General features: G+C 67.1%; 54 protein-coding genes (2 of these 54 running past the window's edge). 36 read left to right on the top strand and 18 right to left on the bottom strand.

The features are described from left to right. Positions 1-191, top strand: the 3' portion of a protein-coding gene (rpsT, locus tag K5L94_RS05860; protein WP_005408560.1) for a 30S ribosomal protein S20. It extends 79 nt beyond the left edge of the window; 191 of the gene's 270 nt are visible here — the last part of the coding sequence; its start codon lies off the left edge, out of view; its stop codon occupies positions 189-191. A 166-nt stretch (positions 192-357) separates the two neighbouring features. Here the strand turns inward: rpsT and cgtA are convergent, their stop codons facing one another. The 3 genes from cgtA to rplU all read right to left on the bottom strand — a co-directional run bounded on the left by cgtA (position 358) and on the right by rplU (position 2,204). Then, entirely contained in the window at positions 358-1,410 is a 1,053-nt protein-coding gene (gene cgtA, locus K5L94_RS05855; RefSeq protein WP_006424789.1) for an Obg family GTPase CgtA, read from the bottom strand. Between the two features lie 203 nt (positions 1,411-1,613). Further along, positions 1,614-1,877 carry a 50S ribosomal protein L27 gene (rpmA, locus tag K5L94_RS05850; protein ID WP_005415704.1) on the bottom strand — a complete coding sequence of 88 codons (264 nt, stop codon included), beginning with the start codon at positions 1,875-1,877 and terminating at the stop codon, positions 1,614-1,616. Positions 1,878-1,895: 18 nt separating this feature from the next. Further along, on the bottom strand, positions 1,896-2,204 hold the full coding sequence (gene rplU / locus K5L94_RS05845; protein ID WP_006424709.1) for a 50S ribosomal protein L21: 309 nt from the start codon (positions 2,202-2,204) through the stop codon (positions 1,896-1,898). A 318-nt stretch (positions 2,205-2,522) separates the two neighbouring features. On the opposite strand from rplU, the gene uvrA reads away from it, so the two are divergent. The 3 genes from uvrA (at position 2,523) to K5L94_RS05830 (ending at position 6,756) form a co-directional block, all read left to right on the top strand. Next, entirely contained in the window at positions 2,523-5,525 is a 3,003-nt protein-coding gene (uvrA, locus tag K5L94_RS05840; RefSeq protein ID WP_049458438.1) for an excinuclease ABC subunit UvrA, read from the top strand. Further along, positions 5,525-5,932 (top strand): acyl-CoA thioesterase, encoded by a 408-nt coding sequence (locus K5L94_RS05835; protein ID WP_053449117.1) that lies wholly within the window; start codon positions 5,525-5,527, stop codon positions 5,930-5,932. The genes uvrA and K5L94_RS05835 overlap by 1 nt, the downstream gene beginning before the upstream one ends. 98 nt (positions 5,933-6,030) lie before the next feature. Next, positions 6,031-6,756, top strand: a complete 726-nt coding sequence (locus tag K5L94_RS05830; protein ID WP_164085702.1) for an enolase — start codon at positions 6,031-6,033, stop codon at positions 6,754-6,756. A gap of 208 nt (positions 6,757-6,964) precedes the next feature. Here K5L94_RS05830 and K5L94_RS05825 read toward each other — a convergent pair whose 3' ends face one another. Then, positions 6,965-7,411, bottom strand: coding sequence for a copper chaperone PCu(A)C (locus K5L94_RS05825; protein ID WP_053449115.1), 447 nt, complete (start codon positions 7,409-7,411; stop codon positions 6,965-6,967). A 34-nt stretch (positions 7,412-7,445) separates the two neighbouring features. On the opposite strand from K5L94_RS05825, the gene K5L94_RS05820 reads away from it, so the two are divergent. From K5L94_RS05820 to K5L94_RS05805, 4 genes are all read left to right on the top strand, one after another. Further along, complete coding sequence (locus tag K5L94_RS05820; protein ID WP_049458435.1) at positions 7,446-8,222, top strand: enoyl-CoA hydratase/isomerase family protein; 777 nt, start codon at positions 7,446-7,448, stop codon at positions 8,220-8,222. A 127-nt stretch (positions 8,223-8,349) separates the two neighbouring features. Next, positions 8,350-9,270 (top strand): acyl-CoA thioesterase II, encoded by a 921-nt coding sequence (gene tesB, locus K5L94_RS05815; RefSeq protein ID WP_005408551.1) that lies wholly within the window; start codon positions 8,350-8,352, stop codon positions 9,268-9,270. A gap of 4 nt (positions 9,271-9,274) precedes the next feature. After that, complete coding sequence (locus tag K5L94_RS05810; RefSeq protein WP_164243006.1) at positions 9,275-9,784, top strand: pathogenicity-like protein; 510 nt, start codon at positions 9,275-9,277, stop codon at positions 9,782-9,784. 155 nt (positions 9,785-9,939) lie between these two features. Then, positions 9,940-11,157, top strand: a complete 1,218-nt coding sequence (locus K5L94_RS05805) for an RNA polymerase sigma factor (protein ID WP_274512197.1) — start codon at positions 9,940-9,942, stop codon at positions 11,155-11,157. Positions 11,158-11,208: 51 nt separating this feature from the next. On the opposite strand, the gene K5L94_RS05800 is transcribed toward K5L94_RS05805, so the two are convergent. Further along, complete coding sequence (locus K5L94_RS05800) at positions 11,209-11,769, bottom strand: EF-hand domain-containing protein (RefSeq protein WP_053449112.1); 561 nt, start codon at positions 11,767-11,769, stop codon at positions 11,209-11,211. A 156-nt stretch (positions 11,770-11,925) separates the two neighbouring features. Between K5L94_RS05800 and K5L94_RS05795 the strand changes: the two genes are divergently transcribed. Together K5L94_RS05795 and K5L94_RS05790 are read left to right on the top strand one after the other, a co-directional pair. Further along, on the top strand, positions 11,926-12,681 hold the full coding sequence (locus K5L94_RS05795) for an arginyltransferase (RefSeq protein WP_274512196.1): 756 nt from the start codon (positions 11,926-11,928) through the stop codon (positions 12,679-12,681). Between the two features lie 38 nt (positions 12,682-12,719). After that, complete coding sequence (locus tag K5L94_RS05790; RefSeq protein WP_164085697.1) at positions 12,720-13,928, top strand: endonuclease/exonuclease/phosphatase family protein; 1,209 nt, start codon at positions 12,720-12,722, stop codon at positions 13,926-13,928. A gap of 82 nt (positions 13,929-14,010) precedes the next feature. Here the strand turns inward: K5L94_RS05790 and purT are convergent, their stop codons facing one another. Further along, positions 14,011-15,198: a formate-dependent phosphoribosylglycinamide formyltransferase gene (purT, locus tag K5L94_RS05785; RefSeq protein ID WP_135966100.1), complete on the bottom strand. Its 1,188-nt coding sequence runs from the start codon at positions 15,196-15,198 to the stop codon at positions 14,011-14,013. Between the two features lie 137 nt (positions 15,199-15,335). On the opposite strand from purT, the gene K5L94_RS05780 reads away from it, so the two are divergent. Genes K5L94_RS05780 through K5L94_RS05760 form a run of 5 tightly spaced genes read left to right on the top strand, consistent with a single transcriptional unit; the run spans position 15,336 to position 18,034 of the window. Continuing rightward, complete coding sequence (locus K5L94_RS05780) at positions 15,336-16,217, top strand: SPFH domain-containing protein (RefSeq protein ID WP_053449109.1); 882 nt, start codon at positions 15,336-15,338, stop codon at positions 16,215-16,217. Positions 16,218-16,262: 45 nt separating this feature from the next. After that, positions 16,263-16,442 carry a type II toxin-antitoxin system antitoxin gene (locus K5L94_RS05775; protein ID WP_005412615.1) on the top strand — a complete coding sequence of 60 codons (180 nt, stop codon included), beginning with the start codon at positions 16,263-16,265 and terminating at the stop codon, positions 16,440-16,442. Next, the gene (locus K5L94_RS05770; protein WP_006424209.1) at positions 16,439-16,618 is read left to right on the top strand and encodes a DUF4177 domain-containing protein; all 180 of its coding nucleotides are present in this window, start codon (positions 16,439-16,441) and stop codon (positions 16,616-16,618) included. The genes K5L94_RS05775 and K5L94_RS05770 overlap by 4 nt, the downstream gene beginning before the upstream one ends. A 3-nt stretch (positions 16,619-16,621) precedes the next feature. Next, a complete protein-coding gene (locus K5L94_RS05765; protein WP_274512192.1) occupies positions 16,622-17,215 on the top strand; it encodes a PH domain-containing protein in 594 nt (197 codons plus the stop codon). A 9-nt stretch (positions 17,216-17,224) separates the two neighbouring features. Further along, positions 17,225-18,034 carry a M15 family metallopeptidase gene (locus tag K5L94_RS05760; protein WP_053511828.1) on the top strand — a complete coding sequence of 270 codons (810 nt, stop codon included), beginning with the start codon at positions 17,225-17,227 and terminating at the stop codon, positions 18,032-18,034. Positions 18,035-18,545: 511 nt separating this feature from the next. Here K5L94_RS05760 and K5L94_RS05755 read toward each other — a convergent pair. The 4 genes from K5L94_RS05755 to K5L94_RS05740 form a co-directional block, all read right to left on the bottom strand. Beyond that, positions 18,546-18,917: a DUF423 domain-containing protein gene (locus K5L94_RS05755; protein WP_019659313.1), complete on the bottom strand. Its 372-nt coding sequence runs from the start codon at positions 18,915-18,917 to the stop codon at positions 18,546-18,548. A 103-nt stretch (positions 18,918-19,020) separates the two neighbouring features. Next, a complete protein-coding gene (locus K5L94_RS05750) occupies positions 19,021-20,094 on the bottom strand; it encodes a polyketide cyclase (protein ID WP_053449104.1) in 1,074 nt (357 codons plus the stop codon). A 233-nt stretch (positions 20,095-20,327) separates the two neighbouring features. Further along, positions 20,328-20,969: a response regulator gene (locus K5L94_RS05745; protein WP_006424175.1), complete on the bottom strand. Its 642-nt coding sequence runs from the start codon at positions 20,967-20,969 to the stop codon at positions 20,328-20,330. Further along, positions 20,969-22,177, bottom strand: coding sequence for a sensor histidine kinase (locus K5L94_RS05740; protein ID WP_053449103.1), 1,209 nt, complete (start codon positions 22,175-22,177; stop codon positions 20,969-20,971). The genes K5L94_RS05745 and K5L94_RS05740 overlap by 1 nt, the downstream gene beginning before the upstream one ends. Before the next feature lie 149 nt (positions 22,178-22,326). Here K5L94_RS05740 and K5L94_RS05735 point away from each other — a divergent pair, with 149 nt between their 5' ends. Genes K5L94_RS05735 through K5L94_RS05715 form a run of 5 tightly spaced genes read left to right on the top strand, consistent with a single transcriptional unit; the run spans position 22,327 to position 25,348 of the window. Continuing rightward, complete coding sequence (locus tag K5L94_RS05735) at positions 22,327-22,923, top strand: GNAT family N-acetyltransferase (RefSeq protein ID WP_008267255.1); 597 nt, start codon at positions 22,327-22,329, stop codon at positions 22,921-22,923. Beyond that, entirely contained in the window at positions 22,869-23,714 is an 846-nt protein-coding gene (minC, locus tag K5L94_RS05730; protein WP_049457735.1) for a septum site-determining protein MinC, read from the top strand. Before K5L94_RS05735 ends, minC begins: the two co-directional genes overlap by 55 nt. Positions 23,715-23,749: 35 nt before the next feature. Further along, a complete protein-coding gene (gene minD, locus K5L94_RS05725) occupies positions 23,750-24,559 on the top strand; it encodes a septum site-determining protein MinD (RefSeq protein WP_274512186.1) in 810 nt (269 codons plus the stop codon). Between the two features lie 2 nt (positions 24,560-24,561). Then, entirely contained in the window at positions 24,562-24,822 is a 261-nt protein-coding gene (minE, locus tag K5L94_RS05720) for a cell division topological specificity factor MinE (RefSeq protein ID WP_005408532.1), read from the top strand. 46 nt (positions 24,823-24,868) lie between these two features. Then, positions 24,869-25,348 (top strand): hypothetical protein, encoded by a 480-nt coding sequence (locus K5L94_RS05715; RefSeq protein WP_274512179.1) that lies wholly within the window; start codon positions 24,869-24,871, stop codon positions 25,346-25,348. Positions 25,349-25,436: 88 nt separating this feature from the next. On the opposite strand, the gene K5L94_RS05710 is transcribed toward K5L94_RS05715, so the two are convergent. The 3 genes from K5L94_RS05710 to K5L94_RS05700 all read right to left on the bottom strand — a co-directional run bounded on the left by K5L94_RS05710 (position 25,437) and on the right by K5L94_RS05700 (position 31,109). Continuing rightward, positions 25,437-26,681, bottom strand: coding sequence for a DUF819 family protein (locus K5L94_RS05710; RefSeq protein WP_053510205.1), 1,245 nt, complete (start codon positions 26,679-26,681; stop codon positions 25,437-25,439). 128 nt (positions 26,682-26,809) lie between these two features. After that, positions 26,810-28,888 carry an alpha/beta hydrolase family protein gene (locus tag K5L94_RS05705; RefSeq protein ID WP_274512177.1) on the bottom strand — a complete coding sequence of 693 codons (2,079 nt, stop codon included), beginning with the start codon at positions 28,886-28,888 and terminating at the stop codon, positions 26,810-26,812. A gap of 256 nt (positions 28,889-29,144) precedes the next feature. Further along, positions 29,145-31,109: an OPT family oligopeptide transporter gene (locus tag K5L94_RS05700; RefSeq protein ID WP_274512176.1), complete on the bottom strand. Its 1,965-nt coding sequence runs from the start codon at positions 31,107-31,109 to the stop codon at positions 29,145-29,147. 342 nt (positions 31,110-31,451) lie between these two features. Here K5L94_RS05700 and K5L94_RS05695 point away from each other — a divergent pair, with 342 nt between their 5' ends. The 3 genes from K5L94_RS05695 (at position 31,452) to K5L94_RS05685 (ending at position 35,049) form a co-directional block, all read left to right on the top strand. Further along, positions 31,452-31,934, top strand: coding sequence for a hypothetical protein (locus K5L94_RS05695; RefSeq protein ID WP_230078939.1), 483 nt, complete (start codon positions 31,452-31,454; stop codon positions 31,932-31,934). 148 nt (positions 31,935-32,082) lie between these two features. After that, positions 32,083-33,174: an acetyltransferase domain-containing protein gene (locus K5L94_RS05690; protein ID WP_274512618.1), complete on the top strand. Its 1,092-nt coding sequence runs from the start codon at positions 32,083-32,085 to the stop codon at positions 33,172-33,174. 120 nt (positions 33,175-33,294) lie between these two features. Beyond that, positions 33,295-35,049, top strand: a complete 1,755-nt coding sequence (locus tag K5L94_RS05685) for a peptide MFS transporter (protein WP_274512173.1) — start codon at positions 33,295-33,297, stop codon at positions 35,047-35,049. 22 nt (positions 35,050-35,071) lie between these two features. On the opposite strand, the gene K5L94_RS05680 is transcribed toward K5L94_RS05685, so the two are convergent. The 3 genes from K5L94_RS05680 to K5L94_RS05670 all read right to left on the bottom strand — a co-directional run bounded on the left by K5L94_RS05680 (position 35,072) and on the right by K5L94_RS05670 (position 39,917). After that, positions 35,072-37,057 (bottom strand): alpha/beta hydrolase family protein, encoded by a 1,986-nt coding sequence (locus K5L94_RS05680; RefSeq protein WP_274512171.1) that lies wholly within the window; start codon positions 37,055-37,057, stop codon positions 35,072-35,074. 73 nt (positions 37,058-37,130) lie between these two features. Then, positions 37,131-39,113, bottom strand: a complete 1,983-nt coding sequence (locus K5L94_RS05675; RefSeq protein WP_053510220.1) for an alpha/beta hydrolase family protein — start codon at positions 39,111-39,113, stop codon at positions 37,131-37,133. A 168-nt stretch (positions 39,114-39,281) separates the two neighbouring features. Further along, positions 39,282-39,917 (bottom strand): LysE/ArgO family amino acid transporter, encoded by a 636-nt coding sequence (locus K5L94_RS05670; protein ID WP_053510221.1) that lies wholly within the window; start codon positions 39,915-39,917, stop codon positions 39,282-39,284. A gap of 138 nt (positions 39,918-40,055) precedes the next feature. Here K5L94_RS05670 and K5L94_RS05665 point away from each other — a divergent pair, with 138 nt between their 5' ends. After that, on the top strand, positions 40,056-40,961 hold the full coding sequence (locus K5L94_RS05665) for a LysR family transcriptional regulator ArgP (protein ID WP_006424060.1): 906 nt from the start codon (positions 40,056-40,058) through the stop codon (positions 40,959-40,961). 91 nt (positions 40,962-41,052) lie between these two features. Then, positions 41,053-41,499 (top strand): GNAT family N-acetyltransferase, encoded by a 447-nt coding sequence (locus K5L94_RS05660; RefSeq protein ID WP_053449094.1) that lies wholly within the window; start codon positions 41,053-41,055, stop codon positions 41,497-41,499. A 62-nt stretch (positions 41,500-41,561) separates the two neighbouring features. Here the strand turns inward: K5L94_RS05660 and K5L94_RS05655 are convergent, their stop codons facing one another. Both K5L94_RS05655 and K5L94_RS05650 read right to left on the bottom strand, forming a co-directional pair. After that, a complete protein-coding gene (locus K5L94_RS05655) occupies positions 41,562-42,050 on the bottom strand; it encodes a hypothetical protein (protein ID WP_006424058.1) in 489 nt (162 codons plus the stop codon). Further along, positions 42,035-43,153, bottom strand: a complete 1,119-nt coding sequence (locus K5L94_RS05650) for a PAAR domain-containing protein (protein WP_274512166.1) — start codon at positions 43,151-43,153, stop codon at positions 42,035-42,037. Before K5L94_RS05650 ends, K5L94_RS05655 begins: the two co-directional genes overlap by 16 nt. Before the next feature lie 221 nt (positions 43,154-43,374). Here K5L94_RS05650 and mqo point away from each other — a divergent pair, with 221 nt between their 5' ends. The 11 genes from mqo to K5L94_RS05595 all read left to right on the top strand — a co-directional run. Beyond that, positions 43,375-45,075: a malate dehydrogenase (quinone) gene (gene mqo, locus K5L94_RS05645; protein WP_274512165.1), complete on the top strand. Its 1,701-nt coding sequence runs from the start codon at positions 43,375-43,377 to the stop codon at positions 45,073-45,075. 264 nt (positions 45,076-45,339) lie between these two features. After that, positions 45,340-47,532 (top strand): TonB-dependent siderophore receptor, encoded by a 2,193-nt coding sequence (locus K5L94_RS05640; protein WP_053449091.1) that lies wholly within the window; start codon positions 45,340-45,342, stop codon positions 47,530-47,532. Positions 47,533-47,722: 190 nt separating this feature from the next. Beyond that, entirely contained in the window at positions 47,723-49,366 is a 1,644-nt protein-coding gene (mdcA, locus tag K5L94_RS05635) for a malonate decarboxylase subunit alpha (protein WP_053449090.1), read from the top strand. Between the two features lie 10 nt (positions 49,367-49,376). Then, a complete protein-coding gene (mdcC, locus tag K5L94_RS05630; RefSeq protein WP_053449089.1) occupies positions 49,377-49,697 on the top strand; it encodes a malonate decarboxylase acyl carrier protein in 321 nt (106 codons plus the stop codon). Next, positions 49,694-50,602: a biotin-independent malonate decarboxylase subunit beta gene (locus tag K5L94_RS05625; protein WP_053449088.1), complete on the top strand. Its 909-nt coding sequence runs from the start codon at positions 49,694-49,696 to the stop codon at positions 50,600-50,602. Before mdcC ends, K5L94_RS05625 begins: the two co-directional genes overlap by 4 nt. 2 nt (positions 50,603-50,604) lie before the next feature. Then, entirely contained in the window at positions 50,605-51,309 is a 705-nt protein-coding gene (mdcE, locus tag K5L94_RS05620) for a biotin-independent malonate decarboxylase subunit gamma (RefSeq protein ID WP_053451259.1), read from the top strand. Beyond that, the gene (gene mdcG / locus K5L94_RS05615) at positions 51,302-51,943 is read left to right on the top strand and encodes a malonate decarboxylase holo-[acyl-carrier-protein] synthase (protein WP_053449087.1); all 642 of its coding nucleotides are present in this window, start codon (positions 51,302-51,304) and stop codon (positions 51,941-51,943) included. Before mdcE ends, mdcG begins: the two co-directional genes overlap by 8 nt. Then, a complete protein-coding gene (gene mdcB, locus K5L94_RS05610) occupies positions 51,940-52,797 on the top strand; it encodes a triphosphoribosyl-dephospho-CoA synthase MdcB (RefSeq protein WP_274512163.1) in 858 nt (285 codons plus the stop codon). Before mdcG ends, mdcB begins: the two co-directional genes overlap by 4 nt. Further along, a complete protein-coding gene (gene mdcH, locus K5L94_RS05605) occupies positions 52,794-53,714 on the top strand; it encodes a malonate decarboxylase subunit epsilon (RefSeq protein ID WP_053449085.1) in 921 nt (306 codons plus the stop codon). Before mdcB ends, mdcH begins: the two co-directional genes overlap by 4 nt. 104 nt (positions 53,715-53,818) lie before the next feature. Beyond that, positions 53,819-55,186: an SLC13 family permease gene (locus tag K5L94_RS05600; RefSeq protein WP_006424027.1), complete on the top strand. Its 1,368-nt coding sequence runs from the start codon at positions 53,819-53,821 to the stop codon at positions 55,184-55,186. Positions 55,187-55,291: 105 nt separating this feature from the next. After that, positions 55,292-55,835, top strand: the 5' portion of a protein-coding gene (locus K5L94_RS05595; RefSeq protein ID WP_008266401.1) for a GntR family transcriptional regulator. It continues 176 nt past the right edge of the window; only the first 544 of its 720 coding nucleotides appear in the window; the start codon lies at positions 55,292-55,294; its stop codon lies off the right edge, out of view.

Raw genomic sequence — 55,835 nt, 5'->3', positions numbered from 1 at the left:
TGCTGCGCACCGCTGTCAAGAAAGTGATCAAGGCGCTGGACGCCAACGATGCCGCCGGCGCCGAAGCCGCCTTCGCCGTTGCCCAGCCGATCCTGGATCGCTTCAGCGCGCGTGGCCTGATCCACAAGAACAAGGCTGCTCGCCACAAGAGCCGCCTGAACGACCGTATCAAGGCCCTCAAGGCCGCCTGATCCGGCGTTGCCGCCCTGCCCTTCGGGGTGCGGGCAGCAGACAAAAGCCCGGCCTCGGCCGGGTTTTTTGTTGCCTGCGATCCGGCAATGCCGGCCAGCGGCCGGCACTACCGGAAAACAAAAAACCCGGCCGAAGCCGGGCTTTTCGCATCGAACCACAACAGCATCACTGCGCGTTGCGGGCTTCCAGCTCGTCTTCCTTCTGGCGATCGAAGAACGCCATGATCCGGCTCATGATCGGGAAGGTACCTTCGCGACCCAGCGCCGACACCAGGAACCACGGCTCCTTCCAGCCCAGTTCGGCGACGATCTGCTCGGCCGCCGCTTTCGCTTCGTCTTCGAACATCAGGTCGGCCTTGTTCAGCACCAGCCAGCGCGGCTTGTTCAGCAGCTCCGGATCGTGCTTCTCCAGTTCGCGCTCGATCGCACGCACCTGCTCGACCGGCGAAATGCCTTCCACGCCGCCTTCCATCGGCGAGATGTCCACCAGGTGCAGCAGCAGGCGGGTGCGCTGCAGGTGGCGCAGGAACTGCGCACCGAGGCCGGCACCGTCTGCCGCGCCTTCGATCAGGCCGGGAATGTCGGCGATCACGAAGCTACGGTAGTTCTCCACCTTCACCACACCCAGGTTGGGGTACAGCGTGGTGAACGGGTAATCGGCCACCTTCGGCGTTGCCGCCGAGACGGCGCGGATCAGGGTGCTCTTGCCGGCGTTGGGGAAGCCCAGCAGGCCAACGTCGGCCAGCAGCTTCAGCTCCAGCTTCAGCGTGCGCTCTTCGCCCGGCTCGCCCGGCAGCGCCTGGCGCGGCGAACGGTTGGTCGAGCTCTTGAAATGCATGTTGCCCAGGCCGCCGCGGCCGCCCTTGGCCACCAGCAGGCGGTCGTTGTGCTGGGTCAGGTCGCCGATGACTTCATCGGTGGCGACGTTGATGACCACGGTGCCGACCGGCACGGTGATGGTCAGGTCTTCACCGCCCTTGCCATAGGCCTGGCGGCCCATGCCGTTCTCGCCGCGCTGCGCCTTGAAGATGCGGTCATGGCGGAAGTCGACCAGGGTGTTCAGGTTTTCGTCGGCGCGGATGTACACGCTGCCGCCCGCACCGCCGTCGCCGCCGTCCGGGCCGCCGAGCGGAATGAACTTCTCGCGACGGAAGCCAATGCAGCCGTTGCCGCCGTTGCCGGCGAACACTTCGATTTCTGCTTCGTCTACCAGTTTCATTGTTTCGATGCCTGCGATGGGCGCGGCATCTGCGCCGTCGCCTTGAATGTAATGCGGGCGCGCGTGGCCCGCAGCCCGGCGCGGCCGGTCTTCCTTTTACCCGGTAACTCTAACGAAAAGCCCCGCCGAAGCGGGGCTCTCCATGCAGCGTGCTCTTCATCCAGCACAGCCGTGCCGAGGCACGGGTGCCGGCGATGCCTGGATCAGGCGTCGGCCGAGACGATGCTGACGGTGCGACGCTTCTTGGCGCCCTTGACCGAGAACTCCACCTTGCCGTCCACGAGGGCGAACAGGGTGTGGTCACGGCCCAGGCCCACGCCGGAACCCGGGTGGAACTGGGTGCCGCGCTGACGCACGATGATGTTGCCGGCTTCGATGGCCTGGCCGCCGAAGATCTTGACGCCCAGGTACTTCGGGTTGGAGTCGCGACCGTTGCGCGAGGAGCCTACGCCCTTTTTATGTGCCATGACTGCTTCTCCTGATGCTTAGCCGGCGATGCCGGTGATCTCGATTTCGGTGTAGTACTGACGGTGACCCTGACGCTTCATGTGGTGCTTGCGGCGACGGAACTTGATGATCCGGACCTTGTCAGCACGACCCTGGGACAGGACCTTGGCGGTGACGGCAGCGCCCTTCAGCGCATCGCCCAGCTTCACGCCGTCGCTGTCGCCCAGCATCAGGATGTTGTCAAACTTGATCTCGCTGCCGACTTCGACTTCGAGCTTTTCGACGCGGAGCTTTTCGCCCTGCGCCACGCGGTATTGCTTACCGCCGGTGACCAGTACTGCGTACATGACCAGACTTCCTCTGTAGTTATTGTGGTCTATGGACTGCCGCCGTCGAGGGCGGACAGGAGCGGGATTGTACGCAGATCCATGCGACAGGGTCAAGTCAAGCCCTGAACGGCCCGGGAGACCCGGTCGGAACGGGGTCAGATCCCTTTTCACAGCGTGAAAAGGGATCTGACCCCTTCATAAAGCCTTGTCTCACAAGGTGAGACACCGGGCTGGCATTGTCGCCCATTGCCCCCATCTGGTCACCTCGGTAGGCTGACCGATTGCCGTTCCCTGCTGGCCCGGCACCCAGCCAACGCCCCCACAACCGGATCCCCCATGGCGATGGATTTCATCCGCATCCGCGGCGCGCGGACGCACAACCTGAAGAACCTCGACCTCGACCTGCCCCGCGACAAGCTGATCGTGATCACCGGCCTGTCCGGCTCGGGCAAGTCTTCGCTGGCGTTCGACACCATCTACGCAGAAGGCCAGCGCCGCTACGTCGAGTCGCTGTCGGCCTATGCGCGCCAGTTCCTGAGCGTGATGGAAAAGCCGGACCTGGACCACATCGAAGGCCTGTCCCCGGCCATCTCGATCGAGCAGAAGTCGACCTCGCACAACCCGCGTTCGACCGTCGGCACGATCACCGAGATCTACGACTACCTGCGCCTGCTGTACGCCCGCGTTGGCACCCCGCGCTGCCCGGACCACGGCTACCCGCTGGAAGCACAGACGGTCAGCCAGATGGTCGACCAGGTGCTGACCCTGGACCCGGAACAGCGCTACATGCTGCTGGCGCCGGTCATCCGCGACCGCAAGGGCGAGCACGCGCAGGTGTTCGACCAGCTGCGCGCGCAGGGCTTCGTGCGCGTACGCGTGGACGGCGAGCTGCATGAAATCGACGCGGTGCCGCCGCTGGCACTGCGCCAGAAGCACACCATCGAGGCGGTGATCGACCGCTTCCGCCCGCGCGAGGACATCAAGCAGCGCCTGGCCGAGAGCTTCGAGACCGCGCTGAAGCTGGGCGACGGCATGGCCTCGGTGCAGAGCCTGGACAACACCGAAACCGCGCCGACGCTGTTCTCCTCCAAGTACTCCTGCCCGGTGTGCGATTACTCGCTGCCGGAGCTGGAGCCGCGCCTGTTCTCGTTCAACGCACCGATGGGCGCCTGCCCCGGCTGCGATGGCCTGGGTATCGCCGAATTCTTCGATCCGTCGCGCGTGGTGGTGCATCCGGAGCTGTCGCTGGCCGCCGGTGCGGTGCGCGGCTGGGATCGCCGCAATGCCTATTATTTCCAGCTGATCGCCTCGCTGGCCAAGCACTACAAGTTCGACGTCGATGCGGCGTGGAACTCGCTGCCTGAGAACGTGCAGCAGGCCGTGCTGTACGGCAGCGGCGATGAAGCGATCACCTTCACCTACTTCACCGAAGCCGGTGGCCGCACCCAGCGCAAGCACCGCTTCGAGGGCATCATTCCCAACCTCGAGCGCCGCTACAAGGAAACCGAATCGCCGGCGGTGCGCGAAGAGCTGTCCAAGTACATCAGCGAACAGCCGTGCCCGGAATGCCATGGCGCCCGCCTGAACAAGGCGGCACGCAACGTGTTCGTGGCCGACCGCCCGCTGCCGGACCTGGTGGTGCTGCCGATCGACGAAGCACTGAAGTTCTTCAGCGAACTGAGCCTGCCGGGCTGGCGTGGCGAGATCGCCTCCAAGATCGTCAAGGAAATCGGTGAGCGCCTGGGCTTCCTGGTCGATGTGGGCCTGGATTACCTGACCCTGGAGCGCAAGGCCGACACCCTGTCCGGTGGCGAAGCGCAGCGCATCCGCCTGGCCAGCCAGATCGGCGCCGGCCTGGTCGGCGTGATGTACGTGCTCGACGAGCCGTCGATCGGCCTGCACCAGCGTGACAACGAGCGCCTGCTCGGCACCCTCACCCGCCTGCGCGACCTGGGCAATACGGTGATCGTGGTCGAGCATGACGAGGACGCGATCCGCCTGGCCGACTACGTGCTGGACATCGGCCCGGGCGCGGGCGTGCATGGCGGCGAGATCGTCGGCCAGGGCACCCTGCAGGACATCCTGGAGGCACCGCGCTCGCTGACCGGCCAGTACCTGTCGGGCAAGCGCGCGATCGAGATCCCGGCGCGCCGGCACAAGCCGAATCCGAAGATGACCCTGCACCTGCGCGGGGCCAGCGGCAACAACCTGAAGGGCGTGGACCTGGCGATTCCGTCGGGCCTGCTGACCTGCGTGACCGGTGTGTCCGGCTCGGGCAAGTCGACCCTGATCAACGACACCCTGTTCTCGCTGGCCGCCAACGAGATCAACGGTTCCTCGCACCCGATCGCCCCGTACAAGGAGATCGATGGCCTGGACCTGTTCGACAAGGTGGTGGACATCGACCAGTCACCGATCGGCCGCACCCCGCGTTCGAACCCGGCCACCTATACCGGCCTGTTCACCCCGCTGCGCGAGCTGTTCGCGCAGGTGCCCGAAGCGCGTGCGCGTGGCTATTCGCCGGGCCGTTTCAGCTTCAACGTGCGCGGTGGCCGCTGCGAAGCGTGCCAGGGCGATGGCCTGATCAAGGTCGAGATGCACTTCCTGCCGGACGTGTACGTGCCCTGCGACGTCTGCCACGGCAAGCGCTACAACCGCGAGACGCTGGAGATCCTGTACAAGGGCTTCAACATCAACGACGTGCTGGAAATGACCGTCGAGGATGCACTGAAGCTGTTCGAGCCGGTGCCGTCGATCGCCCGCAAGCTGGAAACGCTGGTCGACGTCGGCCTGAGCTACATCAAGCTGGGCCAGAGCGCGACCACGCTGTCCGGTGGTGAAGCGCAGCGCGTGAAGCTGTCCAAGGAACTGTCGCGCCGCGATACCGGGCGCACCCTGTACATCCTGGACGAGCCGACCACCGGCCTGCACTTCCACGACATCGAAGCGCTGCTGGGCGTGCTGCACAAGCTGCGCGACGAAGGCAACACGGTGGTGGTGATCGAACACAACCTGGACGTGATCAAGACCGCCGACTGGATCGTCGACCTGGGTCCGGAAGGTGGCCATCGCGGTGGCACCATCCTGGTCACCGGCACGCCGGAAGACGTGGCGGCCTGCCCGCAGTCGTACACCGGCCAGTTCCTGGCGCGCATGCTGCCCTCCACCAGCGCGCGACCGGAACGCCCGGCCGCCGTGGCCAACAAGCCCGACGCCCGCCCGCCACGCAAGGTGAAGCCTGAAAAGCCCGCCAAGGTGGCGAAGAAGGCGGTGGCGGCAACAAGCACCGGCAAGGCCAGCAAGACTGCTGCCGCCAGCAAGAAGAAGAAGGACGCCTGATGAGCAGCGAACACAAGATCCTGGCCCGCATCCCGATCAGCGTGCGCTGGCGTGACATGGACAGCATGGGCCACGTCAACAACGCCAAGTACATCTCCTACCTGGAAGAAGCGCGCGTGCGCTGGATGCTGGGCGTGGACGGCGTGTCGATGACCGACCGCATCGCACCGGTGGTGGCCGCGACCAACGTCAACTACCGGCTGCCGATCGTGTGGCCCAACGACATCCTGGTCGAACTGTTCGTCGAGCGCCTGGGCAACAGCAGCGTGACCATCGGCCACCGCATCGTCGACCAGCAGGATGAGTCGAAGCTGTATTCGGACGGCAACGTGGTGGTGGTGTGGATGGATACCCAGACCGGCAAGAGCGCCCCGTTGCCGGAGGCGATCCGCAACGCGTCTACCTGATTCGCTTCTGGTAGTGCCGGCCGCTGGCCGGCAACCTCCAGATGTATCGCGGATGCCGGCCAGCGGCCGGCACGACCGACACTGTTCAAAGGACTGACATGATCCACCACACCGAACTGCGCGACCTGCTGCCCGGCATGGTCCCCTTCCCCACCGATGTCTTCCCCACCGACCAGGCCTGGCTCGGCCAGCACCTGCTGCCGCTGCTGAAGATCGACCTGGGCGTGCTGCGCCCGGAACTGGCCGGCCAGGTGGCGACGATGCTGTGCCCGATCGAGCCGTATGACGGCTGTATCGGCGAGACCACCGAAGAACACCACAACGCGTTCACCGGCACCAACTGGATTGCCTTCGAACTGACCGCCGGCAACGAGATGCGCTTCCTCGGCAACGAGGGCTATTTCATCGGTGATGCAGTGGACGACAAGGACGCGCAGGAACACATCGCGCAGATGCGCGAGAGCTACGGCAAGGCGCGCGACTACCACGCCACGCATGGCCGGCTGGCCTGCTACTCGCGCTTCGGCAAGGGCGAAGCCAGCGAGCGCGATTATCTGGATACGCTGGGTGGCCCGATCGGGTTCGGAAACTGGACCGAGACCGCGGAGATTCCTGCGGCCTTCGCGCTGGCCTTCACCGAAGCCGCCGATGACCCCAACGCTGCGGAGGATGCCGAAACGGTGATCATCACCCGCGACGGCAACAAATTCTTCGCCGTGGCCGACGTGGCCGGCTACAACTGGTGCGCCACCGGCGCCGATGCGATCGTGATGCTGTACGAACCGGTAAGCCGCACGGTGCTGTTCTCGTACGACTGGTCGTAAGCCCCTGGTAGTGCCGGCCGCTGGCCGGCACTACCGGATATTCCGGTCGCGCCGAGCGTCCTCGACGCTACGGCAGCCATCCCAACCGTCGCTTCCGTAGAGTCGAGCTTGCTCGACTGCTGCTGGCCCGGGCCGTCGAGCAAGCTCGACGCTACGACGGCCATCCCAATCCCTTGCTTCAGCAGCAGCGTGCCGTTTCCCCGCGCGCTTACGGCGCGGCCTTGCGCACCACCAACGTCGCGCTCGCTTCGCCACCGCCTTCCAGCTGCAGCCGCAGTGGCAGCGCCTGCCCGTCCTTCAATGCGCCCTTGCCCTGCATCAGCATCAGGTGCAGGCCGCCGGGCTTGAGTTCGGCACGGGCGCCCGGTGCCAGCGGCAGGCGCTCGATCGCGCGCATGCGGCTGACCCCGTCAGTGATCGTGGTCTCGTGCAGCGACACATCGCCGAAACCGCTGCTGCTCGCGCCAGTGATCGCCACCGCCTTGCGGCAGCCGTTGTGGATCACGCCGTAGCCGGCGGTCATCGGCATCGCCGGATTCGGCGGCAGCCGCGCCCAGCCCTGCTCGACGGTGACGCACGTCGTCTCGGCGGCGGATGCCGATGCTGCGGCCGCACACATCATCAACAATACGCCAACGAATGGTTTGGTTATCATCGCCCAGGTTCCTTCTTCGCAACGAGACCGCAGCATGACGACGCTCATCGAGGTGATCAACCATGGCCCCATCCGCGAACTGCGCCTGGCGCGGCCGCCGGTCAACGCACTGGATACCGAACTGTGCCGGCAGTTGATCCACGCCATCGAGCTGGCCATGGCCGAAGATGCGCACGGCATCGTGCTGTCGGGCAGCGAACGCATCTTCACCGGTGGCATGGACGTGCCGCACCTGCTCTCGCACGGCGATGACAAGCACAAGCTGTTGGACACCTGGAACGCCTTCTTTGGCGCGGTGCGCACGCTGGCCGAGAGCCGCATCCCGGTGGTGGCCGCGATCACCGGCCACGCCCCGGCCGGCGGCTGCGTGCTGGCGCTGTGCTGCGACTACCGGGTGATGGCGCGCAGCGCCGAGCCGTCGCGCCCGTATGCCATCGGCCTGAACGAAGTGCAGGTGGGACTGATCGCACCGGAGGGCATCCAGCGCCTGCTGCGCCGCGCGGTGGGCGTGCACCGCGCCGGGGTCCTGCTGACCACCGGTTCGCTGGTGCCGGCCGAGCAGGCGCTGCAGATTGGCCTGGTCGATGAACTGGCCGAAGGTGACCTGGTGGTGGCGCGTGCCGTGGCCTGGCTGCAGAACCTGCTCAAGCAGCCGCGCCAGCCGATGCTGCTGACCCGCGCGGTTGCCCGCGCCGACCTGCACGAAGCCCTGCACCCGGACCTGATCCAGCTGGACCGCTTCGTCGAAGCCTGGTTCGCCCCGGATGCACAGAACGCCCTGCAGGCGCTGGTGGCACGTCTGGGCAAGTAATCGGTAGTGCCGGCCGCTGGCCGGCTACCTCAGGCGCCGCAGAAGGATCACGAAGCTGCCGGCCAGTGGCCGGCACTACCGATGAGGGGCCGGCCCGCACCGGTATAATCAGGCCTTCTTCATTGCTGTGGCCGCCCCCTTGAACGACACGCCCGAACCCGTCGTCTCCGAGCTGATCGACCTGCTCACCCTGGAGCGGCTGGAGGACAACCTGTTCCGCGGGCAGAGCCGCGACATCGGCACCAAGTACGTGTTCGGCGGGCAGGTGCTGGGCCAGGCATTGGCCGCGGCGCAGGCCACGGTCGACAACGGCCGCCACGTGCATTCGCTGCATGCCTATTTCCTGCGTGCCGGCAACATCGACCACCCGATCGTCTACGACGTGGACCGCACCCGCGATGGCGGCAGCTTCTCGGTGCGCCGGGTCACCGCGATCCAGCATGGCAAGGTGATCTTCTTCTGCGCGGCCTCGTTCCAGCAGGCCGAGACCGGTGCCGAGCACCAGCACAAGATGCCCGAAGTGCCGCAGCCGGAAGACATCGAGCCGAATCGCCCGCTGCCGGCCGAAGTGCTGGAGCGGCTGCCGATCAAGGTGCAGCGCTGGCTGTCGCGCGGCGGCCCGTTCGAATTCCGCCACGTCTACCCGCGTGACGAACTGAACCCGCCCAAGCGCCCGCCCTACCACCAGGTGTGGCTGCGCCTAAGCGAGCCGGTCGGCGATGCGCCCGAGCTGCACCAGGCGCTGCTGGCCTATGCCTCCGACTTCCATCTGCTGGGTACCGCGACGTTCCCGCACGGCATCAGCTACTACCACCCGCATGTGCAGATGGCCTCGCTCGACCACGCCATCTGGTTCCACCGCCCGTTCCGCGCCGACGACTGGCTGCTGTACTCGCTGGACAGCCCCAGCGCGCAGGATTCGCGCGGCCTGGCCCGCGGCCAGTTCTTCACCCGCAACGGCGTGCTGGTGGCCAGCACCGCGCAGGAAGGCCTGATCCGCGTCGTACCCGACCAGGCAGCGGCAGCCGCCGTGCCGGCCAAGGAGTAATCCGATGCGCCAGATCTTCAGCAGCCAGCGCGTGGAAACCGTCGAAGGCGTGGCCGAGCTCCTGCGCGGGCATGGCATCGAGGTCAAGGTGACCAACGGGCGCTCGTACAAGACCCGCCGCCGCGGCCAGTTCAGCTATACCGACCTGGGCAACGCCAGCGCCTACCCGGCGGTGTGGATCGTGCGCGCCGACGACCAGCCGCGCGCACGCGAAATCCTGCGTGACGCGCGCCTGCTCGACACCACCCGCCGCGACCACCCGACCGCCGAGTTCGCCTTCCGCGACATGCCGGAACAGGGCAGCGGCGGCCGCGGCTGGGCCTGGCGCATCCGCATCGCCCTGCTGGTGGTGATCGCCGGCGTGGCGCTGGTGATCGGCCTGCGCCATCGCGGCACCCCGGCGCCGGCCGCACCGGCCCCTGCCCCGCAGGCGCAGCCGCAGCAGCAGCCCCCCGCCCAACCGGCTCCGCCGGAAGAAGAAGAAGTCCGGGTCCGCATCCAGCCGTCGAAATGACGCACGGGTAGTGCCGGCCGCTGGCCGGCAAGCGCAGCCCGCCGGACGGGTTCATGAGGTTGCCGGCCAGCGGCCGGCACTACCGCACTGAAGGCCGGTCACACTTCGCGCGCGGCTCCGTCATGGGACACAATCCCAGCAGGAGAGCCGCCGCCGTGACGACCTTCGCCGCATCGATCGACCAGACCCTGGAACGCGAACTGCCGGCCGCCGCCGGCGGCTGCCAGCATGCCTATGGCCGCATCGTGCTGGCCTGCCAGAACACGGTCACCGCCATCGCGCTGGCCATCACCCGCGACCGCCAGGCCAGCGAGGACATCGCCCAGGAAGCCTTCGTGAAGGGCTGGCAGCAGCTGCACCAGCTGCGCAGTTCAACCAGCTTCCTGCCCTGGCTGCGGCAGATCACCCGCAACCTGGCCCGCGACTGGCTGCGTGCGCAGCGTGGCCGGCCGCTGACCGGCGAGGCGGCCGAAGTGGCGCTGGGCATGGCCGCCGACCCGGCGCCAGGTGCGGCCGACCGGCTGCAGCGGGTGGAAGAAGAGATCGCCGCCGAAGACATCATTTCCGCGTTGCCGGCCGACAGCCGCGAAGTCCTGCTGCTGTACTACCGCGAAGGCCAGCGTTCGCAACAGGTAGCCGACTTGCTCGGGCTCAGCGACGCCGCCGTGCGCAAGCGGCTGTCGCGCGCCCGCGCCCAGGTGCGTGACGGCCTGCTGCGACGCTTCGGCGAATTCGCCCGCAGCAGTGCCCCGAGTGCGGCGTTCGCCACGGCCGTGGTGTCGATGGTGCTGGTGGCCGCGCCCGGCACCGCCAGCGCGGCGATCCTGCTCGGCACCGGCGTCGGCATCGGCGGCAGCAAGCTCGGCCTCGGCGGCGCCAGTGCAGCAGGCGGCACCGCGATGGGCTCGTTGACTGCCACACTGGGCCAGCTGCACGTGCTGCCGGCCGAAAGCTGGGGCGCAGTCATCGGTGGCGTGGTCGGCGGAGCGATCGGCAGCTATCTGGGCGGGCGCTTCCTGATGTCGTACACCGAGACCGATGCCGAGCGCGCCGATGTGCGTCGCTTCCTCTATCTCAACATCACCACCGGCATGTTCTGGTGCCTGGCGATCCTGCTGGCGGTGATGCTGCAGGTGCCGGTCTGGGCACAGATGGCGGTGCTGGCGGTCGGCCTGGGCGTGGTCAACTACCAGTGCCTGGTACCGCTGCAGCGGGTGATGGCGCCGATGATCGTGCGCGACTCGGCACGGCGCGGGCGCACGGGCATCAACTGGAAATACGAGTCGATGTACGGCCGCACCGGCATCATCGCCATGAACCTGATGGTGATCGCACTGGTGCTGTACTCGCTGGTACGCAGCGGCCGCCTGTAACGGACAACGCCGGCAGTGCGCCGGCGTTGTCGTCGATCACCGCGTTGGCTCTCAGCGCTGCGGCTTCGGCATGGCACCGTCACGCGGGCCGCCCTGACGCGGACCACCGTGCATCGGGCGCTTGGCCGCATCGAACTCGGCCTTGCTCAGCTGGCCATCATTGTTGGTGTCGGCCGCGGCGAACCAGGCATCACGCATCTGCTTCACGCGCAGTTCGCGGTCGGCCTTGTCCAGGTAGCCGTCCTTGTTGAGGTCGAGCTGGTCGAAGCGCGCGGCCAGGCGCGGATCGGCCTTGGCTTCCTCGCGGCTGATGCGGCCGTCCTTGTTGACGTCCAGCTTGGCCCAGCGCTCGCCGCCGTGGCCACGGCGACCGTGCTTCCAGCGCGGCAGTTCATCGCGCGAGAGCTTGCCGTCCTTGTTCTTGTCCAGTTCGTCGAACTTCGCCGCCAGACGCGGGTTGGCAGCGGCTTCGCTGCGGTCGATGACGCCGTCGCCATTGGTGTCCAGCTTGGCCGGGCGCTGCGCCGGCGTGGTCGGGGTGTCGGCCGCCAGCGCGATACCGGAAGCGGAGGTGCCGAGCAGCAGGGCCAGCAGCAGGGGGGTACGGATCATGAGGTCACTCCTGGGGATGGGAACAGCGTCGGGGTGATCACTTCACCCTCGGGGGACAACAACGCCCGGGCGCGACATCGGTTGACGTCGCCGCCGGTTCCATTCATCCGGCGGACAGTCGCCGCCACTGCGACGGGCTGGGGCTATGCTGTGCCCATGGCGATGCATGGCGACAGAGACGACGAACTGCGACTTTTCCAGACCGGCGAGCACCCCTGCGGGTACTGGTCGGACCGGGTGGCGCGCGACCTGGTGCTGGACCCGCACGACCGCCGCCTCGGCGGCCTGTATCCGCTGGCACTGAGCTGGGGCTTCCGTCGCAGCGGTGACCTGGTCTACCGGCCGCATTGCGCGCACTGCCAGGCCTGTGTGGCGGTGCGCATCCCGGTGGCGCGCTTCGCCCCGGACCGCAGCCAGCGCCGTTGCGCGGCCCGCAATGAAGACCTGGAGGTGCGGATCACCGCCGCCACCGCGCGTGACGACCTGTTCGCGCTGTATCACCGCTACCTCACCCACCGCCACGCCAACGGCGGCATGGACGACCATGGCCCGCACGAATTCGAGCAGTTCCTGATCGGCAGCTGGTCGCACACCCGCTTCATGGAGATGCGCCTGCCCGGCCACGACGGCCAGCCCAGCCAGCTGCTGGGGGTGGCGGTGACCGACGTCACCGAGCACGGCCTGTCGGCGGTCTACACCTTCTTCGACCCGGAGCACGCCGCGCGCGGGCTGGGTACCTTCGCGATCCTGCAGCAGATCGAATGGGCCCGCCGCGAGGGCCTGCCGCACGTCTACCTGGGCTACTGGATCCGCGGCCACCAGAAGATGGACTACAAGCGCCGCTTCCATCCGCTGGAGGCCTACGACGGCCGCCGCTGGCACGATTTCGACAACGATCTGGACGGGCGCTGACAAACCGCTGACACCGGGCCGGGTGCACAATACGGCCCATGAACGCCAAACCCCTGATCCTCGCCCTGGCCCTGCTCTGCGGCGCCACCGCCCCCGCCTTCGCCACCTCCCCTGCGATGACCGAAAAGCCGTCCGCTGCGCTGCGCCTGGCCACCTACAACACCTCGCTGTACTCCGATGACGCCGGTGGCCTGATCAAGGAACTGGAAGGCGACAGCGAGCACGCACGCAAGATCGCCGCGGTGCTGCAGCAGGTGCGCCCGGATCTGGTGCTGCTGAACGAGTTCGACTTCGACGACGCCCACCGCGCCGCCGACCTGTTCCAGAAGCGCTACCTGGAAGTGGCCCAGCCCGGCGGCGGCAAGCCGCTGCACTTCGCCTACCGCTACCTGGCCCCGGTCAACACCGGCGTGCCCAGCGGCCTGGACCTGGACAACAACGGCGTGGTCGGCGGCGAAGGCCGCAGCCGCGGCAACGATGCCTGGGGCTACGGCCTGCACCCGGGCCAGTACGGCATGCTGGTGCTGTCGCGCTACCCGATCGATGAAGCCAAGGTGCGCAGCTTCCAGCTGCTGAAGTGGAGCGCGATGCCGGGCGCGATCCGTCCGGTTGATCCGCGCACCGGCAAGAGCTTCTACAACGACCACGTGTGGTCGCAGCTGCGGCTGTCCTCCAAGTCGCATTGGGACGTGCCGGTGAAGACTCCGGCCGGCGTGGTGCACGCACTGGTCTCGCACCCGACCCCGCCGGTGTTCGACGGCCCGGAGAAGCGCAACGCCGCGCGCAACCACGACGAGCTGCGCCTGTGGCAGGAATACCTGTCCAAGGGTGACAAGCCGTGGCTGTGCGACGACAAGGGCCAGTGCGGTGGCCTGGCCCAGGACGCGCGCTTCGTGATCCTCGGCGACCTCAACAACGACCCGGTCGACGGCGATGGCCGCCATGACGCGATCGTCGAACTGATCGAGAACGCCCGCGTGCTGCGCTACCCCACCCCGCGCAGCGTCGGTGGCGAGCAGACCAGCCTGGCCTATGCGGCCAAGGGCATCGCGCGCAGGGGCGCGCCGTTCCATGCCACCGGCGATTTCGGCCCGAAGTCCGGCACCATGCGGCTGGACTACGTGCTGCCCTCGACCGGTTTCGAGTACATCGGCAGCGGCATCTTCTGGCCGGCCAATGAAAGCCCGGAAGCGAAGATCGCCGACGGCAGCGACCACCACCTGGTGTGGGTGGATGTAAAGCCGTAAGGCGATGTTGATGCGGTACCGACCAATGGTCGGTACCCACCGGAATCCGGTAGGCGACGACCGTTGGTCGTCGCTCCTTCCTTTACGGGCGCAGTTCGACGCCGATGGCGTCGGCGGCGTCGCGTGCGATCGAACGCGCTTCGTCGATGGTTTCCGCGCGTGCCAGGGTCACGCCGACGCGGCGATGGCCGTGCACGCTCGGCTTGCCGAACAGGCGCACCGCGGTATCCGGCACCTGCAGCGCAGCAGCGACGTTGTTGAAGTACGGCACGCCTTCGCCATGCGCCAGCAGCGCGCACGAGGCCGACGGGCCGCTCTGGCGGATCACCGGAATCGGCAGGCCGAGGATCGCCCGCGCATGCAGCGCAAACTCGCTCAGTTCCTGCGAGACCAGCGTCACCAGGCCGGTGTCGTGCGGGCGCGGCGACACTTCGCTGAACCACACCTCGTCGCCCTTCACGAACAGCTCGACGCCGAACAGGCCCCAACCGCCGAGGTCGTCGGTGATCGCACGCGAGATTTCTTCCGCACGTGCCAGCGCCGCGCTCGACATCGGCTGCGGCTGCCAGCTCTCACGGTAATCGCCGTCCTTCTGCAGGTGGCCGATCGGCGCGCAGAACGAGGTGCCACCGGCGTGGCGCACGGTCAGCAGGGTGATCTCGTAATCGAAGTCGATGAAACCTTCGACGATGCAGCGGCCGGCACCGGCACGGCCACCGGTCTGTGCGTAGTCCCAGGCCGGGGCGATGTCCGCCTCGCTGCGCAGCGTGCTCTGGCCCTTGCCCGAGGAGGACATCACCGGCTTGACCACGCACGGCAGGCCGATCGCGGCCACCGCGGCACGGTACTCGGCCTCGGTATCGACGAAGCGGTACGGCGAGGTCGGCAGCCCGAGGGTCTCGGCGGCCAGGCGGCGGATGCCTTCACGGTCCATGGTCAGGCGTGCGGCGCGCGCGGTCGGGATCACCCGCAGGCCCTGCTCCTGTTCCAGCTGGACCAGGGTCTCGGTGTGGATGGCTTCGATCTCCGGCACCACCAGGTGCGGCTGTTCCTGGGCGATCAGCGCGCGCAGGGCCATCGCGTCCAGCATGTCGATCACGTGCGAGCGATGTGCGACCTGCATTGCCGGCGCATCGGCATAGCGATCGGCGGCGATCACTTCCACGCCCAGCCGCTGCAGCTCGATGGCCACCTCCTTGCCGAGTTCACCCGAGCCCAGCAGCAGCACGCGGGTGGCGGAGGGGGACAACGGAGTTCCAAGCTTGGCCATGGCGGTTCCAGCAGCGATGTGAAGGCGGGTGGGCATTCTAGCTGGCCGGGCACCCCGGCCACGGCATCCGACGAACGGTAGCCCACATCTGATATCACTTTGATATCTTCATTTCGAACCCTCAAGGACGTACTGCCATGAAAGAGAAGTCGCTGTCCTCGCTCAACGGCCTCGGCACGCTGGCCGGCGCCCTGCTCGTCGCCCTCGCCGGTGCCGCCGTGTTCGTGCTCGGCGTTGCCGCCAAGGCCAGCACCGGCTCGCCCAACCTGCTGCTGATGCTGCTGGGCGTCCTGCTGGTCGCGGCGGGCATGTTCGTCCTGGCCGGCCTGTACACCATCCAGCCCAACCAGGCCGCGGTGCTCAGCCTGTTCGGCAAGTACGTCGGCACCGTGAAGGACAACGGCCTGCGCTGGAACAATCCCTTCTTCAGCAAGCGCCGGGTCAGCCAGCGCGTGCGCAACTTCGAAAGCGGCAAGCTGAAGGTCAACGAGCTGGACGGCAGCCCGATCGAGATCGCCGCGGTGATCGTCTGGCAGGTGGTCGATGCCTCCGAGGCGGTCTACAACGTGGATGACTACGAGAGCTTCGTGCACATCCAGTCCGAATCGGCGCTGCGCGCGATGGCCACCAGCTATCCCTACGACCAGCACGAGGAAGGCCAGCTGGCCCTGCGCAGCCACGCCAGCGAGATCTCCCAGCACCTGAAGAACGAGCTGGCCGAGCGCCTGGCCGATGCCGGCGTGCAGGTGATCGACGCGCGCATCAGCCACCTCGCCTACGCCGCCGAAATCGCCCAGGCGATGCTGCAGCGGCAGCAGGCCAATGCGGTGATCGCCGCGCGCACGCGCATCGTTGCCGGCGCGGTCGGCATGGTCGAGATGGCCCTGGCCGAACTGCAGAAGAACGGCGTGGTGCAGCTGGATGAGGAACGCAAGGCGCACATGGTCAGCAACCTGCTGACCGTGCTGTGCTCGGACCGCGGCACCCAGCCGATCGTCAATGCCGGTTCGCTGTACTGAACCACCCTCGCAACGGGGCGCCCCACCGCCCCGCCAGGAGTTTTCATGAGTGAGAAGAAAGCCTATCCGCTGCGCATCAATGCCGAGGTCCTGGCCGCGGCACAGCGCTGGGCTGACGATGAGCTGCGCAGCCTCAACGCGCAGATCGAATACGTGCTGCGCGACGCCCTGCGCAAGGCAGGACGCCTGCCGAAACCCAAGCCATCGCCGGAGGACAAGGAATGAGCAAGCGCTGGAGCTACCAGACCATCGAGGTCAAGACGTCCATGATGGGCCTGCACAAGGCCGAGGACATCCAGGCCGAACTCAGCCGCCAGGGCCAACTGGGCTGGGAGCTGGTCAACATCATCATCCCGGCGCCGATGCGCCCGGCGATGCTGGTGTTCAAGAAGGAGGCCTGAGCCATGGGTGCCAGCGATCCGAAACAATACGAGGTAGCCGACAGCTCGCCGTTGCGCGTGCTGTGGATCGTGCTGCCGCTGCTGGCCGCCTTCGTGGCCTGCGTGTATGCGCAGCTGTACAAGGCACCGGCCACCGCGCCCTGGATCGAAGTGACGCTCTCGCCGCCCTGGTTCCGCATGGGCGGCAGCGCCGCCTGGAGCCTGCTGGTGATCGTCGCGCTCGGCATCGGGCTGGGCTCGGCCTTCTTCCGCCGCCGGGTGGAACTGGCCGGCGACGTGCTGGATGTGCGCTCGACCCTGTATCGCCGGCGTGTTTCGGTGGCAACGCTGCGGCTGGACCAGGCGGAGGTGGTCGATCTCGGCCGCGACCGCCGCTATGGCATCCGTTTCAAGACCAACGGCTATGCAATGCCGGGCTTCTATTCGGGCCACTTCCGCCTGCAGGGCGGCGGCAAGGGATTCGCCCTGGTCACCGATCGCGCGCGTGTGCTTGCCCTGCCGGTCAGCGATGGCAGCACGCTGCTGCTCAGCGTGGACCGGCCGCAGGTACTGCTCGATGCCCTGCGCAAGGTGGCCGCATCGGTGCCGCGGCAGTAAGCTGCGGCGATGCAACGACGCCCGCCCCTGCTGATCAATACCGCGACCATCGAGTTGTGGCCCGCCGGCCTGCTGCGCGCGCGCAGCAACCTGGACGCACGCCTGTTGGCGCAGGCGCGCTGGGTACTGCGGCGCAAGCGTGATGGCCGCTATCTGGCGGCCGTACTGCCGCGCGGCGTGCATTCGATGGTGCCACGACTGCCGCGCGAACCCGGGGTCGAGGAAGCGCTGGCACTGCTGGACGCAGTGGCAGCTCGGCCATTCGGGGCAGCGCTGGAAGATCAATGGCTTCCGCTGGCCGGACTGCAGCAGCGCCTGCAGCAGCTGGGCCTGGACGCCCAGCGCTACGCAGACGACAGCGGCCTGCCGCTGGAGGCCGAACCCTGCCTGCTGCATTTCGCCGGTCGTGACCGCTTCGCCCGCCCGCTGTGGCTGCGCCGCGGCGCTGCGCAGGGCTGGCGCCGGATGCGCCTGCACGCTGCACGGGATGGCGTGGCACTGGACGCGATCTCTGGTTTTCGCAGCCATGCCTACCAGCTGGGCATCTTCGAACGGAAGCTGGCACGCGGGCTGGGCGTGGCCGAGATCCTGAAGGTCAATGCCGCGCCGGGCTTCAGCGAACACCACAGCGGCCATGCGCTGGACATCGGTACGCCGGGCGATGCGCCGGCAGAGGAATCCTTCGACGCCACCGATGCGTTTGCCTGGCTGCAGCGCCATGCCGGCGCGCACGGCTTCCAACTGAGCTACCCGCGCGACAACCCGCACGGGATCGTCTACGAACCGTGGCACTGGTGCTGGAGACCGGCCAACGGCTGAGCCCCTCGTGGCGACCGCAAGGCGAAATTCATGGCGCTGTCCGGGCGGGTAGGCTGCGCAGGGGACGCCGTAAATCCGTCCCTGGAGGCTTAGCCGCGCCATCCATGGCGCGGATACCCCTGTCCAGCCCACCCGCCCGGCCTCTGACAGTTTCCGTGTGCATCCGCCACGGAATGGAACAAGAGAGCAAAGGCAAAAGCCGGTCGCTTCGCTCGAAGCCTCTGCAACGGATCAGCGCGCGGCTGTTGGGTCCGCCTTCAAGCGAGCCGAGCACCGCAGGTCCGTCGAGGGCGAAGAGGTGCGTGCGATTCTGTAGAGCCGAGCCATGCTCGGCTGCTCTCCGCACCGTCCCTCGACGGGCCGAGGAGCGCAGGGCACCGGTGCGCAGCAGCGGCTCGCGGCCGGCGGCGCGTTTCTTTTGGTTACTTTTCTTTTCGCGCGAAAAGAAAAGTAACGCCCATGAACCATCACGATCGCATCAGCATGGATCGAATCGACAGCCCGGCTGCCGTCACCGCCTCAACGCATTGATCGCCAGCAACACCCATCCGGCCATCATGCTGGTGCCGCCGATCGGCGCCATCCGCGTCGGCCACTGCCACAACGCCCCGCCCACCAGGCTGCCGGAAAACAGCAGCACGCCCAGCAGCAGTACGTACAACGCCAGGTGCGCGATCGCCCCCTGCGCACGCGGGCCCAGCGCCACCAGCACCGCACCGTGCGCGAATGCGTACAGCGCTGCCATGTTCAGATGCTGCTGCGCCAACGGATCGGCCACCCCATGCGAGGCATAGGCGGACAGGCCGATCGAGGCGGCGGCCAGCAATGCCCCCAGGCAGGCCAGCAGGGAAGGCTTACGGGCACGGCGTTCGAGATTGAACATGAGGGCTCCTTGCGCAACGCCCTTGCCGGGCGCCAGATGAAAAAAAACGCGCCGCAAGAAGCGGCGCGTTTTCGTGTCCAACACTACATGGGTCAGCCGAGGCTTACTTGACGGCCCAGTAGATGTCGTAGGTACCGTCCTGGGTGAACGACTTGTCGATGCCGTCCTTCCAGGTCTCGTACGGACGGTCGATGACTTCGTTGCCCGAGGTCACGGCCCAGGCACGCAGGCCGTTGCGGGCCACGTCCAGACCCGCCATGTGGCCAGCGTAGGCCGCATGCGCCGAACGGTGCGGAGCAACGTGCACGTACTTGACCGGAGCGCCGCCGTCGATCTTGACGGTCAGCTCTTCAGCGGTGGCACCTTCAGCACCCTTCTTCTTCACCGGCTGGGCGATGTCGAAGGCGTACTTCTCAGCACCGAAGTCGGTGGTGATGATGCGGAACGGGCCGGCGGCTTCAAGGCCATTGGCCTCCATCACGCGCTTGATCCACTCCTGGTTGTCCTTGATGGACTTGGTGATCGTGTCCTGACCGCGGTCCACGTTACCGGCGTTGACGACCAGCAGGTCTTCAGCCGGCACATCGACGATGGCCAGATCGGTCAGCGGCGCTTCCGGGGTGCGGTAGTCGACGTTCGGGACGGTGGCGAGCATGTTGGCCATGCGCGACAGGCCCATCTTGATGTCGTCGCCGATCTGGCGGCTGACATACAGGCCGGCATAACGACCGAACAGGTCGAAGCCGTACTTCACCGAGTAGTCTTGGGTGATCTTGACGTTGCGCCCACCCTTGCCGGTCGGCTCCAGGGTGAAGGTGGTGACCTTGTCGTGACCCTTGGTCGGGTCTTCGATGGCGATCGCAACGCGCTTGTTTTCTTCGGCTTCGGTGATCTTCCAGGAGCCGGTGCCCAGGTCCTTGGAGGTGAAGTCGAGAGTGGCACCGACGCCGGAGGCCGGGCCGGACAGCTTCAGTTCAACGGCGGGATCGCGCAGTACCAGCGGGTTCCAGTCCTTGAAGCGGCGCAGGCTGCTGACCGTGTCGTACACGATCGTCATCTTGCGGTTGGTCTCGATGCTTTCGGTGATGTGACGCTCGCCCGGCAGACATACGCCAATGATGACGAACAGGCCAGCCACGATCCCCAAGGCGATCAGGAACTCGATAATACGGGTCATTCAGAGAGTCTCCGGGGCCGATCCCACGGCCGGGTTGATTGAAGCGAAGCGCCAATCCTAGCAGGCTTCGCGGGCATTGTTTATCGGGATTGGCGCACCGGTTTCCCTGCCGGCTGCGTATTTGTATGGACAAAGAATTCGAAGGGTAACGCATACCGCCACCCGCCAGTAGGGGGCGCGCTTGGCCGGAACCCCCGGCCGTCGCCCAAGTTGTTGTACCGGAACGATTTTCCCTAGACCAGCTGGAGTTCGAACGCCTTCAGTACGGCGCGCGTACGGTCGCGCACACCCAGCTTGGAGAGGATGTTGGACACGTGGTTCTTGATCGTGCCTTCGGCCACGCCCAGCGAGTTGGCGATCTCCTTGTTGGAGAATCCGCTGGCCATCAGCCGCAGGATCTCGGTCTCGCGGTCGGTCAGCGGGTCGGGCCGGTCCAGGCTGACGAACTCGTTGCGCATGTGTTCCAGGCCGGACAGCAGCCGCTGGGTCACCGCCGGCTGCACCAGCGAACCGCCGTCGGCCACGGTGCGGATGGCCCCGACCAGCTGCGCCAGGGTCACGTCCTTGAGCAGGTAGCCCTTGGCACCGGCCTTGAGCCCGGCCAGCACCAGCTGGTCGTCATCGAAGGTGGTGAGGATGATGGTCGGCGGCAGCTGCTCCTGCCGTGACAGCACCTGCAGCGCTTCCAGCCCGGACATCACCGGCATGCGCATGTCCATCAGGACCACATCGGGACGCACCTGCGGGATCAGCTCGACTGCCTGCCGTCCATCGCCGGCCTCGGCCACCACCTCGATGCCATCGTCGAGCGCCAGCAGGGAGCGGATTCCCTGCCGCACCAGGGTTTGGTCATCGACCAGGCAGACGCGAATCATCAACGTACTCCTTCAGGAACCTTGGTAAGGGCGGCCACCAGCACCGTTGCCGGCACCGTCGCCCGCAGGCGGAAGCCTTCGCCGGGACGGGTCTCGACCTGCAGCTGGCCACCACATTGTTGCAGGCGCTCGCGCATGCCGCGCAAGCCATTGCCCACATTGACCATTTCCGCGCCGACGCCGTCGTCGCGTGCCTCCACCACCACCCGGTCCGGCGCTTCACGGTACACCTTGATCCACAGGTGGCGGGCACCGGCGTGGCGCACGGCATTGGTGATGATCTCCTGGGTGCAGCGCAGCAGCACGTGGGCCCGCTGCGGGTCCTCCACGTTCAGGGGATCCTCGATCTCCAGCTGGATGTCCAGCGAGGGCACGTTCTCGGTCAACGGGCGCAGCGCCGCGGCCAGGTCGATGGCACCGGTCTCGCGCAGCTGGCTGACCACCTCGCGCACGTTGCCCAGCAGCAGCTTGGCCAATGCGTGGGAACGCTTCACATGCTCCAGCGCCTGGCCGTCGGCCAGGTGGCCGGCCACTTCCAGGTTCAGGGTCAGCGCGGTCAGCTGGTGGCCCAGCAGGTCATGCAGCTCGCGCGAGATGCGCGTGCGCTCATTGACCCGGGCGCTCTCGGCCAGCAGGGCGCGGGTGGCGCGCAGTTCCGAGTTGAGCCGGCGCTGTTCGTCGCGGGCCTCGGCCTGGCGACGGGCCACCAGCGCGATCACGAACACGAAGCTGGAGAAGCCCATGTAGCCCACCGCCTGCAGCACGGCGATGAACGGCGGGAAGCCCAGCGGCTGGATATAGACCGGCAACACCGCCAGGTTGCTGGCCACCAGCCAGACCACGCCGATGCGCGGCCCCAGCAGCCATGGCAGCAGGCCGGCCACCACCATCAGCAGGATGCTTCCCAGCGCGGTACCGGAAAAATAGCTCACGCCGATCGCGCAGGCGGTCAGCAGGATCAGCGCCGCGTGGTCGAAGAAACCCGGACGGCCCTCGCCCAGCGAGCGGGTCAGCGCCCAGTACACGATGCCGAAAGCCAGGTAGGCCGAGGCCCAGGGAATGATGCGGAAGCCGGCTTCGCCGTCCAGCGTCTCCAGCGTCAGCGAGACAGGATCGATCAGGTAGATCGCGAGCCAAAGGCCGACGGTGCCCCAGGTGAACAACCCGGAGTAGCGCAGCATCGCATTGTGGTTCAGTCGGGCCAGCATCCCTCATCGTAGCCCGTGCACGGCCGCTCCCAAGCGCCGAAAGTCATGCTCGGGCATATCCCCTGTTCATGCCGCAGCCCACCCCGGGCATGCAATAATCGTGCGCAGGGTCCCTTGATGGACCAACCGCGTTACCCCACGGAGTCACAATGTCGATTGTCATCCGCGACGTGCGCGAGCACGAGCTCGATTCCGTCCTGGCTTTGAACAACAACGCTGGCCTGGCCATCCTTCCCCTGGATGCGGCCCGCCTGCGCCTGTTCTACGAAACCGCTGAGTATTTCCGCGTCGCCGAGCGCGACGGCAACCTGGCCGGATTCCTGATCGGCTTCGGCAGCGACAGCCAGCACGACAGCAGCAACTTCGCCTGGTTCAAGCAGCAGCTGGACACCCCGTTCTTCTATATCGACCGCATCGTGGTCGCCAGCCGCCGTCGCGGCGGTGGCGTCGGCCGTGCGTTCTATGCCGACGCCCAGAGCTTCGCCGAGCTGCGCTACCCGCAGATGACCTGCGAGGTCTTCCTCGACCATGGCGCCGATGCCGCCCTGCTCTTCCACGGCAGCTTCGGCTTCCGCGAGCTGGGCCAGAACACCATGGCCCAGGTCGATGTGCGTGCCAGCATGCTGGCCAAGGAACTGTGCAGCTACCCGTGGGTGCAGGAAACCTACCGCGGCAAGCTGCCGGATGTGGCATGGACACGCGCCCGGCAGCTGCCGGCGCAGGCACAGCGGCCGACGGGGACCTGAGCGTGGCGGTGAATTTCGATTACGAACAGGCCGGTGAACTGAAGATCGGCCAGGTGGGCATCGCCAACCTGCGCATCCGCACTCTTGATGTCGAACGCCTCGTGCAGGAAATGCGCGAGCGCGTGACCCGCGCACCGAAGCTGTTCGGCCGCGCTGCGGTGATCCTCGATTTCGGCGGCCTGAGCCAGGTGCCGGACGTGGCCACCGCACAGGCGCTGGTCGACGGCCTGCGCAGCGCGGGCGTGCTGCCGGTGGCACTGGCCTACGGCACCAGCGCGGTCGATCTGCTTTCGCAGCAGCTCGGCCTGCCGTTGCTGGCCAAGTTCCGCGCGCAGTACGAGCGTGCCGAAGCCGAACCGGCCCCGCCGGCGCCCGCGCCAGAACCGCGTCGCGCCGTCCGTGCGGAGCCCAAGCCGGCCCCCGCCGCGCCGGTGGCCAAGGTCGCCGATGCCGCCGCGCCGCAGCCGGGCCGCATGCAGCTGGGCAACGTGCGTTCGGGCCAGCAGCTGTACGCGGAAAACTGCGACCTGACCGTGATGGCCACCGTCGGCGCCGGCGCCGAGGTCATCGCCGATGGCAGCATCCATATCTACGGCACCCTGCGCGGCCGCGCGCTGGCAGGAGCCCAGGGCAACACCGCGGCACGCATCTTCTGCCGTGATTTCCATGCGGAACTGGTCGCCATTGCAGGCCATTACAAGGTACTGGACGATGTGCCGGACAACCTGCGCGGCAAGGCCGTGCAGGTATGGCTGGAACAGGACCAGATCAAGATCGCTGCGCTGGACTGACGCAGCACCCAAACAGAATCATCAGGAGAAGTCCTTTGGCTGAAATCATCGTAGTCACCTCCGGCAAGGGCGGCGTCGGCAAGACCACTTCCAGCGCGAGCCTGGCCTGCGGCCTGGCGCGGCGCGGCAAGAAGGTGGCGGTGATCGACTTCGACGTCGGCCTGCGCAACCTCGACCTGATCATGGGCTGCGAACGCCGCGTGGTGTATGACTTCGTCAACGTCGTGCACGGCGAAGCCACCCTCAAGCAGGCCCTGATCAAGGACAAGCGCTTCGACAACCTGTACGTGCTGGCTGCCTCGCAGACCCGCGACAAGGACGCGCTGACCCAGGACGGCGTGGGCAAGGTCCTGAAGGACCTGGCCGCCGACGGCTTCGACTACATCATCTGCGACTCCCCGGCCGGCATCGAGAAGGGCGCCTTCCTGGCGATGTACTTCGCCGACCGCGCGGTGGTGGTGGTGAACCCGGAAGTGTCTTCGGTGCGCGACTCCGACCGCATCATCGGCCTGCTCGATTCGAAGACCCACAAGGCCGAGTCCGGCCAGGACGTGCCGGCCTTCCTGCTGCTGACCCGCTACACCCCGGTGCGCGTGGAAAGCGGCGAGATGCTGAGCATCGCCGACGTCGAGGAAGTCCTCGGCCTGAAGGCGATTGGCGTGATTCCGGAATCGGGTGACGTGCTCAACGCCTCCAACAAGGGCGAACCGGTGATCCTGGATGTCGAATCCGCTGCCGGCCAGGCCTATGAAGACGCCGTCGCGCGCATCCTCGGCGAAGAACGCCCGATGCGCTTCACCAACGTCGAGAAGAAGGGCTTCTTCAGCAAGCTGTTCGGAGGGTAAGCATGGGCCTGTTTGATTTCCTCAAAGCGAAGAAGACCACCGCCGAAACCGCCAAGAACCGCCTGCAGATCATCATCGCGCAGGAACGCAGCCACCGCGGTGGCCCGGACTACCTGCCGCTGCTGCAGCGCGAGCTGCTGGAAGTGATCAAGAAGTACGTGAACATCGACGTCGATGCAGTGAAGGTCGACCTGGTGAAGGATGGCCAGCACGACGTGCTGGACATCTCCGTGGCGCTGCCTGAAGGCCCGGACAAACCCTGATGCCCTGCCCCGCCCGTGCCTGCATGGGCGGGGCCGCGTGACCCGCATGACCGATACGACAACCGCCGTGGACATCACCTGCGTGGGCGACATCGCCTTCGCCGATGCGCAGTGCCTGCTCGCCGCGCATGGCCTGTTGCTTCACCACGTGGCCGCCGGTGAACCGATTCCCGGCAGTTACTGGGGCGAACCGGAGGCGGGCATCATCGCCAGCAACGTGTACGTGCGCGATGACACGCCCGTGCATTCGATGCTGCACGAAGCCTGCCACCTGATCGTGCTGCCGCCGGAGCGGCGTGCGCAGGTGCACACCGACGCCACCGACTCGGTGGCCGAGGAAGACGCTACCTGCTACCTGCAGATCGTGCTGGCCGGGCAGCTGCCCGGTGTCGGCAGCGAACGGCTGATGGCCGACATGGATGCGTGGGGGTATACGTACCGGCTGGGCTCTACGAAGGCGTGGTTCGAGCAGGATGCGGAAGACGCGAAAGCCTGGTTGATCGAACGCGGCTTGCCGGTGGCGTAACGCATCGGTAGTGCCGGCCGCTGGCCGGCAACCTCCTGAACCTGTGAAGCATCGCCTGGCTGCCGGCCAGCGGCCGGCACTACCGGAATCACCCCTGCCCGGCCAGCGCGCGCAGAGTGATGCCGACGACGTAGGCCAGATAGGTGCCGGTGGCGTAGCCCATCGTCCCCAGCAGCACGCCGACCGGCGCCAGGGCCGGATGGAACGCCGCGGCCACCACCGGCGCCGAGGCCGGGCCACCGATGTTCGACTGCGAACCGATGGCGAAGTAGAAGAACGGCACCTTCAGCAGCTTGCCCAGGCACCACAGCAGCACGATGTGCACGGCGATCCAGATCAGGCCCAGCAGGAACAGCCACGGGCGGTCCAGCAGCGCCAGCAGATCCATCTGCATGCCGATGCAGGCGATCAGGAAATACAGCAGCAGCGAACCCAGGCGCGAGGCGCCCGCGCCTTCCAGGGTGCGCGCACGGGTGAAACTGAGGCCCAGGCCCAGCGTGGTCGACAGCACCACCACCCACACGAAGGGCGCATCCAGGCTGAACTGTGCGGCCCAGCTGACGTTGATCTTGAACCATGCGGCCAGCGGTGCACCGATGGCATGCGCCAGGCCGACGCCACCGAAGGCCACCGCCACGATCAGCATCAGGTCGGTGAGGCTGGGAATGCGCTCGTGCTCGGCCTGGAAGCGCGCGATGCGCTCCTTCAGTTCATCGATGGCCGAGGTATCGGCGCCACTGCGCGCATCGATCTTCGCCGCGCGCCCGGCCAGGAAGATCAGCGCCGCCATCCACACGTAACCGACACCGACATCGACCACGGCAAACTGGCCGAAGGTGGTGGCGTTGACGTCGAACACTTCGCGCATCGCCAGCATGTTGGCACCGCCGCCGATCCAGCTGCCGGCCAGCGCAGCCATGCCGGCCCAGGTATCGCCGGCCACGGTGTCGGGGTGGATCGCGCGCATCACCAGGAAGGCCACCACCGCACCGAGCATGATGCTGGCCGAAGCGCCCAGGTACATCAGAACCAGCTTCGGGCCCAGCCGCAGGATGCCCTTGATGTCCACCGCCAGGGTCAGCAGGATCAGCGCCGCCGGCAGCAGGATGTCGCGCGCGATCGGGTTGTAGAGCTTGGTGTTCTGGCCGTCGATCAAGCCTACGGTGTTGTAGATGCCGGGAATCAGATAGCACAGCAGCAGTGCCGGCACGAAGGTGTAGAAGCGCTTCCACAGCCCCTGCTCGCGCGAGGCGGTCCAGAACACGGCGCCGAGGGTGGCGGCGATCAAACCGAAGACGACGATGTCGTTCTGGATCAGGGCGGTCGAAGGCATGCAGGCGCTCATGTAGAGCCGAGCCATGCTCGGCTGCTGTTGGCGGGAAAAGAAGCTCAGAGCAGCCGAGCATGGCTCGGCTCTACAAAAAACAACAGCGCCGCACCGGGGGGCGGCGCTGGACCGGCTTACTCGCCGATGTGCTGCTTCAGCCAGGCATTGACGGTGTCATGCCACAGGATGCTGTTGTTCGGCTTCAGCACCCAGTGGTTCTCGTCCGGGAAGTACAGGAACTTCGATTCGATGCCCTGCCGCTGTGCCGCGGTGAACGCAGCCAGCCCCTGCTCGACCGGAATGCGGAAGTCCTGCTGGCCGTGGATGACCAGGATCGGCTTCTTCCAGTCCGCCACGTGGTTGACCGGGTTGAACTTCTCGTAGTTCGCGGCCTTCTGGTACGGCGTACCGCCCTGCTCCCACTCGGTGAACCACAGCTCTTCGGTGGCGTAGCCCATCATGCGCTGGTCGAACACGCCGTCATGGTTGACCAGGCACTTGAACGGGCCGTTCCAGTTGCCGGCGATCCAGTTGACCATGAAGCCACCGTAGCTGGCGCCCAGTGCACAGGCCTTGTCACCGTTGAGGAAGGAATACTTCTTCAGCGCCGCGTCCCAGCCCTTCTGCAGGTCTTCCAGCGGGCGGTCGCCCCAGTGCTGGCTGATCGCATCGGTGAAGGCCTGGCCGTAACCGGTGGAACCGTGGAAGTCGATCATCACCACCGCGTAGCCCTGGCCCGCGTACGTCTGCGGGTTCCAGCGGTAGCTCCAGCCGTTGCCGAAGCTGCCCTGCGGGCCGCCGTGGATCAGGAACGCGACCGGGTAGGACTTGCCTTCCTGGTAGTTGTGCGGCTTGACCACGTAGCCGTGCACGGTGTCGTTGTTCCAGCCCTTGAACTCGAACTGCTCGTAGTCGCCGAAGGACACGTCCTTCAGCACCTCGCCAGCGGCCGGGGTCAGCGCGCGCAGCTCGCCGATCGGCTGGCCAGCGGCCGGCAGCAGGCCGACCAGCACCTGGTCGTTGCTCTTCAGGCTGTTGCGGGTGATCGCCACGCTGTTGCCGGCCACGTCGACCGCGGTCACGCTGCCGTCGCCGATCAGCTTGGTGGCCTTGCCGCTGGCCACGTCGATCTGGAACAGCGGGTGCTCGCCGAGGTCATCGGCGGTGGTGTAGATGCTGGCGCCATCGGCGGACAGGGCGATGCCACCGGCCGAGCGATCCCACTGCGGGGCGATCTCGCGGGTCTTGCCGCTGGCCAGGTCCATCGCCATCAGGCCGAAGCGGTCGGCCTCGAAGCCCGGGCGCTTCATCGCGCGGTAGAACAGGGTCTTGCCGTCGGCGCTGAACACCGGGCCGGCATCCCAGGCCGGGTTGGACGCGGTCAGGTTGACCGGTGCCTGCTTGCCGGCGGCGTCGAAGCGGTACAGGTCGAAGTTGGTCGACCACGGCTCCTGCTTGCCAGCCACGCGGATGCTGGCCACCACGCTGGCGCCATCCGGCGACCACGCGAAGTCATCATTGCCGCCGAACGGCTTGGACGGTGCATCGCCATCGATGGTCGCGCTCAGCGCCGACGCACCCTTGACCGGACCGGCCTTGGCCGCCGGCAGCGGCGCCACGAACAAGGTGTTGCGGCGGCCGTCATTCCAGGTATCCCAATGGCGCACGAACAGCGAATCGAAGACCTTGCCGCTGGCCTTGGCGTCCTTGTTGTCCTTGAGCTTCTTATCGGTGCAGGCCAGGTCCGAGGCACAGGCCTGGAACACGCCGGCGCTGAACAGCACGCGGTCGTCCTGCGGCGACACGTGGTAGCTGTCCACGTCGACCGCGAAATCGGTCAGCTGGCGCGGGGTGCCACCGCTGATCGGCTGTGCGTACAGCTGCTGGCTGCCGTTCCGGGCGCTGAGGAAGTACACGGTCTGGCCATCGGCCGACAGCGAAGCGGAATTGACGTTCCAGCCAGCCGGGGTGATCTGCTTCGGCGGTGCCGCATCACGGGTAAGCAGGTTGCGTGCGAACAGCGCGGTGGAGGCCTTCAGGTTGACGTCCACGCTGCGCTTGGCGAACACCACGGTGCCACCGTCCGCGGTCAGTACCGGCGCGGAGACGCGGTCCATGGCCACCATGTCGCGGACTTCCAGGCCACGGGCAGCGGCGACGCTGGGCAGGGCGGCCAGCAGGCTCAGTGGCAGCAGGGCATGACGCAGTTTCATCGGGGTCTCCGCAGGACGGCAAAAAACCGATGTTAGGCCCGTGCGGCCGGGGCTGCCAAGGCCATCGGTCATGGCTGTGATCGAGCAGCCGCCAGAACGGGCAAACCCGCGCCGAAGCGGGGTTTGCGGTAGTGCCGGCCGCTGGCCGGCACTCATGGGCCTTCATGGGTTCCGGGGTTGCCGGCCAGCGGCCGGCACTACCCATCAAACCTGGGGTCAGAGCCCTTCCCGTTGGGAAGGGATCCGACCCCGTGCATTACGCCACGGCGCGCTTGCCGGTGCGGTAGATCAGCCAGCCGACCAGGAACAGCACGGCCAGGCCGATCCACTGTGCGCCCGGCAGGTGGAACGGCACGGCCAGCACGTCGGCGCGGCTGCTGACCACGATCGGCACGGCGATGGCGATGCCCATCAGCGCTTCGCCGGTAATCAGGCCGGCAGCGAACAGCACGCCCGGCTTGTGCACGCGGTCGCGGCCCTCTTCGTCATCGGCGCGCACCTTGTGGAAACGCTCGACCAGGTGGGCAATCAGGCCACCCAGGAAGATCGGCACCATCAGCTCCAGCGGCAGGTAGATACCGATGGCGGCGGCCAGCACCGGCACGCGGAAACGTGCGTTGCGCGACTTCAGCCAGCTGTCGAAGGCAATGATGGCGGCGCCGACCACGGCACCGATACCGATGAAGGTCCAGGGCAGCTCACCACCGAACAGGCCCTTGGCCACCGAGGCCATCAGGTTGGCCTGCGGCGCGGCCAGCGCGTTCGGGTGCAGCTCGGACTTCACGCCGATGCCGTAGGCGGTGGCCAGCAGGTTCAGCACCGGGGCCATGATCAGCGCGCACGAGAACGCACCGATGCCCAGCATCAGCTGCTGCTTCCACGGGGTGGCGCCGACGATGTAACCGGCCTTGAGGTCCTGCAGGTTGTCACCGCCAACCGCGGCAGCACAGCACACCACCGCGCCGATCATGATCGCGGCCACCGCACCCAGCGGCGCACCGAAGGCACCCACCGGCTGCAGACCATCCTTGCCCAGCAGCAGCACCAGCACGGCCGAGGCGAACAGGATGGTGGAAATGGTGATGCCCGAGACCGGGTTGTTGGACGAACCGATCAGGCCGGCCAGGTAGGCCGAGACCGAAACGAACAGGAAGCCGGCGACGATCATGATGAGGGTCATCGGGATCGACACATGCCACTGGCCGACGATGGCCTGGTACAGGGCCAGCAGCGGCAGCACGAAGACCACCAGGGCCACCAGCATCCACTTCATCGGCAGGTCGCGCTCGGTGTGCGCCAGTACCGGGCCACCGCTCTTGCGCGCAGCCGCGAAGCCGCTCTTGACGCCGTTCAGCAGCGACTTGCGCAGCGAGATGAGGGTCCAGATGCCGCCGATCAGCATCGCGCCGACGCCCAGGTAGCGCATCTTCGCGCCCCAGATGGCGAACGCGGCCTCGGTGGACGAAGCTGCAGCGACCGACGCGGCCAGCGCCGGATCGGTGTTCATGAAGAACGCCTGGTAGATCGGAATGGCGATGTGCCAGGTCAGGATCGAGCCGGACACCACCACGATGCCGACGTTGAGGCCGACGATGTAGCCCACGCCGAGCAGCGCCGGCGACAGGTTGGTGCCGATGAAGGCGGTGATCTTGGAGCTGCCGACGTAGGCCGAAGTGGCCCAGGCATCGGGAATCAGGCGCATGCCGCTTTCGGCGGCCAGCTTGACGAAGGCACCGATCACCGCCGAAATGGCGAGGATCTTCAGGCCCGGGCCCGGATTCTCACCGGCCTTGAGCACCTCGGCGGCGGCCTTGCCTTCCGGGAATGGCAGCGGGTCTTCGACGATCATCGAACGGCGCAGCGGCACCGAGAACAGCACGCCCAGCAGGCCGCCCAGGCCGGCGATGCCCAGCACCCACCAGTACTTGAAGTCGGGCCAGTAGCCCATGATCACCAGCGCGGGGATGGTGAAGATCACACCGGCGGCGATCGACGAACCGGCCGAAGCACCGGTCTGCACGATGTTGTTCTCGAGGATGGAGCCACCGCCCAGCAGGCGCAGCACGCCCATGGAAATCACCGCGGCGGGAATGGCGGTGGCGATGGTCAGGCCTGCGAACAGACCGAGATAGGCGTTTGCGGCCGACAGCACCACCGCCAGCACGATGGCCAGGGCCACTGCGCGGAAGGTGAGCTGCTTGGGCGCAGCGTCGTGGTTCATGGAAGCCCCTGCTGGCAAAAAATCCTGGTCACGCTAGCGTTCAGGGGGCGTCACGTCCAGTGCGGTTCGGGAGGGTTGCAGCCGGGTCGCCGGTGGGATAGTCGCTTTTGACCAAACTCGGCCAACGCATCAAGCTCATCAGGCACATATCCAATGGGCTGCCGGGTACCGGATACCGCGGCCCCCTGCCCCACATGGGCAGGCCAGCCACCGCTGCAGCATTCCAGCCAACATCGTTTGAAGTGTCTCGACTCCCCATGCATCGTGTTCACGATCCAAATGCTGTCGCCGAGCCGACCTATGAAAAACACACTTCGTATGCGCCCGATCAAGGGGCCGGTCATGGCCATCGTGACCTTGCTCTGCTCGATGCCCCTTTGTGATCACGCATCGGCCTGGAGTCGCGTTGGCGCGATCGAGGTCACTGACCACGCCGGCAGACCCTGTTTCGGGCTTCCCAGGAAAGAGCGCAAGCGTATCGGTGAGACTCCTCAGGTGTTTGGTGTGGAGGTGTATGACGCGATTACTCCACCGCTGCGGCGGCTATGGTCTTTCGACTTTTCCTATCCCGCGTCACTCCCGCTTCCACCCGGCGCTTGCGTCCTCTATGGAGAAGTGCCAGCCAACGCCGCTGCAGGGCAAGCGGCCATGACGCTGCAGTCTGGGCGCCTGTATGAGGTCACGATGTCGGCCACCAGAACGGGCGCCACCCGGTTCTATAGCGCCCGATTCTGCGTGAAGGCGAACGCCGATGGCAGCCTGCGGGCGATCCAGGTCCGCTACGACGACGCTCTGGGCTGGAGTCCTGCGGTCTGCCTGCCCTGAGCTGATGGACGCGCTCGTCGGCATCTCTCAGCGCCTGCTGGAAACGGGTAATTGTTATGTTATATCCTGTCACGCCGAACGAACATCGTACGTGGCTTCTCCTTCCTCCCCTCGGCTGGCCTCCATCGACCAGCTGCGCGGCACCGTCATGCTGCTGATGCTGCTCGACCACGTGCGCGAGACCTTTTTCCTGCAGCACCAGGTCGGCGATCCGATGGATGCGGCCAGCGTATCCCCTGCCCTGTTCGCTTGCCGCCTGCTGGCCCATCTGTGCGCCCCGGTGTTCGTGCTGCTCACAGGCCTGTCGGCGTGGCTGTATGGCCAGCGCCAGGCCGACCCGCGCCGCGCGATCGCCGCCTTCCTGCTCAAGCGCGGCCTGTTCCTGGTGGTGCTGGAACTGACCCTGGTCAACTTCGCCTGGACCTTCCAGTTCCCGCCGGACACGCTGTACCTGCAGGTGATCTGGGCCATTGGCCTGAGCATGATCGCGCTGGCCGGCCTGCTGTGGCTGCCGCGCCCGGCGCTGCTGGTGCTGGGCGTGCTGCTGGTGGCCGGCCATAACCTGTTCGATGGCGTGCGCGTGGAAGGCGACGGCGTGCTGGCCGTGCTGTGGAAAGTGCTGCACCAGCGCGACTGGATCGACACCGGCGTCGTGCGCCTGCGCACGTCCTACCCGGTACTGCCGTGGATCGGGGTGATCGTGCTGGGCTACCTGATGGGGCCGTGGTTCGCGCGCGACCGCGACCCGGCGCAGCGCCAGCGCTGGCTGCTGTGGGCAGGCCTCAGCGTGCCGGCCCTGTTCGCGCTGCTGCGGTTCGCCAACCAGTATGGGGATGCCCCGTGGCAGTACCAGACCAGCACGCTGCGCACGTGGATGAGCGTGTTCAACATCACCAAGTACCCGCCGTCATTGCAGTTCCTGCTGCTCACCCTGGGTGTGGGCCTGTTGCTGCTGCGCTTGTACGAATGGCCGCCAGTGGCCCGCGCCCTGCGCCCGCTGGCCGACATCGGAGCGGCGCCGATGTTCTTCTACCTGCTGCACCTGTACGTGCTGAAGCTGCTGTACGTGGCTGCGCTGGCTACGTGGGGCCCCACCCACGGCAGCCTGTACGCGCTGGATTCGGTGGCCGGCCTGCTGCTGGTGGCCTGCGCGCTGGCGGTGGCGATGTACCCGCCGACGCTGCTGTTCGGCCGGTTCAAGGCCCGCCGCCGCGACCTGGCTTGGCTGCGCTACCTGTAGGCCGTCAATCGGACGGCCATCCACGCGTGGCGTGGAGCTACTGAAGGCTGGCGGGGCGCTACCGGGCGCGGGCACGGCTGCAGGCCTATAATCGCGCCCTTTCCGCTGTTCCCGCCGTCGATGACCGTTGCCGCTACCGCCTCCGACGACTTCCTGGGCCATCCCAAGGGCGTCTACGTCTGCTTCTTCACCGAGATGTGGGAGCGCTTCTCCTTCTACGGCATGAAGGCGCTGCTGCTGCTCTACCTCACCAAGTACCACCTGTTCGGCGACAAGGCCGGGCTGGACCTGCTCGGCGCCTACGGCGGGCTGGTTTACTGCATCCCGGTGTTCGGCGGCATGCTGGCCGACCGCTGGCTGGGCATGCGCCGAGCAGTGCTGTTCGGCGGCATCCTGCTGGTGCTCGGCCACCTGGGCATGGCCTTCGAGGGCCATGCCGCGTACCGGGTGAACGGCGAAGTGGTGCGCGACACCTCGGCGCTGGCGGTGACCTACCTGTCGCTGGCGCTGATCATCATGGGCGTGGGCTTCCTGAAACCGAACATCTCCACCATCGTCGGCAAGCTGTACGCCAAGGACGATCCGCGCCGTGACTCGGGCTTCTCGCTGTTCTACGCCGGCATCAACCTGGGCGCGCTGTTCTCCTCGCTGGTGTGCGGCTTCCTCGGTGAGGCCTACGGCTGGAAGTACGGCTTCGGCGCGGCCGGCATCGGCATGCTGGCTGGCCTGGCGATGTTCCTGTGGGGCCAGAAATACCTGCAGGGCCATGCCGAACCGCCGCAACCGGCCGCGCTGAAGCAGAAGGTGCTGGGCCTGCCGCGCGAATGGCTCATTTATCTGTGCGCGGTGCTCGGTGTGCTGCCGGTGGCGTGGCTGATGTGGGCCGCCGGCAACGGTGCCTTCGCGCTGGGCGGTGAAATCAGCCTGGCGCTGATGCTGATGCTGGTGGTGCTGGGCGGCGTGCTGGTCTGGTTCGCCTGGTTCACCGGCACGAAGTGCACGCCGGTACAGCGCCAGCAGATGATCGCGCTGATGGTACTGATCTTCATGGCGCTGGTGTTCTTCACGATGTACGAGCAGTCCTACGGCTCGTGGGTGACCTTCACCGACCGCCTGCTGACAAAGGACATCGTGCCATCGCTGGTGATCACCGGCGGTACGCCGCTGCCGTGGTCGATCATTTCACTGTTGCTGGCACCGCTGGGCTTCGTGGTCAGCGCGCGGTTGTCCGAGCGTCGTCCGGGCTCGTCGGCACCACGCACCTTCTTCGCCGCCATCGTCGTGCTGATGCTGGTGCTGCTGGTGCGCGACTGCCTGGTGATTCCGCAGACCGCCGGTTCGCTGACCTATCTTGGCGGCCTGTTCCTGGTACTGCTGGCACCGGCTTTCGCCGCATTGTGGACGTGGATGGACCGCCGCGGCTGGGAGCCCGGCAAGCCGGTGAAGTCGGCATGGGGCCTGGTGATCGGTGCGCTGTCATTCGTGCCGCTGGCGCTGGCCGCACAGCAGGTCGGCGCCACCGGTGAGATGGCCAGCGTGTGGTGGCTGGTGCTGGCTTACTTCCTGCTGGCCAGCGGCGAGATGTGCCTGTCGCCGGTCGGCCTTTCCGCAGTGACCCAGCTGGCCGTGCCTCGGGTGATGAGCCTGATGATGGGCACCTGGTTCCTGGCCACTGCGTTCTCGGAAACGCTGGCCGCACTGTTCGGCAAGCTGGCGGCCATCGAGGTGCCGGAAGGCGAATCACTCGACATGGTGGCTGCCGCCGGTGCCTATGCGCACCTGTTCTGGCTGCTGATGTGGATCGGCCTGGGCTGCGCCGTGCTCGCCTTCATCGCTGCGCCGCTGTTGAAGCGGATGATGCACGGGGTGAAGTAAGGCCCCGTGCAGCGGCGCCTGCTCAGGGCGCCTTGGCCTTTTCCACCGATGCTGCAACCTGGGCGTTCGCCCCGCCCAGGTGCTTCGACAGGAACGCCAGCAGGCGCGTGTAGTAATCGCGCTGGCTGGCTTCGCCATAGAAGCCATGCCCTTCGCGCGGGTAGTACACCGCTTCCACCGGCACCCCGGCCTGCTTCAGGGCCGCTTCCATCCGCTGCGTGTGCTGCACCGGCGCACGCGTGTCTTCGCGCCCGGCCGCCAGCAGCACCGGCACCGTGATCCGGGCCGCCAGGTTCACCGGCGAGACCGCTGCCAGCGCCGCGGGATCGCCGAGCCACTCATTCAGGTAGGTCACGCCCGAAGTGCGGTCCTGGATATCACCGCGCTTGAACATGAGCGGCAGGTCGTACACGCCCACATAGCCCGCGGCGCACCGGTACAACGCCGGCTCACGCACGGCGCCCATCATGGCCGAGTACGCGCCGTAGCTGGCGCCATAGATGCAGATGCGCTGCGGGTCGGCGATGCCTTCGGCAATGGCCCAGCGCGTGGCGTCGGTCACGTCATCCTGCATGGCCTGGCCCCATTGCTTCGCCGCAGCCTGGGTGTGGGCACGACCATAGTTGCCCGACCCGCGGAAATTGACCTGCAGCACCGCATAGCCGGCTGCGGCCAGCAGCTGGTTGTCACGCTCGAAACCACCATCATCGAATTCGCCGATGGGCCCGCCGTGCGGCATCACCACCATCGGCAGGCGGCGGCCGTCACTGCTTTTGGGTACGGTCAGGAAGCCGTGCAACGGCAGGCCATCGCGCGCAGCCAGGGCGATCGGACGCACGCTGGCGGCTCCGTCGCGGTCGAACCAGCGCTGGCGCGCGGTCAGGAACGCCGCTTCCCGGGTGGCGGTATTGAACATGAACCAGTCCCCGGGATTGCCGCCCGAACTGACCTTGACCAGGATGCGCGCGTTGTCACGGGTGGCCGACAGCAGGCTGACCCGCTGCCCGGGGAAGGCCTTCTCAAGCATGCGCTGGATCCGCGCGGTGGGCGACTGCTCGTCGAAGAACGCGCTGCGCGCGGTCGCTCCCACGAACTGCACGCCGACCGGCACACGGCTGCCCGGCTGGTAGATGATCGAGGCCGGGTCGACCACTGCGTCGCGCAGCAGGGTTCGCCGCTCGTCGGTCTGTGGATTCCAGCTGACCACCGCATCCGGGCCGGTGGACTGTTCGACGATGAGGTAGGCCAGGTGGTTGTCGGCGGAAAAACCGATGGGGCGTTCGATGCGGTGGCTGCTGCCCTCGTCGTTGAGCAGGGTCCAGCGCCCATCGTCCTGCCGGTAGTAGAGCTTGTTGATGTTGTCCGCGGCGGCGCCGCGGGCAAAGCGCAGTACGCCGGCGTTGTCGGTGGTGAAGGTTGCCCGCTGCACCGGCGAGCGCGAGACCAGCACGCGGCGGCCGGTGATGACGTCCATCCGCTCAAGCCGTGCGCTGGTGTCGTTGGCGAACGGCCACAGCGAGATCAGTACGTTGCGCTCGTCTCCGGCCAGCGGATCGGCGAGGAACGCCGCCACCGGCTCGACCACACGGCCGCTGACCAGGCCCGGCTCATCCGGTCGCGCGCGGTAGCCGACCAGAAGGTCACCCCGCTTGCCATCGGCATCCATCGCGTAGAGCTCGCCGGTGGAGCGCGGCACATCCAGCGCCCCCCACTTCTCGGCCAGCCCGATCAGCAGGCGATTGTCGCTCACCCAATCGACGCTGTTGGCGTGGTTGTTGCGCGGCGGCCGGAAATTGCCGACCAGTTCCATGGTGCGGGTGCGCAGCACGGCCACCGCCGTTGCCCCTTCCAGAGGCAGGGTCATGGCCAGGTACTCGCCGGTGGGCGAAAGCTGGATGTCGTTGAACTCGGCGCGCCGCAGGTAGTCATCCAGCGCGATCTCGGCTGCGCGCGCGTGGCTGGCACCGCACAGCAACAGCAGGACGGCGAGCAGCATTACATGCTTCATGGTGTCCCCTTTCTGACCGGGCAGCCTGGCTGCCCGGCATGCCGAAGCGCGCGTCCAACGCGCGCCGATGCAGTTACGGTGCCTTGCCGCTGCCGGCCGGTGCTGCTTCGCCGGCGGTGGCCCCACCCAGGCTGCGCGACAGGAAGGCCAGCAGCCTGCTGTAGTAGGTGCGCTGGTTGGCCAGGTTGTAGAAGCCATGCCCTTCGTTCTTGACGTACAGGCTCTCCACCGGCGATCCGGCCTTCTTCAACGCCGCCTCCATGCGCTCGCTGTGCACGATCGGTGCACGCTGGTCCTGGCCCCCTGCGGCCAGGAATACCGGCACGCGCACTTGCCCGGCCAGGTTCACCGGCGAGCGCTCTGCCAGCTCATTGGGCGATCCCAGCCAGTTGCGCAGGTAGGCCAGGCCTGATTCATCGCTCTGGATATCGCCCCGGGCATACATCAGCGGCAAGTCGTAGATGCCGACATAACCGGCCGCACACTGGTAGAGACCCGGCTCGCGCACCGCGCCCATCATCGCCGCATAGGCGCCGTAGCTGGCGCCGTAGATGCAGATGCGGTCCTTGTCGGCCACGCCCTGTTCGATGGCCCAGCGCGTGGCATCGGTGACGTCATCCTGCATCGACAGCCCCCATTGCTTGCGCGCTGCCTGCATGTGCGCCCGGCCATAGCCGGAAGAACCGCGGAAATTGACCTGCAGCACCGCGTATCCGGCCGCTGCCAGCATCTGGGTCTCGGCCTCGTAGGCGCCCTGGTCGGAAACACCGATCGGCCCACCGTGCGGCAGCACCACCATCGGCAGCGCACGCGCCTGGCGCCCGTGCGGGATCGTCAGGAAGCCATGCAGCGGGCGCCCATCGCGCGCCTTGACGCTGATCGGGCGGACCTCGGCGGTCAGCGCCGGGTCGACCCAGTCGCTGCGGCTGATCAGGTGCCGGGCGCTCTTGCCCACCGTGTCATACAGATAGAAGTCACCGGGATTGCGGCCTGACCAGCTCTCCACCAGCACGGTCCTGCCATCGCGTGTGCTGGAGGTGATGTAGACCGGCCCCCCCAGGCCCGCTTCAAGGCTGCGGTAGAGGCGCGCATCGTCCGAGGCGTCATCGAAGAACGCCGTTCGCGGCGCGCCGCCAAGGAACAGCGCCCCCACCGGCACGCGGCTGCCCGGGCGGCGGATGATGCGTGACGGATCGGCGGTTTCATCGCGCAGCACGGTGCGCCGCTCATTGCTCTGCGGGTCCCAGCTGACAATCGCGTCGGGCCCTTCCGCCTGCTCGACCTGCAGATAGGCCAGGCGACCATCGGCCGAGAAACCGAGCGGCACTTCGATGCGCTTGCTCAGGGCCTCGTCGTTGAGCAGGATCCACTCGCTGTTGCTGCCCGCCCGGTAGTAGAGCTTCTGCGTTCCATCGGTGACGGCAGCGCGCGCGAAACGCACCTCGCCCTGCTCATCGGTGGTGAAGTGCGCATCGGCAACAGGCGCGCGCGCCACCGCGTTGCGGCGACCGGTCATCACGTCCATGCGCTCGATCTGCGCATGCGAGTTGCCGACGAAGGGAACCACAGTGACCAGCACGTTGCGGTCGTCGTCCTTCAGTTCGTCGCTGAGGTACGCAGCGACCATGCCCGCCGGCTTGACCTTGATGTTGGTACCCAGGCTCTGGTCGGCAACCCGGTACCCGACCAGCAGCTCGCCGCCCTTGCCGTTGGCATTGATGCCGAACAGCTCGCCGGTCGGCGTGGGCCGGTCCAGCAGCCCGAGTTTCTGCGCCATGCCCACCAGCAACCGCTCGTTGCTGACCCAGTCGAAGGTATGGGCATGGTCGTTGCGTGGCGGACGGAAGCTGCCGACCATCTTCATGTCGGCAATGCGATAGATCGCCAGTGCCGTCCCGGCTTCCAGCGGTACCGTGGCGGCAACGTACTCTCCGCCCGGCGAAATCTTGATGTCGGTGAACGATTCCTGCCGCAGGAAACGATCCAGATCCAGCGTCGCCGCCGCTGCCCCGCCCGATACAGCCCCCAGCACCACAGCCAGCACAATCCTGCGCATCCTTCCCCCATGGAAAACCGGACAGCCTGTCCGGATACGCGATTCTAGGCACGTACATGCGGCGGATGCCACAGGGGCAAAAAAAAACGACGGCACCGTTGCCGGTGCCGTCGTTACCACTACCTTGGAGAGAGAGTCAGGACGTGGGTTCGGGGGGCGTGCGCCGGGTCAATGGACCCCGCGCACCGCCAACGTGAGGGCCAGGATGCTGAGGATCACGGCGATGGTGCCGTCCAGCACGCGCCAGGTACTGGGCCTGGTGAACAGCGGCGCCAGCAGGCGCGCGCCCAGGCCCTGCGCGGTCAGCCACAGGCAGCTGGCGGTGACCACGCCGGCGGCGAACGCCATGCGGGCATTGCCGAAGTTCTCGGCAATCGAGCCGATCACCATCATGTCCAGCCAGAAGTGCGGGTTGATCAGCGAGAAACCGACCGCGGCCATCAGTACCGCACGGCGGCTGCCGTCATCGCTGTCAGCCTCGCCCATGCCGCCGCCTCCGGCGATCGCACGGCGTGCCGACTTCATCGCATACCAGGCCAGGAACGCCACGCCGGTCCACAGCACAGCGGTGGTCAGCCACGGCAGCGCCGAGGTGAGCGTGCGCAGGCCGGCCACGCTGGCGAAGATGAAGATGGCATCGATGGCCGCGCAGGTGGCAACCACCGGCACGATGTGCTTGCGCAGGATGCCCTGGCGCAGAATGAAGGCGCTCTGGGCCCCGACCACGGCGAACAGGCCGATGCCGGTAGCTGCACCAGAGAACCAGGCACCGAGGCCGGTGCTGGCGGAGATGACCGAGAACATGGGATGGACTGCCTTGTATTGCTTGGGGGGACGGTGCCTCGCGAAGGCGGACAGCACCGGAACGGGCGCCATTGTCGCGCCGCAACATGAAAAAGACGAGCTAAACTTCCTAAACCAACATTAGCGGAACTTAATTCGATGCGTATCGACCATGCCCAGCTGCGCGCCTTGGCCGCGGTGATCCGCGAAGGCAGCTTCGACCGCGCCGCACAGTCGCTGAATGTCACCCCTTCGGCCATCTCGCAGCGGGTCAAGGCGCTGGAGGACCGGGTCGGCCGCCTGCTGGTCAAGCGCGGCACCCCGGCCACCGCCACCGCCGAGGGCCAGGTACTGGTGCAGCTGGCCGAACAGACCGCCCTGCTCGAACACGACGCGCTGCACCGGATGGGCCTGGCCGACGAGGACCTGCCCCAGGCCAGCATTCCAGTAGCGGTGAACCACGACAGCCTGGAAACCTGGTTCCCGCAGGCCGCCTCGCAGTTCGCGCAGAGCACCGGCACCACCCTGGACCTGCGCGTGGAGGACCAGGACCACACCGTGGAACTGCTGCGCCAGGGCACGGTGCTGGGCGCGGTGACCACCCTGGACGAGCCGGTGCAGGGCTGCCAGATCCACGCGCTGGGCAGCATCCGCTACGCCGCGACCTGCACCCCGGAGTTCCGCGAGCGCCACTTCGCCAAGGGCGTGACCGCACAGGCACTGGCGCAGGCGCCGGTGCTGGTGTTCAACCGCAAGGATGAGATGCAGTCGCGCTTTGCCCGGCGCATGGCCGGCGACGACCTGCCGAGCACCGCGCCGACCTGGTGGATTCCCTCCACCCGCGCCTTCGTGCAGGCCAACCTGGGCGGCATGGGCTGGACCATGAACCCGCTGCCGCTGGTCAAGCGGCACCTGGACGCCGGCCGCCTGGTCTACGTGCGGCAGCGCGCGTGGGAAGACGTGCCGCTGTACTGGCAGCACTGGAAGGGTGACGTGCAGACCATGGCGCTGCTGACCCGCGCGGTGCTGGACGCCTCCTCGGCGCTGATCCGGCGCAAGCGCTGAGCGGCGCTCCATGCAATCTCCACGCGTCCTCCACACCGGGTCCATGCGCGATGCGGATACTGGCGGGCCGCTCATTGCAAGGATGCCCCGCATGCCCCTCTCCGTGCGCGATGCCCGCCCCGACGATGCCGCCGCGTGCATCGACCTGCGCGGGCGTACCCGCGAGAACGCCTTCAGTGCCGCGCAGCTGGCGGAGCTGGGCATTACCGCGGAAAGCTGGGCGGCCGGCATCGCCCACGGCGAATCGATCGGCCGCATCGCCTGGGAAGGCGAGCGCATGGTGGGCTACTGCTTCGCCGACCGCGCCAGCGGCGAGGTGCTGGTGCTGGCGCTGCTGCCGGACTACGAGGGCCGTGGCATCGGCCGCCAGCTGCTGCAGGAGGTGGTCAGCCTGACCCGCGATGCCGGCCACCAACGCTTGTTCCTGGCCTGCTCGGCCGATCCGCGCTCACGCTCGCATGGCTTCTACCGCCGCCTGGGCTGGCGCCCCACCGGTGAGCTCGATGAGGCCGGTGACGAGATCCTGGAACTGCGCTGAAGCCGGGCACGGCCGGATGATCGGGCCGCATTGACCCGATGCCGCATCGCTGGGCGCGGCAATCAGTCTGCGTCGAGCACGCGCAGCTGCGCCTGCACCACCTGCGCTTCGGTACTGCCTGCACCGGGCGTCAGGTTCACCGAAAGCTGCAGGGTCACATCCATTGGGCGCAACGCGAACCGGGTCAGTTCCTGCGGCTTGATCGGAAAACCAATACGCAGGGACTGGCCCGCACGCAGCTCCTGCATCTGATCCCGCAGCGCAGCGGCGGCCATGCCACTGCGCAGGGCGGTCGTCTTCCCGGAGTGGTTGTCCTTCACCTTCACCGAAGGACCACGACTGCGGATGTACTCCAGCGGCAATGACACCGGCTCACTGCCGCTGTTGCGCAGCTCCAGCTCTACATTGAGCGTCTGCCCACGGAAACGGCACTGGGCATCGTCCACGCAGCGCGCATGAAGTTCGATCACGGGAGGAAGCTCCTTGCTGTGGGCCGGCAGCGCGGTCGCGGCGGCAAAAGTGGCGATCAGTGAAATCACTTGACGGTGCATGTTATCTCCCGGCCGATCTGGCGGCTCAGCAGCTCGCGTATCTCGCGCGCGATGTTCCAGGCATGTCGCGGCAGGGTCACGGCGCAGTCGACCGAATTCATGATGGTGGCTGCCGGGTCGGACAGCGCGCGCGAATCAGGAACGGCAACCAGCACTTCCGGATCGAGGGTACCGTCGGGCTGGAGGTAGCGCACGGTTTCCTCGTCCGGATCATTGTAGGAATACTCGTCGGGCACGCCCAGCGTATGGGCGAACTCGTGGGCGAAGGTCCACGGCGTTGTTGATACCGAGACGTCGATATCCGGAAACTCGACCTGCTCGCGGTCGTAGCTGCGGTGGATGATCAATTTGTAGTCGCTGCCGCCCTGCACCCAGCGCACTTCGTAGCGGAGCGGGAAACTGCGGGTACCGCACTGCGGGTCGTGTATGTCCAGGGTGAAGCGGCCATTCCAGAACTGATCGATTCCCTGCTCCATGCGTGCCCGCGTCGCGGTCACTTCGGCCGCGGTGACCCCGGCCTGTGGCATCGGCTGCACCTTGATCGACACCACCACCTCGCCCTGCGCATGCAGCGGGATTTCGATGCGGTAGCTGACCGGGAAGGCGTAATCGTGCTTGTCACCGTTGACGTCGTACGCCTCGTAATAGCGTCCGTCCACATCGCGATCGATCCGGGTATCGTGATCGTCCACCCAGCACTGCGGCGCCGCCGGCTCTTCCGGCGCGGGCGTGCCGGGCGGTGCGAACGGCGGCGTCTGCAACGGCATCGTCTTCAGCAGCGGCGCCACGATGCCCGCCACCTTGGCCAGCGCACCCAGCGCGGCCTGCCCACCACCACCCCCACCACCGGCGACGACATGCGCCCGCTGCTGCTTGCCCGCCATCAGCGCGCAGCCGCAGCTGGCCTTGTCGCCGTCGCGGGCGACCGGCTGGCCGTCGATGACCAGGGTGCTGTCACCGGTCACGATCGAGCCGGGCCCGTGCCGGGCGCACATCACCCGATCGCCGACGCGTGCCACGGCGCGGCCTTCGATATCGGTGTGCGGGGAACCTGTCAGTACCGAACCGCCCGTCTGCAGGGCGTCACCTACCACGATCAGCATCCGTGACATCGTTGCGCGGCCACTCCATGGCCAGTAGTCGTTGCGAATCAGCCGGCAATCGTACCGCAGCGCGCACGCCAACAGGATGATGCATTGCACAAAAACCGGACCGGTTCCGGTTAGAATCGTCTCCAGGATGCCGCAAGGCGTTGTTTCTTCACGCCCTTTCCCTGCCCCATGCGCATCCTGAACTCCTCCCCTCCGCCAACGATCCCGCCCCCATGAAGAAATTTGGCAAGGCCCTGCTCGCCCTGCTCGTGCTGCTGTTGCTGGCCGCCGCGCTGTTCCTGTACTGGCCGCTGACCCAGCGTTCGGTGCCCGCCGCCAGCAACGACAAGCCCGTCGACGTTGTGCTGGTCGGCGCCGGCATCATGAGCATCACCCTGGCCACCTACCTGCAGGAACTGCAGCCGGACTGGAACATCCAGGTCTACGAACGCCTCGACGGCGTTGCCGGTGAAAGCTCCGATGGCTGGAACAACGCCGGTACCGGCCATTCGGCGTTCGCCGAACTGAACTACACCCCGGAACTGCCCGATGGCAGCATCGAGACCAAGCGCGCGGTCGGTATCGCCGAATCGTTCGAGGTCTCGCGCCAGTTCTGGTCGCACCAGGTGAAGGAAGGCCGGCTGAGCCAGCCCAGCGACTTCATCAACCCGACCCCGCACATGAGCTTCGTCTGGGGCGATGACAACATCGCCTACCTGCACAAGCGCCAGCAGGCCCTGGTGAAGAACCCGCTGTTCTACGGCATGCAGTACTCCGAAGATCCCCGGCAGATCCAGCAGTGGGCACCGCTGCTGATGGAAGGCCGCGATCCGAAGCAGAAGGTGGCCGCGACCTGGATGCCGCTCGGCACCGACGTCAACTTCGGCGTGATCACCCGCCAGCTGACCACCGGCCTGCAGCGCAGCCCGAACTTCAGCCTGCACCTGAACCACGAGGTGAGCGCGCTGCGGCAGAACGCCGACAAGAGCTGGAACGTGACGGTGAAGGACCTCAAGGCCGGCACCGAGACCACCACCCACGCCCGCTTCGTGTTCATCGGTGCCGGTGGCGCCGCGCTGAAGCTGCTGCAGATGTCGGGCATCCCGGAGTCGAAGGACTACGCCGGCTTCCCGGTCGGTGGCCAGTTCCTCGCCTTCCAGGGCCAGGACGTGACCTCGCGCCATGGCGTGAAGGCCTACGGCATGGCCGAGACCGGCTCGCCGCCGATGTCGGTGCCGCACCTGGATGCGCGCAAGCTGGACGGCAAGCCGGTGGTGCTGTTCGGGCCGTTCGCGCTGTACAGCACCAAGTTCCTCAAGCACGGCTCGTGGTGGGACCTGTATTCCTCGGTCACCCACAACAACGTCGGCCCGATGCTGGAAGTGGGCAAGGACAACCTGGACCTGGTGCAGTACCTGATGGGCCAGGCACGCCTGAACGATGCCGACCGCCAGGCCGAGCTGGTCAAGTACTTCCCCAATGCCAAGCCGGGCGACTGGAAGCTGGTCACCGCCGGCCAGCGCGTGCAGATCATCAAGCGCGACCCGCTGAAGGGCCCGGTGCTGCAGTTCGGTACCGAGATCGTGACCGACAAGGACCACACCCTCGCCGCCCTGCTCGGTGCCTCGCCGGGTGCCTCGACCTCGCCGCCGATCATGCTGGACCTGATGGCCAAGGCCTTCCCGGAGCAGATGAAGGCCGGCTGGGAAACCCGCCTGCGCGAGATCGTGCCGTCATACGGGCGCAAGCTCAATGACAGCGCGGCGCTGGTGAACGAAATCCGCACGCTGACCAGCCAGACCCTGCACCTGCCGTACCTGGAGGTGCCGGTGGATGCCAATGCCGCAGCGCCTGCACCGGCAGCGGTTCCGGCCCCGGTTCCGGCACCGGCCAAGGAAAAGCGCAACGCCAACGAGGAACTGCAGGCGCTGTAAGCCCGCAGCATCCCCTGTAGTACACGGACGGACGGCCACCTTCGGGTGGCCGTTCGCGTTTGCGCGGACGGGACCTGCCCGCTGCCACACGCTCGAATGGCCCTGCACACCGATGAGAATTGTAATGTTGTTAAGAATTATTTACATTTGCGCACTGCGCAGTGACCGCGCCTCTCCCAGATGGACCTGACGTGCCCGAAGCCGCCGCCCCGGGTGCTGGACGACTGTTGCCGCCCTTCCCCGCCTCCACGCTTCGAGCCCACCATGTCCCCGAACCCGCATGACCGCCTGCCCCGCCGCGCGCTGCTGCCCGCTGCCCTGCTTTCGTCGTTGGCCCTGCTGTCCGCACCCAGCGCATTCGCGGCCGCCGATGGCGCTGCCGACGCCAAGACCCTGGACCGGGTCAGCGTCCGCGCCGAACAGTCGGCACCGCCGTCCAGCTCCACCCGCCTGCCGATCACCCTGCAGGAGACGCCGCAGTCGGCCACCGCGATCAGCCTGCAGCGCCTGCAGGACGAATCGCTGTTCAGCATCAACGACGTGATGCGTACCGTGCCCGGCGTCAGCGTGTCCTTCTTTGACACCCAGCGCCCGCTGTACTACGCGCGCGGTTTCGCCATCACTGATTTCCAGGTCGACGGCATTCCCACGTACAGCGGCTCCACCAACCAGGAATACGACACCGCCTTCTACGACCGCATCGAAGTGATCCGCGGCGCCAACGGCCTGCTCAGCGGTGCGGGCGTGCCGTCGGCCACGGTCAACCTGCTGCGCAAGCGTCCGGGCAAGGAGTTCGACGCATCGTTCTCGGTCAGTGCCGGCAGCTGGGACTACCGCCGCATGCAGGCCGACGTGACCGCGCCGCTCACCGATGATGGCCGCTTCCGCAGCCGCGTGGTGGCCGCCTACACCGACCGCGGTCTGTACTACGACCGCTACGACGAGACCAAGATGGCGGGCATGGCGGTGCTGGAAGGCGATATCACCGACAGCACCACCCTCACCCTCGGTTACCAGAGCCAGGACAACAACCCAACCGGCTCGACCTGGGGCACTGTCGCGTTCTTCGACAACCAGGGCAACTTCGCCCATCTCGCGCGCTCGACCAACCTGTCGCCGAAGTGGAGCTACTGGAAGCGCGAGAGCAACACCGCCTTTGCCAATCTGGAACAGCGCTTCGGCGAGGACTGGCTGTTGAAGATCAACACCGCCTACACCCGTGGCAACGTGCAGAACGTGCGCCTGTACGGCACCGGCTACCCGGACCCGAACTCCGGCGCGGGCATCTACCTGCGCGCTGCCGCTGGCGATTCCAAGGATACGCGCCGCAACGTCGACGCTTACCTGACCGGCACCTTCCCGTTGTTCGGCCGCGACCATGACCTGACCGTGGGTGCACAGTGGTCGGACCTGGAAGGCACCACCAATACCGTGGCGCTGAACTTCCCGGGCGACTGGGCGACCTGCGGCCGTGAGCGCTGCTACTACATCCCCAACGTATTCAACTGGGACGGCGACATCTCCGAAGTGACCTACAGCCGCACCGGCGCGCGCCGCGTGGCCAAGACCACGCAGAGTGGCGTCTACCTGGCCACCCGACTGCGCCTGGCCGATCCGCTGTCGCTGATTGCCGGTGCACGCCTGAGCCGCTGGCAGACCCTCAGCCGCTCGTACAACGCGGCCGGGGCCTATACCGGCACCAGCGGCGCCTACAAGGTGAGCGATGAAGTCACCCCCTACGTGGGCCTGGTCTACGAGATCACCCCGAACGTCTCGGCGTATGCCAGCTACACCGAGATCTTCAACCCGCAGAACTACAAGGACCGCAACGAAAACCTGCTGGCGCCGGTGCAGGGCTCGAATCTGGAAGCGGGCATCAAGACGCAGTGGTTCGATGGCCGCCTGACCGCCAATGCCGCGGTGTTCGAGGCCAAGCAGGACAACTACGCGGTACGTGACATGAGCGTGCCGGAAGGCACGCTGAGTGATGGCAGCTCGGCCTACATCGGCATCAACGGCACCAAGGCGCGCGGCTGGGAGATGGACGTCAACGGCGAAATCCTGCCGGGCTGGACGGTCAACGCCGGCTACACCCACGTCAAGGTGACCCGGGCTGCCACCGACCTGCTGTACGCCAACCCGCCGGAGAACCTGCTGCAGCTCAACACCCAGGTGCAGCTGCGTGGTGCGCTCGATCGGCTGAGCATCGGCGGCGGCCTGCAGTGGCAGAGCCGGGTGCAGGGCTACAACATCGCCTATCCGCTGGGTGGCACGGTGACGGTGAACCAGCCGGCGTACTCGCTGGTGCAGTTCAATGCCAACTACCGCATCAGCGACAACTGGACCGCGACGCTGAGCGTGCGCAACGCGCTGGACAAGACCTACTGGGCCAACCTGGACTACAACAACTTCGGCGAACCGCGCTTCGTGGCGGCCAGCCTGCGCTGGAAGTTCTAAGCGACCCGCGAACCGGTGGGTGCCTGGTGGGTGCCGACCGTCGGTCGGCACGCCCTCCACCACGACTCACGGTCGTGGCCTGCCTGAATGGGCCCGCCTGCGCGCGGGCCCTTCTTTTTGCTGCGCTGCGGGTTGCACACCCTTCCATAATTATGTCGTAATTATCTCAACGCCAATCGGAAGCCGGTCGATGAACCCGAGCTGGGATACGTTGCAACGCAGCCGCCGGGTACGCCTGGAGCGCGCTTCGCGCTGGGCCCGCGGCCATGAGGTCGCGGCCGCCGATATCGGCGAACTGCTGCACGCGCTGCTGGAGCCGGGTGACAAGGTCTGCCTGGAGGGCAACAACCAGAAGCAGGCCGACTTCCTCGCCCAGGCACTTGCCGACCTCGACCCGGCACGGATCCACGACCTGCACATGGTGCAGTCGGTGCTGTCACTGCCTTCGCACCTGGATGTGTTCGAACGCGGCATCGCCTCCAGGCTGGACTTCTCCTTCTCCGGCCCGCAGTCGGTGCGGCTGGCCAACCTGGTGGCCGAAGGCCGCATCCAGATCGGCGCCATCCACACCTACCTGGAACTGTTCGGCCGCTACTTCATCGACCTGACCCCGCGCGTGGCGCTGGTCGCAGCACAGGCCGCAGATCGGCACGGCAACCTGTACACCGGGCCGAATACCGAAGACACCCCGGTGATCGTCGAGGCCACGGCGTTTGGTGGTGGCATCGTGATCGCCCAGGTCAACGAAATCGTCGACACCCTCCCCCGCGCCGACATCCCTGCTGATTGGGTCAACTTCGTGGTGCAGGCGCCGCGACCGAATCACATCGAACCGCTGTTCACCCGCGACCCGGCACAGATTTCCGAGATCCAGGTGCTGATGGCGATGATGGCGATCAAGGGCATCTACGCCGAGTACGGCGTCAACCGGCTCAATCATGGTATCGGCTTCGACACGGCCGCCATCGAACTGCTGCTGCCGACCTACGCCGAATCGCTCGGGCTGAAAGGAAAGATCTGCCAGCACTGGGCACTCAATCCGCACCCGGCGTTGATTCCGGCGATCGAATCAGGCTTCGTAAAATCGGTGCATTCGTTCGGCTCCGAACTGGGCATGGAGAAGTACATCGCCGCACGAAGCGATGTGTTCTTCACCGGCGCCGATGGCTCCATGCGCTCCAACCGCGCGTTCTCCCAGACCGCCGGCCTGTATGCCTGCGACATGTTCATCGGCTCGACCCTGCAGATCGACCTGCAGGGCAACAGCTCCACGGCCACGCGCGACCGCATCGCCGGCTTCGGCGGCGCACCGAACATGGGCTCGGATGCGCGTGGCCGCCGCCACGCCAGCGACGCCTGGATCAAGGCCGGCCAGCAGGCCGCCCGTCCCGGCGAGATGCCACGCGGGCGCAAGCTGGTGGTGCAGATGGTGGAAACCTTCCGCGAACACATGGCACCGGCCTTCGTCGAACGTCTGGATGCCTGGGAACTGGCCGAACGCGCCGGCATGCCGCTGCCGCCGGTGATGATCTACGGCGACGATGTCAGCCACGTGCTGACCGAGGAAGGCATCGCCAACCTGCTGCTGTGCCGCACGCCGGAAGAACGCGAACAGGCGATCCGCGGCGTGTCCGGCTATACGGCGGTCGGCCTGGGCCGCGATCGCGCGATGGTCGAGAACCTGCGCGACCGTGGTGTCATCCGCCGCCCCGAAGACCTGGGCATCTCCGTGCGTGATGCCAGCCGCGATCTGCTGGCGGCACGCTCGGTGAAGGATCTGGTGCGCTGGTCCGGCGGTCTGTACGACCCGCCCAAGCGCTTCCGCAACTGGTAAGGGGCTGAGCATGGAAACCCTCGACTATCGATTCGAAGGACGCACCCCGGTGCAGTTCCCGCGCGATGCGGTGCTGGTCGGCGTGTTGGCCTCGGGCAACCTGGAAATCCTGCTGGAGCCGGCAGAGCTGGAGGGCGCGATGTCGGTCCGCATCGTCACCGCCGCGCAGGGCTTCGGCTGCGTATGGGAGGCGGTGATCGGCGATTTCGCGCATCGCCATCCGCTGCGCGATGTACGCATCTCGATCAACGACGCCGGCGCCACCCCGGCGGTGGTCAGCCTGCGCCTGGACCAGGCGGTGGAAACCCTGCTGGCCGGAGGTACGCCATGAGCCACGTCCAGCGCCACAGCTACTACGAAGCCGATGCGCGCGAACGCATTGCCGGGCTGGTCGATGCCGGATCGTTCCGCGAGTTCCTGGGCCCTGCGCGACGGATGATGAGTCCGCACCTGGCGCAACTCGACCAGCCAGCCGCATTCGACGATGGCATCGTCGTCGGCGAAGCCACGCTTCGCGGCAAGCGCGTGCTGCTGGCCGCGCAGCAGGGTGAATTCATGGGCGGCGGTGTGGGCGAAGTGCACGGCGCCAAGCTGACCGGCCTGCTGCGCCGCGCAGCGGCGACCCGCCCCGATGGGGTGTTGCTGCTGCTTGATACCGGCGGCGTACGCCTGCACGAAGCCAATGCCGGCCTGATTGCCATTTCCGAGATCATGCGCGCCACCCTGGATGCACGCGCTGCGGGCGTCCCGGTGGTCGCGCTGATCGGCAGTGGCAACGGCGCGTTCGGTGGCATGGGCATCGTTGCCCGTTGCTGCAGCACGGTGATCATGTCCGAGGAGGGCCGGCTGTCGCTGTCCGGGCCGGAGGTGATCGAAACCGTTCGCGGCGTGGAAGAGTTTGATTCCCGCGACCGCGCGCTGGTCTGGCGGGTGACTGGCGGCAAGCACCGCTACCTGATCGACCAGGCCCAGGTGCTGGTGCCCGATGCCATCGGGGCGTTCGCGCAGGCGGCATTCGATGCGCTGCTGGTGGACACCGCCAGCACCGATGCCGATGCCGCACTGAATGCCCTGCAGGCACGTCATGCCGCATTGAAAGCACGCGTGCAGGCCTGGGGCGGATGCCGCGATGGTCTTGAGATCTGGTCGCTGCTGGGCATCACCGAACCCGAGCGGCTGCCGCTGCTGGACACCGACGACTTCCTCGCCGTCACCGCTGATCGGAGCCTGCCATGAGCCTGCCCCTGCGCGCGCTGCTTGATGCGCTGTTTCCGCGTGGCCACGCCGTTGCCGTGGAGGACTCGGTGCTGACCGGAACCGCCAGCACCGACGACGGCGAGGTGACCGTGATCGGCACCGCCGACAAGCTCGAAGTGGGCGTGGACCACGCACTGGCACTGGCCGAAACCGTGCTGGCCAGCACCGCCGCACATCCCCATCGACCGATCGTGATGCTGGTCGACACCGCCGGCCAGCGCCTGGCACGCCGCGACGAACTGCTCGGCATCAACGGCTGTTTCGCGCACCTGGCGCAGACGCTGGATCTGGCCCGCCGCCGTGGCGCCCGCCTGGTCACCCTGGTCTACGGTGAGTCGGTCAGTGGTGGCTTCCTCTCGTTCGGCCTGATGGCCGACCACATCCATGCCCTGCCCGATGCGCAGGTGCGGGTGATGGACCTGCGCGCGATGGCGCGGGTGACCAAGCAGCCGCTGGAGAAGCTGCAGGCACTCAGCCAGAGCTCGCCGGTATTCGCGCCGGGCGTGGAGAACTACGTGGCGATGGGCGCGGTGGATTCGATCTGGAGCGGCGACCTGGCCGCACACCTGCTGCAGGCGCTGCGTACGCCCACCGATGGCGACCGCCGCGCCGTGCGGGGTGCCGAACGTGGCGGACGTCGCCTGGCCGCAGCGGTGGCCACTGCGGTGAGCCAGGGCGATGCCTGAGCGCTTGCCCCGGCATACGCTGGTCTGGCTGTCGGCACACGCGGCCTGGCAGGCCGACATCGCCCCGCATGAGCCGCGCTTGGCCAACTGGTTCGCGCAGGGCCTGCCGGCCATCGTCGCCCGGCGTGCCGCCGACGATGCCGATCCCCGGCTGCGCCTGGGCGTACCGCTGCCGCCGGCCGAGGGCAAACTGCGCCTGGCCCTGCGCGTGCCGGCACGCGATGTGCTGCGCAGCGCACCGCCACCATCACTTCATACGGTGCTGGAAGGCAACGTTGCGCAGGACTGGCAACGCCCCCTGCAGGCACTGCACGGCATCGCTGCGGCGCATGTATTCGGTGCCTTCGCGTGGCAGCACCTGACCGGCCTGCACTATGTGCACGCGCGTTCGGACATCGATCTGCTGTGGCAGATCAACAGCAGCGCACAGGCCGATGCCCTGGTTGCACGGCTGCAGGCCTGGGAAACCGAACACGGCCGCCGGGTCGATGGCGAACTGTGCCTGGCCGGCGATGCCGCCGTGAACTGGCGGGAGTACGCGGGACGCAGCCGCGAAGTGCTGGTCAAGCGCCACGACGGCGCCGCCCTGGAACTGCGCGAGTCCGTGTTCGCCCCCGCCGGGGTGACCGCATGAGCGCCGTCGCGCAGCCGACGGTCCGGCCGGCAGCTGCCGCGGACAGCGCGCGCCTGGGGCGCCTGGCCGTCGCCAGCCTGCACGCCGAACTGGCGCTGGCGCCCAAGCCCGGGCTGGTCACGCCATTCGACAGCGGCAGCCATCACGACATGGACGCCGGCACATTCCTGCGCAGTCTGTTCGCGCTGCGCCACTATCTCGCTGCCGTGGCCCACCTCGGTGCAGCCGGGGCGGACTTCGATGCCCTGCGCCGATGTGGCATCGCCGCCGAAGCGGCGATGCTGCGCGCGACCGCCGGCATCAATACCCATCGTGGCGCGATCTTCAGCCTCGGTCTGCTGGTCGCGGCCGCCGCTGCCTGCCGTTCCCGCCTGGGCCATGCCACCAGCGGTGAGCGGGTCTGCCTGGAGGTACGTCGCTGGGCGGGGCACTTCGCACATGCCCCGCTGGATGCAGGCAGCCCAGGCCAACGTGCGCGCGTCCGGCACAACGTGCCCGGCGTGCGCGAACACGCCGCTGCAGGCTATCCGCTGCTGCGCGAGGTGGCGTTGCCCACCCTGCGCCACGCGCTGGCCAATGGCCTGTCACGCGAAGCCGCGATGTGCCACACGCTGATGCAGCTGGTCGCACACACCGAAGACCTCAACCTGCTGCATCGCGGAGGCGCTGAAGGCCTGCGCTGGGCACGGCAGCAGGCCCACCGTTTCCTGGCCGACGGCGGCGCCTTCGCGCACGATTGGCGGCCGCGCCTGCGACAGATCGCCGATGCCTTCGTCGTGCGTCGCTTGAGCCCCGGCGGCAGCGCCGACCTGCTCGCCTGCAGCGTGTTCCTGTTGCATCAGGAGGGCTCATGAGCCTGGCCCTGCTCTGTCCCGGACAAGGCGCACAGCATCCGGCGATGTTCGATCGCGTGCGCGGCCTTGCCGCCGCACAGCCGCTGCTCGATGCCATCGGCGAACTGCTGGGCCGCGATGTGTTCGCCGCTGCGGCGGCCGACGACCGTTTCGACAATGTGCAGGCGCAGCCCCTGCTGTGCGCAGCCAGCCTGGCGCACTGGCAGGGCCTGCGCGAGGTGTTGCCGACGCCGACGGTGATCGCCGGCTACAGCATCGGCGAGCTCGCCGCGCACGCCATCGCCGGCAGCTTCGACACCACCACCTGCCTGGCACTGTCTGCGCAGCGCGCGCGCCTGATGGACGCCGCCAGCCCCCGCGATGCCGGGCTGCAGGCAGTGCTGGGGCTGGACCGCGATGCCACGCAGCGGTTGTGCGACACGCATGGCGCCTTCATCGCCATCGCCAATGGCCATGACCACTTCATCGTGGGCGGTGCACAGCCGTCGCTGCACGCGTTGGCGGCAGACGCGCAGGCCTGCGGCGCGGAAATCCGTCCATTGCCGGTCCATGTGCCCGCACACACGCCGCTGCTGGCCGGTGCGGAAGCACCGTTTGCCGCAGCGCTGCGGGCCGCGCCGGTGCATGCGCCGCGGCTGCCCCTGCTGGCCGGCGTCGATGCCCGCCCGGTGCGTGATGGCGCCGCCGTGGTGCACACGCTGTCGGCGCAGCTGGCACAGACCATCGAGTGGGCGCAGGTGATGCGCCAGGCCTTCGAGCGCGGCGCACGGGTGTTCCTGCAGCTGGGCCCGGGCAGCGCGCTGGCGCGCATGGTCGCGCCGTCCTATCCGTGCTGCGAAGTGCGCGCGGTGGAAGAGTTCCAGAGCCTTGAGGGTGCCGCGGCGTGGGTCCGCAGTGCGCTGGAGCGGCTGCAGTAACGGGTTCGAGCAGTACGTATCACGCAACACGCCGTACGTCGCCTTACCCCGGGATGGCGGGTCTCCATCCGCGCTGTACGTGAGTCACGTGTCTGGGAGGGCGCATGAGTCCACAAATCGCAACGATCATCGGCCTGGTGATCATGTTCATCGTCGCCACGGCAATGCCGATCAACATGGGCGCCGTCGCTTTCGCGCTGGCCTTCATCATCGGCGGGCTATGGGTCGACATGGGAGGCAAGGAAGTCCTGGCCGGCTTTCCAGGCGATCTGTTCCTGACCCTGGTCGGCATCACCTATCTGTTCGCCATCGCGCAGAAGAACGGCACCATCGACCTGCTGGTGCACTGGGCAGTGAAAGCGGTGCGCGGCCATATCGTGGCCATTCCGTGGGTGATGTTCGTGATCACCGCGGTGCTCACCGCGTTCGGTGCGCTGGGCCCCGCCGCGGTCGCCATCATCGGCCCGGTCGCCCTGCGCTTTGCCAAGCAGTACAACATCAATCCGCTGATGATGGGCCTGCTGGTCATCCATGGTGCGCAGGCGGGCGGCTTCTCGCCGATCAGCGTGTACGGCAGCATCACCAATGGCGTGGTGCAGAAAGCCGGGCTGGAAGTAACCGAGATGGCGGTGTTCCTGACCAGCCTGGGCTTCAACCTGATGATGGCGACGATCTGCTTCTTCGCCTTCGGTGGCATCGCCCTGCTGCGCCGCGGCTCGATCACCGCAGCGGGAACGGTCGGCAATGCCGAGCTGGCGATGGCCGGTGGCCCGCAGGCATCGTCGCGCCAGTTCGCGATCGAAGGCCATGGTGCGCTGGTTGCCGCCGGGGGGGGCACCCTGTCCAATGATCCGGTGGCACTGGATGCGGTGAACCTGACCCGCGAGCGGCTGTTCACCCTGATCGGCCTGCTGGGCCTGGGCGTGGCCGCGCTGATCTACAACCTCAACGTCGGCCTGGTCTCGATCACCGTGGCGGTGGCGTTGGCGCTGCTGTCGCCGCAGAGCCAGAAAGGGGCGGTCGATGGCATCAGCTGGTCCACCGTGCTGCTGATCTGCGGCGTGGTGACCTATATCGGCGTACTGGAACATGCCGGTGCGGTGGACTTCATCGGCAATGGTGTATCCGATATCGGCATCCCGCTGCTCGGTGCACTGCTGGTCTGCTACGTCGGTGGCATCGTCTCCGCATTCGCCTCGTCGGCCGCCGTGCTGGGCGCCACCATCCCGCTGGCGGTGCCGTTCCTGATGCAGGGCCACCTCAGCGCGGCCGGCGTGATCTGTGCGCTGGCGGTGTCATCCACCATCGTCGATGTCAGCCCGTTCTCGACCAATGGCGCACTGGTGGTGGCGTCGGCCGCCAAGGAAGAACGCGAGACCCTGTTCCGCCGCTTCCTGGTCTACAGCGGCCTGGTGGTGGCATTGGGGCCGCTGCTTGCCTGGCTGGTATTCGTGGTGCCGGGCTGGATGTAACCACTCAACGGTAGTGCCGGCCGCTGGCCGGCAATCCCATGAAGCCATCCCGCAATCATGGGTTGCCGGCCAGCGGCCGGCACTACCTGGCGGTACACTTCCACCATGGCCATTGCCCCTGCTCCACGGTCCCCGAAGAAGCGCGCCCCTCTGTATGAAGAGGTGGCCGAGCATGTGCGCGAGCGTATCTACGATTACCGGCTGCCGCCGGGTGAGTGGATCGACGAGCCCGCGCTGTGCGAGGAACTGGGCATCAGCCGCACCCCGCTGCGCGAAGCGCTGAAGCTGCTGGCCGCCGAGGGCCTGGTGCAGATCGATGCCGGGCGTGGCGCGCGGGTCACCCGGCTCACGCTGGAAGACCTCAACCAGCTGTTCCCGGTGATGGCGATGCTGGAAGGTCGCTGCGCGCATGAAGCTGTCAGGCATATCGACGATGCCGGCGTGCAGCAGCTGGAAGCGTTGCACGCGGCGATGGAAGCGGCGGCGGCCGAGGGCAACATCGCCGAGTACTACCGCAACAACTACCTGATCCACGAAACCGTGCAGCACTACGCCGGCAACCCGTGGCTGATCCGCATCACCCATGACCTGCACCGCATCCTGAAGATGCATCGCGGCCGCCAGCTGCTGACCCCGGGCCGTACCGCGC

The sequence above is a fragment of the Stenotrophomonas forensis genome (assembly GCF_028752115.1).
GTDB lineage: Bacteria > Pseudomonadota > Gammaproteobacteria > Xanthomonadales > Xanthomonadaceae > Stenotrophomonas > Stenotrophomonas forensis.
This window is presented reverse-complemented; position numbering and strand designations above follow the sequence as displayed.

What these genes read in the sequence shown, in the direction of transcription:
- K5L94_RS05675 (WP_053510220.1), bottom strand. Translation starts at nt 39,113, where the DNA reads ATGCGCAGGATTGTGCTGGCTGTGGTGCTGGGGGCTGTATCGGGCGGG.
- K5L94_RS05750 (WP_053449104.1), bottom strand. Translation starts at nt 20,094, where the DNA reads ATGACCCGTATTATCGAGTTCCTGATCGCCTTGGGGATCGTGGCTGGC.
- K5L94_RS05740 (WP_053449103.1), bottom strand. Translation starts at nt 22,177, where the DNA reads ATGCTGGCCCGACTGAACCACAATGCGATGCTGCGCTACTCCGGGTTG.
- uvrA (WP_049458438.1), top strand. Translation starts at nt 2,523, where the DNA reads ATGGCGATGGATTTCATCCGCATCCGCGGCGCGCGGACGCACAACCTG.
- minE (WP_005408532.1), top strand. Translation starts at nt 24,562, where the DNA reads ATGGGCCTGTTTGATTTCCTCAAAGCGAAGAAGACCACCGCCGAAACC.
- K5L94_RS05710 (WP_053510205.1), bottom strand. Translation starts at nt 26,681, where the DNA reads ATGCCTTCGACCGCCCTGATCCAGAACGACATCGTCGTCTTCGGTTTG.
- K5L94_RS05755 (WP_019659313.1), bottom strand. Translation starts at nt 18,917, where the DNA reads ATGTTCAATCTCGAACGCCGTGCCCGTAAGCCTTCCCTGCTGGCCTGC.
- K5L94_RS05665 (WP_006424060.1), top strand. Translation starts at nt 40,056, where the DNA reads ATGCGTATCGACCATGCCCAGCTGCGCGCCTTGGCCGCGGTGATCCGC.
- K5L94_RS05780 (WP_053449109.1), top strand. Translation starts at nt 15,336, where the DNA reads ATGAAAGAGAAGTCGCTGTCCTCGCTCAACGGCCTCGGCACGCTGGCC.
- K5L94_RS05775 (WP_005412615.1), top strand. Translation starts at nt 16,263, where the DNA reads ATGAGTGAGAAGAAAGCCTATCCGCTGCGCATCAATGCCGAGGTCCTG.
- K5L94_RS05715 (WP_274512179.1), top strand. Translation starts at nt 24,869, where the DNA reads ATGACCGATACGACAACCGCCGTGGACATCACCTGCGTGGGCGACATC.
- cgtA (WP_006424789.1), bottom strand. Translation starts at nt 1,410, where the DNA reads ATGAAACTGGTAGACGAAGCAGAAATCGAAGTGTTCGCCGGCAACGGC.
- mdcG (WP_053449087.1), top strand. Translation starts at nt 51,302, where the DNA reads ATGCCTGAGCGCTTGCCCCGGCATACGCTGGTCTGGCTGTCGGCACAC.
- K5L94_RS05600 (WP_006424027.1), top strand. Translation starts at nt 53,819, where the DNA reads ATGAGTCCACAAATCGCAACGATCATCGGCCTGGTGATCATGTTCATC.
- rplU (WP_006424709.1), bottom strand. Translation starts at nt 2,204, where the DNA reads ATGTACGCAGTACTGGTCACCGGCGGTAAGCAATACCGCGTGGCGCAG.
- K5L94_RS05650 (WP_274512166.1), bottom strand. Translation starts at nt 43,153, where the DNA reads ATGCTGATCGTGGTAGGTGACGCCCTGCAGACGGGCGGTTCGGTACTG.
- K5L94_RS05700 (WP_274512176.1), bottom strand. Translation starts at nt 31,109, where the DNA reads ATGAACCACGACGCTGCGCCCAAGCAGCTCACCTTCCGCGCAGTGGCC.
- K5L94_RS05825 (WP_053449115.1), bottom strand. Translation starts at nt 7,411, where the DNA reads ATGATAACCAAACCATTCGTTGGCGTATTGTTGATGATGTGTGCGGCC.
- mdcH (WP_053449085.1), top strand. Translation starts at nt 52,794, where the DNA reads ATGAGCCTGGCCCTGCTCTGTCCCGGACAAGGCGCACAGCATCCGGCG.
- K5L94_RS05690 (WP_274512618.1), top strand. Translation starts at nt 32,083, where the DNA reads ATGCTGCTGATGCTGCTCGACCACGTGCGCGAGACCTTTTTCCTGCAG.
- mdcC (WP_053449089.1), top strand. Translation starts at nt 49,377, where the DNA reads ATGGAAACCCTCGACTATCGATTCGAAGGACGCACCCCGGTGCAGTTC.
- K5L94_RS05685 (WP_274512173.1), top strand. Translation starts at nt 33,295, where the DNA reads ATGACCGTTGCCGCTACCGCCTCCGACGACTTCCTGGGCCATCCCAAG.
- rpmA (WP_005415704.1), bottom strand. Translation starts at nt 1,877, where the DNA reads ATGGCACATAAAAAGGGCGTAGGCTCCTCGCGCAACGGTCGCGACTCC.
- K5L94_RS05670 (WP_053510221.1), bottom strand. Translation starts at nt 39,917, where the DNA reads ATGTTCTCGGTCATCTCCGCCAGCACCGGCCTCGGTGCCTGGTTCTCT.
- K5L94_RS05810 (WP_164243006.1), top strand. Translation starts at nt 9,275, where the DNA reads ATGCGCCAGATCTTCAGCAGCCAGCGCGTGGAAACCGTCGAAGGCGTG.
- K5L94_RS05680 (WP_274512171.1), bottom strand. Translation starts at nt 37,057, where the DNA reads ATGAAGCATGTAATGCTGCTCGCCGTCCTGCTGTTGCTGTGCGGTGCC.
- K5L94_RS05820 (WP_049458435.1), top strand. Translation starts at nt 7,446, where the DNA reads ATGACGACGCTCATCGAGGTGATCAACCATGGCCCCATCCGCGAACTG.
- K5L94_RS05660 (WP_053449094.1), top strand. Translation starts at nt 41,053, where the DNA reads ATGCCCCTCTCCGTGCGCGATGCCCGCCCCGACGATGCCGCCGCGTGC.
- K5L94_RS05695 (WP_230078939.1), top strand. Translation starts at nt 31,452, where the DNA reads ATGGCCATCGTGACCTTGCTCTGCTCGATGCCCCTTTGTGATCACGCA.
- K5L94_RS05655 (WP_006424058.1), bottom strand. Translation starts at nt 42,050, where the DNA reads ATGCACCGTCAAGTGATTTCACTGATCGCCACTTTTGCCGCCGCGACC.
- mqo (WP_274512165.1), top strand. Translation starts at nt 43,375, where the DNA reads ATGAAGAAATTTGGCAAGGCCCTGCTCGCCCTGCTCGTGCTGCTGTTG.
- K5L94_RS05830 (WP_164085702.1), top strand. Translation starts at nt 6,031, where the DNA reads ATGATCCACCACACCGAACTGCGCGACCTGCTGCCCGGCATGGTCCCC.
- minC (WP_049457735.1), top strand. Translation starts at nt 22,869, where the DNA reads ATGGACACGCGCCCGGCAGCTGCCGGCGCAGGCACAGCGGCCGACGGG.
- K5L94_RS05625 (WP_053449088.1), top strand. Translation starts at nt 49,694, where the DNA reads ATGAGCCACGTCCAGCGCCACAGCTACTACGAAGCCGATGCGCGCGAA.
- K5L94_RS05745 (WP_006424175.1), bottom strand. Translation starts at nt 20,969, where the DNA reads ATGATTCGCGTCTGCCTGGTCGATGACCAAACCCTGGTGCGGCAGGGA.
- K5L94_RS05705 (WP_274512177.1), bottom strand. Translation starts at nt 28,888, where the DNA reads ATGAAACTGCGTCATGCCCTGCTGCCACTGAGCCTGCTGGCCGCCCTG.
- K5L94_RS05760 (WP_053511828.1), top strand. Translation starts at nt 17,225, where the DNA reads ATGCAACGACGCCCGCCCCTGCTGATCAATACCGCGACCATCGAGTTG.
- K5L94_RS05770 (WP_006424209.1), top strand. Translation starts at nt 16,439, where the DNA reads ATGAGCAAGCGCTGGAGCTACCAGACCATCGAGGTCAAGACGTCCATG.
- purT (WP_135966100.1), bottom strand. Translation starts at nt 15,198, where the DNA reads ATGGCCAAGCTTGGAACTCCGTTGTCCCCCTCCGCCACCCGCGTGCTG.
- K5L94_RS05800 (WP_053449112.1), bottom strand. Translation starts at nt 11,769, where the DNA reads ATGATCCGTACCCCCCTGCTGCTGGCCCTGCTGCTCGGCACCTCCGCT.
- K5L94_RS05790 (WP_164085697.1), top strand. Translation starts at nt 12,720, where the DNA reads ATGAACGCCAAACCCCTGATCCTCGCCCTGGCCCTGCTCTGCGGCGCC.
- K5L94_RS05735 (WP_008267255.1), top strand. Translation starts at nt 22,327, where the DNA reads ATGTCGATTGTCATCCGCGACGTGCGCGAGCACGAGCTCGATTCCGTC.
- K5L94_RS05765 (WP_274512192.1), top strand. Translation starts at nt 16,622, where the DNA reads ATGGGTGCCAGCGATCCGAAACAATACGAGGTAGCCGACAGCTCGCCG.
- K5L94_RS05835 (WP_053449117.1), top strand. Translation starts at nt 5,525, where the DNA reads ATGAGCAGCGAACACAAGATCCTGGCCCGCATCCCGATCAGCGTGCGC.
- K5L94_RS05640 (WP_053449091.1), top strand. Translation starts at nt 45,340, where the DNA reads ATGTCCCCGAACCCGCATGACCGCCTGCCCCGCCGCGCGCTGCTGCCC.
- mdcA (WP_053449090.1), top strand. Translation starts at nt 47,723, where the DNA reads ATGAACCCGAGCTGGGATACGTTGCAACGCAGCCGCCGGGTACGCCTG.
- K5L94_RS05795 (WP_274512196.1), top strand. Translation starts at nt 11,926, where the DNA reads ATGGCGATGCATGGCGACAGAGACGACGAACTGCGACTTTTCCAGACC.
- mdcB (WP_274512163.1), top strand. Translation starts at nt 51,940, where the DNA reads ATGAGCGCCGTCGCGCAGCCGACGGTCCGGCCGGCAGCTGCCGCGGAC.